Annotated in this window: 52 protein-coding genes and 2 pseudogenes (1 of these 54 running past the window's edge); 28 read left to right on the top strand and 26 right to left on the bottom strand. The window is 58.7% G+C overall.

Translation table 11 applies throughout. The features are described from left to right. The 20 genes from BSF79_RS17370 to BSF79_RS17275 all read right to left on the bottom strand — a co-directional run. Positions 1–19: the 5' end (the start) of a GAP1-N1 domain-containing protein gene (locus tag BSF79_RS17370; protein WP_139246484.1), read on the bottom strand. Its footprint begins 1,943 nt before the window's first position; 19 of the gene's 1,962 nt are visible here — the first part of the coding sequence; it begins with the start codon at positions 17–19; the stop codon falls past the left edge of the window. Then, positions 9–881, bottom strand: a complete 873-nt coding sequence (locus BSF79_RS17365) for a TRAFAC clade GTPase domain-containing protein (protein WP_090271100.1) — start codon at positions 879–881, stop codon at positions 9–11. The genes BSF79_RS17370 and BSF79_RS17365 overlap by 11 nt, the downstream gene beginning before the upstream one ends. Then, a complete protein-coding gene (locus tag BSF79_RS19590) occupies positions 878–1,921 on the bottom strand; it encodes a TRAFAC clade GTPase domain-containing protein (protein WP_139246483.1) in 1,044 nt (347 codons plus the stop codon). Before BSF79_RS19590 ends, BSF79_RS17365 begins: the two co-directional genes overlap by 4 nt. Before the next feature lie 17 nt (positions 1,922–1,938). Continuing rightward, positions 1,939–3,024 (bottom strand): GTPase-associated system all-helical protein GASH, encoded by a 1,086-nt coding sequence (locus BSF79_RS17355; RefSeq protein ID WP_139246482.1) that lies wholly within the window; start codon positions 3,022–3,024, stop codon positions 1,939–1,941. 8 nt (positions 3,025–3,032) lie between these two features. After that, complete coding sequence (locus BSF79_RS17350) at positions 3,033–4,331, bottom strand: metallophosphoesterase (protein ID WP_090271097.1); 1,299 nt, start codon at positions 4,329–4,331, stop codon at positions 3,033–3,035. 216 nt (positions 4,332–4,547) lie between these two features. Then, positions 4,548–4,766: an integrase core domain-containing protein gene (locus BSF79_RS17345; RefSeq protein ID WP_090271096.1), complete on the bottom strand. Its 219-nt coding sequence runs from the start codon at positions 4,764–4,766 to the stop codon at positions 4,548–4,550. Positions 4,767–4,805: 39 nt separating this feature from the next. After that, complete coding sequence (gene virB11, locus BSF79_RS17340; protein ID WP_090271095.1) at positions 4,806–5,783, bottom strand: P-type DNA transfer ATPase VirB11; 978 nt, start codon at positions 5,781–5,783, stop codon at positions 4,806–4,808. Beyond that, positions 5,783–7,207: a TraB/TrbI/VirB10 family type IV secretion system protein gene (locus BSF79_RS17335; RefSeq protein WP_090271094.1), complete on the bottom strand. Its 1,425-nt coding sequence runs from the start codon at positions 7,205–7,207 to the stop codon at positions 5,783–5,785. The genes virB11 and BSF79_RS17335 overlap by 1 nt, the downstream gene beginning before the upstream one ends. 2 nt (positions 7,208–7,209) lie before the next feature. Further along, on the bottom strand, positions 7,210–7,944 hold the full coding sequence (locus BSF79_RS17330) for a TrbG/VirB9 family P-type conjugative transfer protein (protein WP_090271093.1): 735 nt from the start codon (positions 7,942–7,944) through the stop codon (positions 7,210–7,212). A gap of 5 nt (positions 7,945–7,949) precedes the next feature. Continuing rightward, entirely contained in the window at positions 7,950–8,630 is a 681-nt protein-coding gene (locus BSF79_RS17325) for a VirB8 family type IV secretion system protein (protein ID WP_090271092.1), read from the bottom strand. Positions 8,631–8,647: 17 nt separating this feature from the next. Then, positions 8,648–9,661 (bottom strand): TrbL/VirB6 family protein, encoded by a 1,014-nt coding sequence (locus tag BSF79_RS17320; protein WP_090271091.1) that lies wholly within the window; start codon positions 9,659–9,661, stop codon positions 8,648–8,650. Next, a complete protein-coding gene (locus BSF79_RS17315) occupies positions 9,662–10,096 on the bottom strand; it encodes a hypothetical protein (RefSeq protein ID WP_245776441.1) in 435 nt (144 codons plus the stop codon). Continuing rightward, a complete protein-coding gene (locus BSF79_RS17310) occupies positions 10,093–10,863 on the bottom strand; it encodes a type IV secretion system protein (RefSeq protein ID WP_090271090.1) in 771 nt (256 codons plus the stop codon). Before BSF79_RS17310 ends, BSF79_RS17315 begins: the two co-directional genes overlap by 4 nt. Next, positions 10,860–11,972, bottom strand: a complete 1,113-nt coding sequence (locus BSF79_RS17305) for a lytic transglycosylase domain-containing protein (protein WP_090271089.1) — start codon at positions 11,970–11,972, stop codon at positions 10,860–10,862. Before BSF79_RS17305 ends, BSF79_RS17310 begins: the two co-directional genes overlap by 4 nt. After that, positions 11,969–12,178, bottom strand: a complete 210-nt coding sequence (locus tag BSF79_RS17300; RefSeq protein WP_090271088.1) for a hypothetical protein — start codon at positions 12,176–12,178, stop codon at positions 11,969–11,971. The genes BSF79_RS17305 and BSF79_RS17300 overlap by 4 nt, the downstream gene beginning before the upstream one ends. Next, on the bottom strand, positions 12,175–14,553 hold the full coding sequence (locus BSF79_RS17295) for a VirB4 family type IV secretion/conjugal transfer ATPase (protein ID WP_090271087.1): 2,379 nt from the start codon (positions 14,551–14,553) through the stop codon (positions 12,175–12,177). The genes BSF79_RS17300 and BSF79_RS17295 overlap by 4 nt, the downstream gene beginning before the upstream one ends. Continuing rightward, entirely contained in the window at positions 14,543–14,821 is a 279-nt protein-coding gene (locus BSF79_RS17290; protein WP_090271086.1) for a VirB3 family type IV secretion system protein, read from the bottom strand. The genes BSF79_RS17295 and BSF79_RS17290 overlap by 11 nt, the downstream gene beginning before the upstream one ends. 131 nt (positions 14,822–14,952) lie before the next feature. Continuing rightward, on the bottom strand, positions 14,953–15,234 hold the full coding sequence (locus BSF79_RS17285) for a TrbC/VirB2 family protein (protein WP_090271085.1): 282 nt from the start codon (positions 15,232–15,234) through the stop codon (positions 14,953–14,955). A gap of 16 nt (positions 15,235–15,250) precedes the next feature. Then, complete coding sequence (locus BSF79_RS17280; RefSeq protein ID WP_090271126.1) at positions 15,251–15,808, bottom strand: lytic transglycosylase domain-containing protein; 558 nt, start codon at positions 15,806–15,808, stop codon at positions 15,251–15,253. A 79-nt stretch (positions 15,809–15,887) separates the two neighbouring features. Further along, positions 15,888–16,202 (bottom strand): hypothetical protein, encoded by a 315-nt coding sequence (locus BSF79_RS17275; RefSeq protein ID WP_090271084.1) that lies wholly within the window; start codon positions 16,200–16,202, stop codon positions 15,888–15,890. A 132-nt stretch (positions 16,203–16,334) separates the two neighbouring features. Between BSF79_RS17275 and BSF79_RS17270 the strand changes: the two genes are divergently transcribed. Next, positions 16,335–16,910, top strand: a complete 576-nt coding sequence (locus tag BSF79_RS17270; RefSeq protein ID WP_090271083.1) for a hypothetical protein — start codon at positions 16,335–16,337, stop codon at positions 16,908–16,910. Here the strand turns inward: BSF79_RS17270 and BSF79_RS17265 are convergent. The 4 genes from BSF79_RS17265 to BSF79_RS17250 all read right to left on the bottom strand — a co-directional run bounded on the left by BSF79_RS17265 (position 16,904) and on the right by BSF79_RS17250 (position 21,576). Next, positions 16,904–17,104 carry a hypothetical protein gene (locus tag BSF79_RS17265; RefSeq protein ID WP_090271082.1) on the bottom strand — a complete coding sequence of 67 codons (201 nt, stop codon included), beginning with the start codon at positions 17,102–17,104 and terminating at the stop codon, positions 16,904–16,906. The genes BSF79_RS17270 and BSF79_RS17265 overlap by 7 nt on opposite strands. A 78-nt stretch (positions 17,105–17,182) precedes the next feature. Then, complete coding sequence (locus tag BSF79_RS17260; protein ID WP_090271081.1) at positions 17,183–17,392, bottom strand: helix-turn-helix transcriptional regulator; 210 nt, start codon at positions 17,390–17,392, stop codon at positions 17,183–17,185. A gap of 355 nt (positions 17,393–17,747) precedes the next feature. After that, entirely contained in the window at positions 17,748–18,929 is a 1,182-nt protein-coding gene (locus tag BSF79_RS17255) for an NAD(P)/FAD-dependent oxidoreductase (protein ID WP_090271080.1), read from the bottom strand. A 31-nt stretch (positions 18,930–18,960) separates the two neighbouring features. Continuing rightward, positions 18,961–21,576, bottom strand: coding sequence for a helix-turn-helix transcriptional regulator (locus BSF79_RS17250; RefSeq protein ID WP_090271079.1), 2,616 nt, complete (start codon positions 21,574–21,576; stop codon positions 18,961–18,963). A gap of 212 nt (positions 21,577–21,788) precedes the next feature. Here BSF79_RS17250 and BSF79_RS17245 point away from each other — a divergent pair, with 212 nt between their 5' ends. From BSF79_RS17245 to BSF79_RS17160, 18 genes and pseudogenes are all read left to right on the top strand, one after another. Continuing rightward, positions 21,789–23,000 (top strand): alkane 1-monooxygenase, encoded by a 1,212-nt coding sequence (locus tag BSF79_RS17245; protein ID WP_090271078.1) that lies wholly within the window; start codon positions 21,789–21,791, stop codon positions 22,998–23,000. 172 nt (positions 23,001–23,172) lie between these two features. Continuing rightward, a complete protein-coding gene (locus tag BSF79_RS20295) occupies positions 23,173–23,655 on the top strand; it encodes a rubredoxin (protein WP_090271077.1) in 483 nt (160 codons plus the stop codon). Between the two features lie 10 nt (positions 23,656–23,665). Further along, entirely contained in the window at positions 23,666–25,111 is a 1,446-nt protein-coding gene (locus BSF79_RS17235; protein ID WP_090271076.1) for an aldehyde dehydrogenase family protein, read from the top strand. Positions 25,112–25,142: 31 nt separating this feature from the next. After that, a complete protein-coding gene (locus BSF79_RS17230; protein ID WP_090271075.1) occupies positions 25,143–26,771 on the top strand; it encodes a GMC family oxidoreductase in 1,629 nt (542 codons plus the stop codon). Between the two features lie 147 nt (positions 26,772–26,918). Beyond that, positions 26,919–28,541 carry a long-chain fatty acid--CoA ligase gene (locus BSF79_RS17225; protein WP_090271074.1) on the top strand — a complete coding sequence of 541 codons (1,623 nt, stop codon included), beginning with the start codon at positions 26,919–26,921 and terminating at the stop codon, positions 28,539–28,541. Between the two features lie 92 nt (positions 28,542–28,633). Then, positions 28,634–29,320 (top strand): OmpW/AlkL family protein, encoded by a 687-nt coding sequence (locus BSF79_RS17220; RefSeq protein ID WP_090271073.1) that lies wholly within the window; start codon positions 28,634–28,636, stop codon positions 29,318–29,320. Between the two features lie 156 nt (positions 29,321–29,476). Further along, a complete protein-coding gene (locus BSF79_RS17215; RefSeq protein WP_090271072.1) occupies positions 29,477–30,652 on the top strand; it encodes an acetyl-CoA C-acyltransferase family protein in 1,176 nt (391 codons plus the stop codon). Between the two features lie 193 nt (positions 30,653–30,845). Then, the gene (locus BSF79_RS17210) at positions 30,846–31,604 is read left to right on the top strand and encodes an electron transfer flavoprotein subunit beta/FixA family protein (protein ID WP_090271125.1); all 759 of its coding nucleotides are present in this window, start codon (positions 30,846–30,848) and stop codon (positions 31,602–31,604) included. Next, complete coding sequence (locus BSF79_RS17205) at positions 31,604–32,530, top strand: electron transfer flavoprotein subunit alpha/FixB family protein (protein ID WP_090271071.1); 927 nt, start codon at positions 31,604–31,606, stop codon at positions 32,528–32,530. Before BSF79_RS17210 ends, BSF79_RS17205 begins: the two co-directional genes overlap by 1 nt. 16 nt (positions 32,531–32,546) lie before the next feature. Beyond that, positions 32,547–34,334, top strand: coding sequence for an acyl-CoA dehydrogenase (locus tag BSF79_RS17200; protein WP_090271070.1), 1,788 nt, complete (start codon positions 32,547–32,549; stop codon positions 34,332–34,334). A gap of 238 nt (positions 34,335–34,572) precedes the next feature. After that, positions 34,573–36,831 (top strand): 3-hydroxyacyl-CoA dehydrogenase/enoyl-CoA hydratase family protein, encoded by a 2,259-nt coding sequence (locus BSF79_RS17195; RefSeq protein WP_090271069.1) that lies wholly within the window; start codon positions 34,573–34,575, stop codon positions 36,829–36,831. 200 nt (positions 36,832–37,031) lie between these two features. Continuing rightward, positions 37,032–37,176, top strand: a pseudogene (locus BSF79_RS19585) (IS5/IS1182 family transposase); the annotation flags it as partial. Between the two features lie 277 nt (positions 37,177–37,453). Next, entirely contained in the window at positions 37,454–39,625 is a 2,172-nt protein-coding gene (locus tag BSF79_RS17185) for a ParB/RepB/Spo0J family partition protein (protein ID WP_090271067.1), read from the top strand. A gap of 126 nt (positions 39,626–39,751) precedes the next feature. Then, on the top strand, positions 39,752–40,132 hold the full coding sequence (locus BSF79_RS17180) for a DUF3768 domain-containing protein (RefSeq protein WP_090271066.1): 381 nt from the start codon (positions 39,752–39,754) through the stop codon (positions 40,130–40,132). A 117-nt stretch (positions 40,133–40,249) separates the two neighbouring features. Then, complete coding sequence (locus BSF79_RS17175) at positions 40,250–40,546, top strand: hypothetical protein (RefSeq protein ID WP_090271065.1); 297 nt, start codon at positions 40,250–40,252, stop codon at positions 40,544–40,546. Positions 40,547–40,620: 74 nt separating this feature from the next. Then, positions 40,621–41,004, top strand: a complete 384-nt coding sequence (locus tag BSF79_RS17170; RefSeq protein ID WP_090271064.1) for a DUF6878 family protein — start codon at positions 40,621–40,623, stop codon at positions 41,002–41,004. Between the two features lies 1 nt (position 41,005). Then, a complete protein-coding gene (locus BSF79_RS17165) occupies positions 41,006–41,482 on the top strand; it encodes a DUF6915 family protein (RefSeq protein WP_090271063.1) in 477 nt (158 codons plus the stop codon). 105 nt (positions 41,483–41,587) lie between these two features. Further along, the gene (locus tag BSF79_RS17160; RefSeq protein ID WP_090271062.1) at positions 41,588–42,217 is read left to right on the top strand and encodes a hypothetical protein; all 630 of its coding nucleotides are present in this window, start codon (positions 41,588–41,590) and stop codon (positions 42,215–42,217) included. Positions 42,218–42,559: 342 nt separating this feature from the next. Here BSF79_RS17160 and BSF79_RS17155 read toward each other — a convergent pair whose 3' ends face one another. After that, positions 42,560–43,423, bottom strand: a complete 864-nt coding sequence (locus BSF79_RS17155; protein WP_090271061.1) for an NAD(P)H-binding protein — start codon at positions 43,421–43,423, stop codon at positions 42,560–42,562. A gap of 122 nt (positions 43,424–43,545) precedes the next feature. Here BSF79_RS17155 and BSF79_RS17150 point away from each other — a divergent pair, with 122 nt between their 5' ends. The 9 genes and pseudogenes from BSF79_RS17150 (at position 43,546) to BSF79_RS17110 (ending at position 56,312) form a co-directional block, all read left to right on the top strand. Continuing rightward, positions 43,546–44,457 carry a LysR family transcriptional regulator gene (locus tag BSF79_RS17150; RefSeq protein ID WP_090271060.1) on the top strand — a complete coding sequence of 304 codons (912 nt, stop codon included), beginning with the start codon at positions 43,546–43,548 and terminating at the stop codon, positions 44,455–44,457. Between the two features lie 160 nt (positions 44,458–44,617). Next, positions 44,618–49,015 carry a strawberry notch-like NTP hydrolase domain-containing protein gene (locus BSF79_RS17145; RefSeq protein WP_090271059.1) on the top strand — a complete coding sequence of 1,466 codons (4,398 nt, stop codon included), beginning with the start codon at positions 44,618–44,620 and terminating at the stop codon, positions 49,013–49,015. Next, a complete protein-coding gene (locus BSF79_RS17140; protein ID WP_090271058.1) occupies positions 49,012–50,058 on the top strand; it encodes a DUF7146 domain-containing protein in 1,047 nt (348 codons plus the stop codon). The genes BSF79_RS17145 and BSF79_RS17140 overlap by 4 nt, the downstream gene beginning before the upstream one ends. A 298-nt stretch (positions 50,059–50,356) precedes the next feature. Beyond that, entirely contained in the window at positions 50,357–51,268 is a 912-nt protein-coding gene (locus BSF79_RS17135) for a DUF2493 domain-containing protein (RefSeq protein ID WP_090271057.1), read from the top strand. A gap of 55 nt (positions 51,269–51,323) precedes the next feature. Further along, positions 51,324–51,573: pseudogene (locus BSF79_RS17130) on the top strand (recombinase family protein); the annotation flags it as partial. A gap of 293 nt (positions 51,574–51,866) precedes the next feature. After that, positions 51,867–53,012, top strand: a complete 1,146-nt coding sequence (gene repA / locus BSF79_RS17125) for a plasmid partitioning protein RepA (protein WP_175545368.1) — start codon at positions 51,867–51,869, stop codon at positions 53,010–53,012. Next, positions 53,002–53,925: a plasmid partitioning protein RepB gene (gene repB, locus BSF79_RS17120; RefSeq protein ID WP_090271056.1), complete on the top strand. Its 924-nt coding sequence runs from the start codon at positions 53,002–53,004 to the stop codon at positions 53,923–53,925. Before repA ends, repB begins: the two co-directional genes overlap by 11 nt. Positions 53,926–54,128: 203 nt before the next feature. Next, a complete protein-coding gene (locus tag BSF79_RS17115) occupies positions 54,129–55,271 on the top strand; it encodes a helix-turn-helix domain-containing protein (protein ID WP_090271055.1) in 1,143 nt (380 codons plus the stop codon). Between the two features lie 225 nt (positions 55,272–55,496). Continuing rightward, positions 55,497–56,312 carry a hypothetical protein gene (locus BSF79_RS17110; protein WP_139246481.1) on the top strand — a complete coding sequence of 272 codons (816 nt, stop codon included), beginning with the start codon at positions 55,497–55,499 and terminating at the stop codon, positions 56,310–56,312. Between the two features lie 152 nt (positions 56,313–56,464). Here BSF79_RS17110 and BSF79_RS17105 read toward each other — a convergent pair whose 3' ends face one another. Continuing rightward, positions 56,465–57,562 (bottom strand): tyrosine-type recombinase/integrase, encoded by a 1,098-nt coding sequence (locus BSF79_RS17105; RefSeq protein ID WP_090271053.1) that lies wholly within the window; start codon positions 57,560–57,562, stop codon positions 56,465–56,467. Between the last annotated feature and the right edge of the window lie 109 nt (positions 57,563–57,671).

Below are 57,671 nucleotides of genomic sequence, written 5' to 3'. Positions count from 1 at the left end.
ATGATGCACTACGCGTCATCGTCGTTCAGCCAAGTCAATGGAAGTGTAATGTCATTCGTAGTTTTTTCATCCCAGCGACACTGCACCCGGTTAGCGGGATCGACAGCGAGGAGCTGATTTCGTGCCGCTCCTTCGAATGACCCTCCTTGCGCAGATATCCCGCAGTGGCGAACATCGTATAATTCTGAATTGGTTTCGAGATATTGCGCCAACATAGGCATCTCACGCGCAAGCCACTCTGACGGTTCAACTTCGTCAGCCGCGACCACGTCCCATGCCGAGATCGCAATAACGAGCCTACGGCGTCCTTTCCGGAGAACCGGTGCCTGTAAGATCTGTAAGATATCAATGATCCGGGTTTGCTCGGGCATTCTGCGCGGATCAAAATCTACAACTCTATCAGATTCGGCAGCCTCGCCTCGTTCGGAGGCTATGTCTTGCTCGGGTTCAGAACCTTCATCTGGGAAGTGGAAGTCAGTCACAAATAGCGCATCGTTCGCGCGATCCGCGTTGACGAAGAACAGAATGCCGTCCGAGTCCTGGAGGATCGACACAAAATCCTCTTCACACTCGCGATCGGCAATAAGTGACAGGAACGTCTCACCTGAGAAATCGGGCAGCCGAAGTACGGACCTGTTGCTGGTCGTTGCATCGCGAACATGCATTTCAACCAGTTCCTCACTTGAGGTGAGCGTTCGCGGAACTTGCTCGCACTTCAACCAGATTCGCTTGATTTCATTTAAGTATCGTACGTCACCGGAAATCTTATCGAGAAGGATCGATGAAGCACTGCCAGCATCTAGGATGTGCCAAAGGGCAGCCAGAAAGGTTGTTTTGCCAGAGTCCGGGTATCCAAGTATAACGTGCTGTTTTTGGCTCATGAGATCTCTCCGAATTCTCGGTTTTCTGCGAGAAGATCGAACCTTGTATTGATTGCTTTGATCGGCGGGACGCGAACTGGGTCCGGCTCCTTCGCGCTGAGCCAAGACTGAAGGAGAACGTCACAACCATGTGCTTGTTCAAACTGGCTTTGCGGATCGCGCGCTGCGATCTCGAAAAGTGTCACAGACGCCAGACGGTTCCCAAAATCCTGAGCAATCCGCTCGACTGTTGCTTGAACTCGCGCGACGGTTTGTTCTACGTTACCTGCTCTTTCGATGTCGTCCCGTTTGGTCAGGATGACTTGGAGGTGCTGTGCTGTCGAAAGCGTACCTGAATCCACCATGGCGCGCACCAACTGGCGGGCAGTATCGAGGACCTCATGCTGTTCTTCCGGTCGTATAAGGCGGGCACCATCAATCAACACTGCGACGGTTCTTGCGAGCCTTATCTCTTGTAGGTCGTACAAATGTGCGGGCGTGTCGAGGCCTTCCCTGTAGCTCTCTCCGGCACGATCGGAAAGAAAGAGGTCGGCTGTCTGTGTCGGCTCATTTGCAGGCGATGTCGCAAGGTGAAAAAACTGAAGACCCTGAGAAAGAGATGTGCGAGGTGTATCTGGGCGATCCATCCCTGAACTTGCTCTCGCGTAGTGACCAACTTCCTCAAACGCTGTCAATGTACCACTACCCGCAAAGACACGGTCAGCAAATGGACCTCGGTGAAATCGAGCATAAATTGAACAGATGAGAGTTGATTTTCCACTGGAGGTGTCACCTACGATCGCAACCATTTGAGCCGGTCGTTTGAGCAAATGCACATTCACGTCTTCTTGCGTGAAAGGTTCTCCCCTCGGCAGACGTACCTTGGCAGACTTAGTCTCCTCTGAAATAGGGGCCTCATCCGTTTCAGTGCTATCGGCCGGACGAGCTTTCACAGCCGGTTTCCCGAAGTTCGGACACGACTTCACCGGGTTATGACCCTGAAGACAGGAGCCATTCTCACCAATTTGGCAGTCAGGATTACTACAAATTTGATCTTCCAAAACGTCCTTCCCCCCGCTCAGCTTGAAAGCGCGTTCAGGAGAAGGAATTCGCGGAAACTCTGATTGGCTAGCTCACTCGGCGAAAAGGCAGCTGTTTCTGACAGGCTTCCGTCATTTCCATACATTTTTTTCCATGCGGTTTGAGAGCCAACTTCGCTTGCCCGGGAAATCGCATTGTTGACGCTGCATAAATCTCGAACATCAGCAATCGTGCTGTTGGGAGTGACGTCCGATAATTCTTCAAGGGTAAACAGTTTGGGGATAGCTTCTATCTTGATTTTCGACGGCTTGTCAGTTCGACCCTCGCGGAGCGCCTTGTTCATGAGAAACGTCCCTGCTCTTGGACCGAGGTGTGTACGAGACAGTTTGGCAAGCTCTGATCCGATTAGAAATGCTGCTCGCCCTGGTTTCATGTCTGCGTATGACTCATCAACAAGGCGGCTCTCGCCACCAACTAACCACCACAACATGTCCGTTTCTTCACGCAGTCTGGCGATCTCTGACTTCATTGGGCTAAGCGCCGTATTCATTTGCTGAGCAAGATGTTTGACCATCTCGTGGCCATCGATATTGAGCTCTTTTAGAACGCGATTGAAGCTGGGAAAGTCATTCTGCGGAACGAGTTCTTCCGCTGAGCCACCTAAGTCTTTGTTCAAGGATTTTGCACGGATCAGTTTGATATCGAGCGAGCTACGGGTTGAAAGTGCCAAGTCGTTCGCCGCAGCCTTAATGATTTCGACAAATTGAGGGTAGACCTCTGCTTTGCGGTGCCCAAAGGCATTTGCGACAAGGAAGACCAGTGCTGTAAACTGATCGTCCTCCTCTCGTATCTGGTGAGCAATAAGGGCCATTGCTAGAATGGCTATTTCATTTTTGTTGGTAACCATCGAAAAGGCTTCATCAGCCTCTGATATCGGATCCGAAAGCCATCCGGTGTCTTTGCGCATTGGCAGGCCAAAATACGCACGCACAGCGTCGATGATCTGCGGCCGCGTTAGATTCGCCGCAATCGTCTTAAATGGTTCGATGCGTAGCGGGATGTTTGCGGCGTCAGGCGAAAGGCCCGCATGTCCGTAGCAATCTGCAAGTTCGAGTTGCTGCATGTCTGCCCTCATTGTTCTTGTTCCGGTAGTTTTGCAGGAGTGGCTGCATCAATTGCGGCCTTGAGTTCATCAAGTAGATCGCGTTCACGAGCCCGGAGCAAGACCCGACGGAAGCGTTCGTGGTCGGGCAGCTTGGTGTCCGCCTCTTCAAAGAGATCGAGGCTGCCCGCAATCTCCAGCTTCTTGCTGAAAGTTAGTTTGAAGTACCGGATGCTGAGTGTTCGTAACGAAGTCATGGAGGCGTCCTCCTCAATCACCGTTCCGTCCGGAACCGGCGAAGCCTCAGCCACGTTATCACTTTTTGATGGCGTTTGGGGAGCGGTCCAAGCCTCCAAGGCAATCGATTGACTGAAATGATCAGCAGCTCCGTCCATTTTAGGGACAAACTGCGTCGGTCGATTTTGCCAGACTCTGATATGAGCTTTTATATCGAGGGTACGTTTGTTGCTTTCAGTATCGACTGATAGCTCCAGAAGATTGTAACCCGGCTCCCAGCCATCCTCTCGCCTATCGGGATGCGCTGCGCTTGCAGCGACTCTAATCCAGTCGCGGCCCAATACTACACGATTGGTATGCTCGTGGCCGAAGATCTGGATTTTTGAAACTACGTTCAAATGGTCTTCAAGTTGTTGGCCATTCGCCAGCCAATTGTACGGGTGGTGGCACATGACCACATGCGTCACCCCATCCTCATGAGTTATTCTTTGCGCGGACGGGTCAACATAAAGCGATCTTTCCTTATCGTTTTGACTTGAGACAAACGCGGAGTTCAGGCCGGTGATGCAAAGGGTCGACCCGTCGTTCAGCTCAAAGCGCCGTTCGACTGTTGTTCTGTCGGGAGGCAGTAGATCGCAAAAATACTGTGTTGCAAAATCATTGTAGTTCTCAATTGACCGATATAACCAATCACGACTGTCTTCATCGTTGAGAAGCTGGGCGAGCTTCCCTGGCAGAAGCTTCGAATCTGCGGTCGCTTTAATGTCATTGTGAATAGCTTGAACTAAGTGTTTTTTGGTTATGGTTTGCTGAACGTCATGGTTGCCTGGAATGACCATTATAGTGCTCGTATCGCACCCAGCCGTCTCGCAGACTTGTTCAAGCCATTTTTGGGCGAAATCGTATTCGTCTGCATCACCTGCATAGGCGATGTCGCCTGATACAAGAACTACGTCTGGTGTCGCACCTATTGTTTCGCATTGTTGGCGAAGATCACGCAGCAGAACGGTGCGTACATGGTGGTCTTGATCCATGGGCGAACCCGCTTCGCCGTTCTTGAAGTGAATATCTGAAAGATGCAGGATCAGCATATCAAGACCGTTGATTGCTGTGTCATGCTAAAGCATCGACGTGAGGCCAACTGTGCAGGAATTGCATCCAACGCTTCGTATGCTATGTTCTGTTCGCGCATTTTTACCGCTAAGCCCCCTAAATTGGTTTGCAGTGTTTCGATTATTTGCCGATCACGCTGGAATACCCTCACCAAGTGGTCCAGTCTGTACAGTAGGCCATGGTAAGTCTTTGGTCTATTGAAACAATGCTATTGGCGTTGGCGGGCAGCAACACAAAGCGCTGTGCGATTCGACCGTATCATAATGGCGACGCCATCGTTCGTTTAAGATTTGAGACTCTCGCGACGTTGTGAAGATCTCGCCGGTGAGCAGTTCGTCCCTGAAGTGGGCGTTGAAACCCTCGCAGCACACTTCCGCTTTCCGCCGACCAAGGTCGTATTCTCGCGGCCCCAACGATTAAGCGGAATCTGCGCATCTTGTAGGAAGTAGATATCAGCCTGGCAAATAGAATTCCGTAATCCCCCGTTTCCCCTCGGCCCGCCCAAGCTGCACGATCACATCGATCGACTTCCGGATGTACTCGTGCACCTCGGCGAAAGTCAGCGGTGTCCCGGCCTGCAGCACCATGATCGCCAACCGGTCGATGGCGAGTTCGGCGGTCTCGGCATGGATCGTCGAGACCGACCCGCCGTGGCCGGTGTTGATCGCTTCGAGATAGGTCAGGGCTTCGGCACCGCGCAGCTCGCCGACGATGATCCGGTCGGGGCGCATGCGAAGGGAGGCCTGCAAGAGGGCGTTGGCGCTGCGTTGCGACCCGGCGCTGCGGTCGGCCAGGAGGGCAACGGTGTTCGGCTGTCCTGGGAACAGCTCGAAGGCGTCTTCGATAGTGATGAGCCGCTCGTGCTCGCTCACATGGGTCAGGAGGTGACGGGCGAAGGTGGTCTTGCCGGTCGAGGTGCCGCCGCTGATCAGGACGTTGAGCCGGGCCTCGATCAAGGTCTGTAGCGCGGCCTCAAGGTTTTCTTCGGCGAGGGAGGCAATGTTTTTCATCTTCTCGGCGCGGAGGGTATCGAGAGAGACGGCCTTGCCGAAGAGATAGGTCGGGGCATAGTCCCGGACGCTGCCCGAGGCGAAGAGGCGGATCGTGATGGAGGCCCCGCGATCGATGGCGGGCGGTACGGCGACCTGGACCCGGAGAGGGCGGCCTGCATATTCCACCTTGCCGGAGACGAGGGGGTTCTTTTCAGAGACGCGGGCCTTGGCATCGCCGACGATGGTCTGGGCCATGTTGTGGGCTGTGGTCCGGTCCACGGTCTGGCCTTCGTGGCGCATGGTGGCGTCGCCCGCGACCTCGAGCCAGACCTTGCCGTCCGGGTTGATCGCGATCTCGACCACGTCGTCACGCCTTAGAAGGTCGCGGAACGGGTCGAGATAGCGCTCGAGGTATGAGGCTGGTGACGCCTGCTCCATCAGTAAATCACCACATCCCGATCCACGAGCACGGTGACCGAGGCGCCCTGATCGACATAGATCGTGGGTGTGATCGAGACCTGATCGGCGATGACGGACCCGACCGCGTCCTGCAGATCGCTGCCGACATCGCCCAAGACGATGCTGGTGGTTTCATTGCTGGCACTCTCCGCCGCCACGGCGGGTGCCGCCCCGATCACGGAAATCAACGCCGCCCCACCGAAGCGCTCGGCGAACTTGGTGTCAACAGGACCGGTCAGGCCCGAGCGGCCGAGTTGGTCTCCGCCCACGGCGGCGATTTCCATCGAGGTGCCGTCCGGTGTCAGCACGCGGGTCCAGAGGATAAGGATGCGCTTCTGGTGCATCTCGATCCCGGAGCGGTATTGGCCAAAAAGGCGGGAGCCCCGGGGGATCAGGATCCGGTCCCCGGAAAACGCCGGGACCGGTTCGGAGACGACCGCGACGACGGAGCCCGGCAGATCGCTGTTGATGGCGGTCTGGAGCGCGGCCTGGATGACGGACCCTTGGGTCAGGGTGCGCTCGGGATGGGTGAGGCGGGCGGCCTCCTGCACCTCGAGCGGTCGCGCACTCTGCAGGAACTGCTCATTGCCCGAGAGGGCTGGCCCGCCAGTGCCAGCGGCAGCAGGATCGGCCACCGCCGCGCCACTTTGGCCACCCCGCGGACCGTCGGCATAGACCACGGCGGGGGATTTGATTTGCGCGGTCAGAAGCTCCTCGGCGACCCGTTCAGCCTCGCGCTGACGCTGTTCCTCTTCCTGTCGGCGGCGTTCTTCGAGAAGACGCCGATCCGCAATCAGCCCTTCGCGGTCGAGCTCGGCCTCGAGCCCCTCACGCTGCGCCCGTTCGGCATCGAGCATGGCCTGCAGGCCTTCGATGCGGGTCTCGGTCTGGCGCTGCAGGTTGGCCAGCTCGACTTCCTTGGCGGCGAGAGTCGCTTCAAGCGCCGCCTTCTGTTCGTCGAAGGCTTCACGCAGGTCGGCAACAGCGGACTGGATCTCCGAGTCGCGCGCGGCCTGGCTGGCGGCCAGCGCCTCGCGGAGCTTGGCGATCTCGGCCAATACCTCGGCACTTGGTTCCGGGGCTGGGACGGCGGGCACATCGAGCGCTTCCTCGACGGCGATCAGTGCGTCATTGACCCGTTGCTCGGTCTCGTCGGGTGGAAACTCCAGCCGCCCGCCGGTGCCGGGGCGGCGGTCCTGGAAGGTCTCGACATCGGAGGTCTCAAGCGCGCTGTCGCCCTCCTGCAACCCGGTGGCCAAGAAATACGCCACCCCAGCCCCGCCAAAGGCGAGGGCTGCGGCGAGCGCAGCAACCCCGAGACTGTTGCCCCGGCGTTTGGATTTACCGCGTTGGCTGAATTGATCGAGGCGGTTCTGAAGGTCGGGAGGGGTTTGATCGGCCATGGTCAGTTGCTCACATAGATCGCGCTTTCGTCGCGCCAGGCGCAGATCGCCTCATCGCCGATGCGCAGCGTCCAGTAGGTGTTCACCCCAAGCACCCGGACGGTGTTGCCTGCCTGCGTCCAGTTGACCGTGCGCTCGCGGCCCTGGTCATCGGCCTTGAAGAGGGCGGGCTGACGGGCGTTTTCCGGGAAGACGAAGTACGTGTAGCGCCCGTCGTCGTAGATATGGCTGGGGCGGAAATCCCCCTCGCCCGAGACGCGGTAGTTATAGTTGCGCGGTGCCTCGAAGCCTTTGGGCTGGGTAGCACCCGCCGCGCGGCGTTCCTCATCGGGGTAGCGGAAGCGGATTTCGAAGAACATGCCGGTCCGGTTCGGGATCGAACCTTCGCGCAAATGGAAGGAATAGGTGCGGCGGTTGGTGATCACCGTCATGTTGGTCGAGGCATTGGCCACATGCGGCTTGATGGTCAGCACGTTGCCGAGCTCCGGGATCGGGTCGACCTGGAAGCTTTCGGTGTCGCCGACGATCACCGCCTCGAAGCGTTCCCCCGCCCCGAAATGGATCGTCGTCGAATGTCTGAGATCGGTTTCGATCCGGTAGACCTGGTTTTCGTTATAGACGGCGGTGCGGATGCGGATGTCGAGCGGGCCGCCTTGCGGCGTGGCCTCGGCGAGGGCTGCAACAGGAAGAGCAAGCGCTAGGAGAAACGTGGTGAGGAGCGCGGGCAGGGATTTCATCTTGGTCAGTTCTCCAGGGTCTCGGCGTCGACGCGGTAGGAGGTCACCACGAAGCCCAAGGGGTTGGCCCAGACGTCCTGAAGGCGCTGGCGGGTTTCGGGTTGGAAGTCGTAGCCGACGGTTGCGACGTAAGACCGGGTGACGGTGCGGGTGTCGCGGGGACGGCGCAGCGTGCGGGTGAAGCGGACCTGGGCCACGCCGCGCTCGATCTGGTTCACCGATTTGATCACGACTTCGATCTTGGCGTCGCGGCCATAGACGGTGATCGGGTAGTCCTCGTTGGTGGAGGACCAGAGATCGCGCAGCGTGCGCGCGGCATCGCCGCCCGAACGATCGAGCACCGAGTTGATGCGTTGCTCGCCATCGGTCAGGTCATAGGTCTCGCGGTCATCCACATAGGCTACGAGATTGGCCTGGATGATGGCGTCGCTTTCCGAGAGCGTCAGTGCCTGAACTGCGGCGACCCGATCCATCTCGCCGGTTTCCTTATCGACCACGACCACGAAGGTCTCGGTCGATTTGAGGGGAAAGAGGCTCGCACCCGCGACCATGCCGGCCACGCCGACCAGCACGCCTGCCGCCGCGACGAACCAGGCGAAGCGCTCACGCCGCCTTGGCCCGTAGATGAAATCCGCTTCGAAAGCGTCGCGGTCAGGCGCGGGAGAACTGGTCACAAGATTCTTCAAATCAGTCGTCTTTCACATCAGGGTTTGCGGAAGGCCTTGGCGGCGGAGAGAAGCGCGCCAGGGCTTTGCCGGATCATCTCGCCGGTTTTCACCACGCCTGCGTTGGCCATCTGGTTCAGCTCGTGGGGGGATTTGCCGGTGGCGAGGCGCGCGGTCGCGCCGGTGCCGTACTCCCGCGTGTTCACGAAGCCCTGACGTGCAAGGCCCGTGAGGCCCACGGCGTTGGAGGCAATGCCCACGACGCCGGTGAGGTTGGAGGCGATGTAGGGCACCGAGGCCATGATCCCGGCGCTCAGGATCAGGATCACGAGAAAGGGCAGGATGAGGCTTACGGTCTCCACATCGTTTGGCGCGGCGGAGGCGTCCCCGATGGCCTCGGCGATGGCAACAATGATGCCTGCGGCGCCGGCCGCGGCGACCGGCATGAGTGCGTAGCCGATGGTGGCGCGGGTCCAGGCCTCGAAGAGCGATTGGGTGGGTTTGAAGAGCGAGGTCACGATCATGAAGGGGGCGATCACGATCATCAGCGCGAAGACGATGCGGGCGAAGGCGATGATCCCGGCGGTGACGGCGGCGAAAGCGGCGGAAAGGACGAAGAAGATCGCACCCAGGACCGCGCCGAAGACCCAGCCCGCGCGGTCGCCGATCGTATCGCCATAGGCGGTGATGCGGGCGACCATGTTGTCGAGGCTCGCGTAAACCCCGACCTCATCGCCAGAGCCGGTAAGCGCCAGGATCGAGGCGCCGATGGAGTCGGGGACGTCCGTGACCACGCCATAGATGACGCTGAAATTGTCCCAGCTCTGCGCGAAGATCCCCACCAGAGCGATCTTCATCCCGAAGGCAAAGCCGGTGCCAAAGGGCAGAGGGCGCAGCTGCATCACCGCGTTGATCCCGAGGAGCGCGACAAGGAGCGTTGCACCCGCCGAGATGACATTGCCCACGGAGGCCGCCGACGAAACAAAACCGTCCTGCGCCACGGTGTTCACCGCCGCATCGACCTGGCTCAGGATGTCGCGAATAACGCCCATCTATTCTGCACAGACCTCCGCGACTTGTGCCTCGATCGCATCGGCTTTTGCGTGGAGCTCCAGCACATTGAACGGCAGGCGCGGATTGTCTGAAGTCTGGAACCGGGGCAGGGCGGTGAGCGCCTGATCCCAGGTGAACTGGTCTAGCAGGCAGGTGCAGCTCTCCGAGGCGAGCGCCTCTTCGGCGATCAGGATGCGCAGGATCGCGCGGTAGCCGTTGCGGAGATAGGCGGTCTCGGCCAGGTCTGCGGGCGGTTTCGGGACCCGGCATTCATCGGCCCCGTCCCGCGCGATGGCCATCGAGCTGAAGGGCCGATCCTGACCTGATGCCGCGTCGGGCAAGACAAGGAGGCCGAGCGGCAGTGCAAGCGAAAGGCTCAGAAGTCCGGCTTCCATCAGGGTGAAGCGGCTCGGGGTGAGCTTGGGCCTCCTCATGGATCCACCGCCATCGAGCGGAACTTGCGCTCATCCGCGAGGGTCGCGGCATCGACAACGCCGAGCTGGCCGGCGCTGACGCCTTGCGCCGCTTCCAGCCGCCAGATCTGGGTCAGGATGATGCCAAGCTCGGCGGTGACGCGGGTGTTGAGATCGACGGCGGCCTTCAGCCCGTCCTGTTCGTCGATTTTGCCAACCATCACTTCCAAGCGCTCGAGACTTAGGCCCGCCTCTTCATGGCTTTCCTGCGCGGCGACCGACAGCATGGCGCTGGCCCCGGCCGAGGTGGCAATGCGGTTGTCGGCAGGCTGGTCAGAGCCCGAGAGCGTGCTCAGGCGTTCCGAGGTGAAACCGCTGCCCGAAAGCACCCGCTCGACCGAGGCCGACAGTTCCGCGCCGGGATTGAAGCCGCTCAGGAAATCGCCGCTCGCGAGCGACTGCGCGGTATTGAGCGGGGCCACCAGCTTCCCCCGCAGCGCGCGGAATTCTTCGACCGTGGCGAAGAGTTCACCCAGCCCGCTGCCTTCGATCAGCGAGGTCAGTTGCGCCTCAAGGTTGGTGAGCTGCGACAGTTGAGTTTCCAGTTCCAGCCGCATCGTGGCGAGCTGCTGCATCTGGACATTCAGATCCTCGGCCATGTGTTCGAGCTGGGCGACGAGTTGGCCAAGCTGTGAGCCATCGAAGGTCGGCACGCCCTGAGCCGTGGCGGGGCCGGAGACCCCGAGCGTGGTGACCGCGGCTACGGTCAGCAGAAAAAATCGTCTCATTCGGGAACTCCCATCTGCATGAAGTCGCGCTCGGCCAGCCGGTCGGCGACGAGGTGTTGGGCATAGGCCGCCTCGCGCTGCTGGTTCGCCGCCATCAGCCGGACGCGGAGGTTGAGAATGCGGCCGATCTCGGCCTTGGCGTAGGTGTTGAGTTCCCAGGCCGCCTTGGCATTGGGTTGCGCGTCGATCTGCAGGATGATCGCGCGCAGGCGGTTGATCACCTGTTCGGTGGTCGCCGAACTGTCGGCGGCGTAATAGACGCCCGCCTCGGAGATGCTGGCATATTCGGCGAGGGCAAAGTCCGAGGGCGAGAGCGTGCCGAGCGCGTCGGCCCCGCCTACGACGGCGAGATATTCATTGTAAAACTTGGAGATGTTGCGCACATAGCCTTGGGTCTCGGCAAAGGGCGGCACGCCGCCGTATTCGATCACGCGTCCCGGCCCCGCGTTATAGGCCGCGAGCGCATGGGGGATGTTGCCGAAACGGTTGAGTTGTGTGGTGATGTAGCGCGCCCCGCCGCGCAGGTTATCTTCCACGTTATAGCGGTCGACGCCGAGATCGGAGGCGGTGCCAGGCATGAGCTGGGTCAAGCCATAGGCCCCGACCGGACTAACGGCTGCGACATTGAAGCGGCTCTCTTGCTTGAGCAGGGCCTGGAAGAGGCACCGCCACTGGGTGGCGGAGAGACCGGCGCGGACCACACCGGGGGCACCTGCGAATTCGCCCGCGACCTCGACGATCATCATCTCGACCGTCTCCCGGCCCTCGCCGAAGAGGCGGTTGTTCATCGGGTTCGGATCGGTATTGGGATAGACCGCCGCCACCCCGAAATCCGCATTGCCCTCGAGCGCGCGAATATCGAAGCCTGGGCCGGTGATCGCGGCGGTCATCTCCTCGAGAACGCGCAGCTGGTCGGCCTGCACGTCCGCCAGCGTAGACTCCGTCCGATCCTTGTCCTGTTGGACGCCCAGATCCTCGGCGAGCGCCGTCACCCGTGCGATGGCGCGACCGATCGCGGAATTATCCTGTGTCGGCACGCCCTGGGCGAGCGCGGGCAGGGCGCTGAGGCCGAGGCAGAGCCCGGCGGATATGATCGCGGCGCGGCTCATTCCGGACGGGGCAGGAGTTCGAATGTGCAGTCGGGTTTTGCCGTGTCCTGAACCGGAGCGCCCATGGTAGAGACCGAAAACGCGGACCGCGTCACCTGCGGCGCGCCGTTGCGTCCGAAACAGGGCGAGGTCTGTTCGGTGTAGGTTTCGCACGCGCTCAGCAAGCCTGCGGTGGCGCAAAGTGCGAGGAGGGGTTTAGAACTCATATCACATGTCTCCAGAAATCGGGATTGGCGCGCCAATCGGCGGGCACGCGGGCCTCGCCGGTGGCACCACCGCCAAGGATGGGAAGCGACTCGCCGAGCGCGGAGAGATCGGCATCGACGAAGACGCTGTCACCCGCCGAGCGGACAAGCGCGATGCGCTGGCCGATGGTGGGCTGCACGAGGAGTGCGGCCTCCTTGGCGTTCACGCGCAGGAAGTCGTAATCCGAGATGGTGGCACGGTCGTTCGGGAAGAGGATCTGGGTCGGGACGGTCTCGACGATGGTCTTGCCGACGCGGCTATCCCGCAGCTGGCTCGGATATTGCGTCATCATGATCACGACGCAGTTCATCTTCCGAAGCGTCACCAGCCAGTTTTCAAGCCGCGCCCCGAAATACGGATCGTCGAGGAGCTTCCAGGCTTCGTCGAGCACGATGATGGTGGGGCGGCGGTCCTCGACCACGCGTTCGATCTGGCGGAAGATGTAGGAGAGCACAGCCATGCGCTCAGTGGTCATGTCGAGGATCTCGGTCATGTCGAAACCTATGATGTCACCCGCTAGCTTGAGGCCCGCCCCGCGCTCGGGTTCGTCGAAGACCCAACCGTAGCGCCCGCCTGGCGCCCATTCGGCAACGCGGGACTGCAGCTCGCCGTCGTCATCTAGCGACTGGAACAGCGTCTCGAAACTGGCGAAGCGCTGCAGCGCCGCACCCGCATCGGCGTTCTGGCCGACCGCGCTTTGGATGTGGCGGGATTGCTCGCCCGTCAGTGTGCCACTCCGCGTGAGAAGCGTCGCAAGCCAGTCCGAGAGCCATGCGCGGCCACGTTCATCGATTTCGGTATCGAGAGGGTTCAAGCCCGTGGGCACGCCTGCCCGGATTTCATTGTAGCGGCCACCAAGCGCACGGACAGCCATTTCGAGGCCGCGATCCTTATCGAAGAAGAAAAGCCGTGCGCCGACCCGCTGCGCCTGCGCCGCGAGAAAGGCGGTGGTCAGTGTCTTGCCGGTGCCGGTGCGTCCCAACACGAGCGTATGGCCGACCGTGGGTTCCTTGCCCGGGTTGCCTGCCTCGTGGAAATTGAAGCGATAGCCCGAGGTGCCGACCGTCGGCAGCACGGAGATGGTTTGGCCCCAGGGGGATTGGTCAGGACCACGCCCCTCGACGCTGCCATGCAGGGCCGCGAAGTCGGCGAAGTTGATCGAGGAGATCGGCGTCTTGCGGGCGCGGTAGCCGAAGTTGCCGGGCGACTGTGCGAAATACGTGGCTTTCAGCGCCATGTTCTCGCGCACGATCACCGACATGATCTCCTGGCCCACCCGCTTGATCTGGGCTGCGGCGCGTTCGAGCGTGTCGCGGTCGGGCGCATAGACTGCGATGGAGAGGTGATGGTCGCCAAAGGCGATGCGGCCCGCTTCCTGGTCGTCGGCGGCTTGGCCCAGTTGTTCCCGCAAGGAAACGGCGGCATCGTCGGAGGCATGCATCTGGCGGATGATCCGTTGGATGCGTTCGGCCATGATGTTGTTCGGGATCGGGCTGAAGGAGTTGGTCAGCACGATGTCGAGCGGCAGGTCGAGCGCGTCGAGGAGCGTGACATCCGTGAGGGCCGGATAGGTCTTCATCGAGAAGAGCGCGCCGTATTTGACCTGACCGGTCACGGCGTCGGTCAGGGTGACGACGTCGCCCTCAAAGGTCGCGCGGCAGTTGCTCAGGGTGTGCGAGAGGGGCAGGGCGCTTTGCCCGAAGGCAATCGGGGAGAAGCTGCCCGCGTTCAGCGTATTGAGATAGCCCAGCCATTCACCGCCCGACTTCGTGAGCCGCACAGGGTTGGCGGAAGCGAGCGCCACCTCGAAGAAGCCCGTGACCTCGTTCAGCTCCTGCAGGCGCGTCGCGCGATCCTTGACCCAGGCCTTGCGGGCCAGCGCGCGCAGGAGCGGAATACGGGCCGAGATATCAGGCCGCCGGATCACGCTAAGATAGAGCTGGCGCTTGGCCGGGCGCAGGTCTTTGACATGGGCTTGCCAACGGGCGTCGATCGCGGCGGCGAAGCTGTCACCCTCGATGGGGCGCATCCCGAGATCCTGGGGTACGGAGATGCGGTGGATGTAGAAGCCGAAGGCATTGCCGGTCTGGGCGACGATGGCCGCGACCGCGCGTTTGAGCGCATCGAGCCGGGCGTCCTCACTGGTCATCGGATTGAGCCCGTCGAGGCGCAGGGTCGCCATGAGGTCCCCCTCGCGCAGCACCATCACATCGTCACCGGCGAAGGCGAAGTACGGCAGGTGCTCCGCGAGATAGCTTTCGCGCGCGAAGTCACCGCCGCCTGCTTGACGCAGGGCGGGCCCAACAGTGGAAAGCGTGCCTGCATCAAGCGCCAAAGCTGTCGCCTCCGTGCAGCTTTCGGTTCTTCGTCGGGCGGACTGAGCCGTAGGAAACGCGCAGTACCTCGAAGAAATGCGGCTCCCGGTCAGCGACGAACCAGAGGATCGGATAGGCGACCAGACCGATCAGGAAGAAGACCATCGACTTCGTCCAGATGAACGGCAGAACGACCCCGCTTGCCAGCACCACGAGGTATCCGACGGGGAGACCCAGATACTTGGGCGGACGGGCGAGACCCAGAAAGAGGGGGGATTGTTGGGCCATTAGGTGCCTGTTTTGCTTAGTTCAAAAGGAGTGTCTGGAACCCGAACCGAGGCAGCGTTTGCGCAGCACAACGCGTTCGGACCCACCGAAGGATGCCTTCTTGCGAAACACGCACAGTGCTTTCCAGCTCATCACGAGAACCCATCCACAATCGTGCCAGCCGAGAAGATCAGCACGATCCCGATGATGACCGAAGCAAACCAGCCCCAGTTGAGCCGTCCCATCATGCACATGAAACCGGTGCCGATGACCGCGAGCGTGGCGACCGCGATCCCGATGGGGCCGGTCAGCGCGGCCTCGACGGTCTCCAGCATGGTCTGGATGGGTGACAAGTCTTGGGCGAGGGTGGGCGTTGCGAAAGCCGCCAAGGTTGTGGCGACAGGCAAGAGGCGGCCGAGGCGATGTCTGAGCATGCGAAGTTCCCTTGTTTTACTGAAGGTCGATGAGGACGGGCGCGCGAGTAGGCACCCGGTCCGCGACGCGGGTGTCCGGGGTGGCAACGGGCGCACCTGAAAGCCGGGACCGGATCCGATGTATGCGGGCGATGTAGTCGCGCGTCTCGGTGAAGGGCGGGATGTCGGAATACTCGACCACGCGGTGCGGGCCGGCATTGTAGGACGCGAGCGCGAGGTCGATGTCCTTGAAGGTCGCCAGCTGCGCGAGCAGATAGCGCGCCGCGCCGTCGAGGTTCTGGGCGGGGTTCCGAGGGTCGACACCGAGGGCGCGGGCCGTGCCGGGCATCAGCTGTCCCAAGCCATAGGCGCCTTTGGGGCTGACGGCGGTTGGGTTGTAGCTACTTTCGGCCTCGACGAGGGCGCGGAATAGGACCTGCCAGTCGTCTGCGCCCAGACCAACCTGGCGCAGAGCGCGATTGCCCTCATGTTGGACAGCCGTAGCTTGGATTAAAGAGAGGATGTTGTCGCGATCGGAAGGCGGCGTGGCACCCAGAGACGCCAGAACCACCTCGACATCAGCACTTTCATCCAACACCGCCCAGGCAGGTCTCTCGCCGTGGAAGGTCCAGCCAGAGGTCCGGGCCGTCCCGTCGCGGCCGAAGGCGATGACGTCAGCCGCGCTCCTCGAGGGAGATGCTGTAGTCAGGGCCAAAGCGCAGATCGCGCCCGTCACCGAACTCAAAGTGATGTTTGAAGAGCCCTGGCCATATGTTGAAATACCGCGGCTCGGGCCCGTGCGGGGTGATCCGGGTCGAGACCAGAATGGCTTCCGGCTCGCCCTTGCGCAGGTAGATGCACTGGTAGCGCGGCTTGCCATCGTCCGTGAACCCCACGAGTTCATACCGGCAGCGGAACGCGATGCCCTTTTCGGACAAGTCTTTGACACCATCGATGGTGATCAGGATCTGGTTGCGCGCTATCGGCATGTTCGGACTCTCCCCATGAGAGCCCTTCTACTGGATGACAGTAAGGCCATAAAGTCATATGGAGTCAATACGACATATTGCAGATAAATACAAATTGCACGATAGTTGCCGCAACTTTTGCGGGAGAGTGGCATGAGACGACGGGTGATGGCAGCAGCAATAGGGGTGATGGCAGCGCTCGGAGCGCCGGAGAAGGCGCGGGCCTATGACATCGACTGCGCCATCATGCTGTGCATGGCGGGTGGGTTCCCCCCGAGCGCGGTCTGCGCCCGCGCCTATCGCACGATGATTCGTCGGATCACGCCCTGGCCGAGCCTGCCGCCCTTCGGAGTCTGCACCTTTGCCCATGTGCCGGTCGAACTGGGCGGCCCCGGTGGGGAAGGTGAGCTCGACACCAGTCTCCCTGAATACGAATGGCTGAACCGGACCCATGTGATCTGGTTCACCGGGCAATCGTATGAGACGCGCGACGACGGTCGGAAGTGGAGATGGTCCATCAAGTCATGCGACCGCGAGAACCGGATCTGCCGATACATTCAACGAGTCAGCGGCGCGGACAGGCCTTGGTCGGAAACATTCATTTCTGAGGGTGGGCAGGTGGTGAAGTTTCCGTCACGCGGTCGTGGTGAGTTCTACACCCGAGGCATCTTGGTCGAATACGGGGACTATGAGGGCAACATGGGCCACTCAGAGTGGTTCTCCTACTGATCTTCGTTATCGGGCATCTTGAGTGAAACTGCGCGCACAATGGCAAGATTGACGTCGTAGGTTTCGGGATCAACAAGCTGGCGCCTGCTTACTGATCCATCGTTCCACCGGTAGTCAGTAAACACATGGATTTCCTGTGTTCCTTCGATGATAAACCCTTCCTGAAAGGGCCAGCCTGTCTTTCTTTTCGCCATGTACCCACGCCACTCGTACTGTTCTTGCCGTTACTTCTTTCGTGATGAGGGGTGCCGATCAAACCCGCAGGAAACGGACTAGCGTCTTGCAAAAAGCTCTTCGGGGTCGACGTTGAGCGCCCGGGCGATGCGTTCGAGGAGGTCGAGGGAGGCCGCAAATTTGGCGTTTTCGACCTTGCCCATATGGCCGCGGCTCACGTCGGCCCGGTGAGCAAGCTCCTCCTGGCTGAGGCCGCGGGCGCGTCTCAAGTCTTGGATGTTCAGTGCTACACGGTCCCGCAAGTTCATGCCGCTGAGACGGGCATGATGAGTGAAATATCGCCACGCGATATATGTTACATTCGAAAGTGTGGAGGATCTTACTAATACAGAGGCGAGGTCGCCAAGTCGATATGTCTACCCAATGGCAGGGCACTTGATAAACCGTTTCGCGGGCATTCTATCCATCAGTCGTTTTCAAAAGGGCGGAACCGGAATTGCCGGTGCCGCCAGTTGGTCGTCCACAGAGAGATGATAGAGGACGAATTCTACAAGAAGTTTTATGTGAGGCCATGCTGTTTCTTGTCATTGTGTTTTGCTTTGAAACGGCAGATCTCCGGTTGCATCCCTATGGAAGTCTCACAGTTCCAACTGTGGTGTATCCTTACTGAGCATCTGTCGAAACTATGGGAGAAATCGCTTTCATCAGGGCACCCTGACGATTGGGAAGGTTCACGATCTCAGCGGCAACAAGGCGGTCGCCGCTTTTCAGATGCACCTCCAAAGATGGTGGATGCTGTGATGCATCACTTTGCACCAGATCGTAACCGACCGCTATTCCAACGGCCTGAACCTTCATATCTTTGAGATCGGACCAAAATCGTGGCGGCACAGGGGCTGGGCGTTCCTTGTTACAAATGGCTGCTGCCGCAATCTGAGCCTGCGTGGTTGCATTGTGAACGGTTTCTATACGCAGTTTTCCAGGCGCAAATTTGTTGTCACCGCGGGCGCAATCGCCGATTGCAAATATTTTAGGGTCGGATGTCCGCATATCCTGATCGACGCAGATACCATTGTCACATTCCAAGCCTGCGGCTTCGGCAAGCTCCACATTGGGTGTGGCGCCGATGCCCGCCAACACAAGATCGGCCTTTACCTCGGCCCCATCGCCAAGATTGACCGAGGAAACGCGGTGATTAGCGGCGCCAAACCCTTCAATTTTTTTATTGAACAGGAATTGGACACCAGTATCCGTTAACTTCTGAGTGACGAAATTGGTTGTTGCAGGGGAAGCAACGCGGGCCATGGCGCGTGCGGCAGCCTCTATAACCGTGACGGTCTTTCCTAGATCGACTGCGGCAGAGGCCACCTCGAGTCCAATGACACCGGCACCAATGATCACAACATCGCGACAGTCGGGTCCGGTCAGGGCCTGGCGAAGTCCTGCTGAATCGCCAAGATCTCTCAGATAGTGAATCCCTTTCAGATCCACCCCCTGCAAATCAAGACGGCGAGGCGACGCCCCTGTTGCAAGAATCAAGGTATCGAATTTCGTCGTCTTCCCATCTGAGAAGCGAATTCTCTGCTCATTCCTGTCAATGCTGACGACTTTTCGCGCACGCATCAGCTCGATGCGATTGTCTTCGAAAAAGGAAAGTGGGCGTATCGGAGTCGGGTGCGGCCTGTCCGGCCCGAGCAGCCAGGTCTTGGATAGAGGCGGACGCTGATAGGGGAGCGCCACCTCCTCACCAATAAGCATTATCGCGCCTTCGTATCCATTTTTTCGCAAGGTTGCGGCAGCATTTGTGCCAGCTACTCCGTTGCCGATGATGACAGTTGTGTCCATGTTTTCGTTCCTCCCTGGGTATGTCGAACGTTTAGATAAGGCCAAGCGATCGTGCGATCAGTACCGCTTCGGTACGGTTGCCGGCTTTGAGGCCTCGCATTATTTTCTTGAAGTGCCACTTCACGGTGTCTTCCGTGACATGCAGGCGCGCTGCAATTTCCTTGTTGCTCAACCCAAGCGCCGCATGTTGCAAGACCCTGACTTGTTTTTGGCTGATCAGGGCTGATCTATCCACAATTCGGCGTTGATCGCCCCGCCCCTTGTTCGCCGGTTCTGCAATCACGGGAATTTCGGTTGCCGTTTGATCCAGGAGCGCTCTCGACTCTGGGCAAATGACCCGCAGAAAGTGGCACCTGTTCACCAAAGATCTGAAGCTGCCCAGTTGTTGCGCTTTGTGATTGGCTTCGGCGATTCGTTTCAGCGCCTGCTTTTCCTCACCCATCAGGTAGAGTGTGGCCGCAAGCGTATATTGTGCTCGAATTTCTCCACGTTGGTCCCTTACGGCGGTGAAATCTGAAAGAGCTTTGCGAGCCTGTCTTTCCGCCAGACCCAGTTTGCCGTCATGCAAAAATCTTGAGGCTTGCAGCAACGCGCTTTCCGCCTGGATGGCACGGTTCTGGTTTGGCAGAAAAAGCAAGTCTTCGTCCGATGGGAGAGGCTCGGCCGCGAGAGGGGTTCTCGTTCGGGTTCCCATGGTAAAGACTTCGGTGCCCAACCGAACCAGCATGTCCAACCGTTTCAGACCGCGCTCTTTCGCCAGCAGGCGGCAACGTTCAAGTAACAAAAAGGCCTGCGATGTGTCGCCCTGACGGATATAGATTTCGGCCGCGCTTCGAACGGTATTCCAAACGACATCCGTCACTCCAAATTTGAGTGCAAAATTCAGAGCCTCCTGCACGGTGCTTTCGTCGGGCGTAATCGACCCGTCTTCTGCCTGAATCTGAAGCTCCATGGTCGCGATCATGCCCTTGACAAAGGGCGTTCGCTCATAGGCAACGTTTTCATTTTCCTGTGCACGCCGAATTTCGCTGCGCGCGCCATAGATGTCGCCATTGAGCAGCCTAGCCAGAACGCCGGCGGTAGCAAGCCAGCCAAACGCATAGCGGTGACGGACTGCGCCGCTCACGACCGTGGCAGAGGCAATTTGATCTGAAAGGACAGCAAACTGCCTGTCGGAGGCGGCAATGAACGCTCTGCAAGTCTGCGCGGCGGCCCGCCCGACCGGGTTGGCTAATCCATACGTATCAATCCAGGTCGCGCAACTCGCGTCGCTTTTCTTCAACTCATCGTGTGTGGCAAGACCAATGGCTCGGACCAGTTCAGCCCATCCATTTGGGTCTTCCTGGCCCGTGGAGGCGGAACCTCGGAAGGTATTCAACTTCTCCAGAATATCCTGTGCTTCACTTGCACGTTGACTGAAGAAAAGCACCCAAGCATACCCGATGGCCAAGGATGGCATCTGAAACAATTTGGCCCGTGGAATCCCGGTGAACCAGATAGTCAAGGCTTCGATCTCTCCCTGCCTCAACGCAAGGTCCAACAGAGCTTGGTCAGAAAGCCGTTGGGCCCAGTTGTGATCTTGGGCCCGCAGAGCAACATCAACGACCAAGCGATGCTCTTTCCTTCGCCAATGCCAGAATGCGATACGTTTCAGAAAATACGATCGGCGTGACCCGTTTTCCTCGATGAAACGATTGCGCAGATACGCTCGAAGCGTGGGATTAATTTCAAAGCAGTTTGGCCTGTCAATGCTGGCCGTCAAGAGACTGTTAAGAGACGCGAGTTCAGCCAGTTTACTACCCGAATCGTGAGTCTTAAACACATAGTCGCAGGCTTCGGACGTGATTTCCTCCAGCCAGCTGGCGTTGATCAGGCAATCCCGGAGCGGCTGAGATACCTGTGCCAGAACGTCGTTTTCAAAATAGGCCTGAATTTCTGGTAGGTGAACGATAGCCTCGCCAGACGTATTCGATTTTCCGGCCAGCGCGCAAAGAAGTGGCCAACCGCCTGCCATGTTGAATATCTTCTTTGCTCGGCCGGTTTCCACCGGAAGAACCGACCGTGTCTCGTCGAGAGTGAAGCTCAATTCTCTTGGGCCGATTGTCACCACATCCGAAAGAACCGACAGGGTGACCATCGTACCTGGCAGGCGCTCGCTCACCGCCAATCGAACGGTTTCTGGCGTTTCCAGTGTGATCGTTTTCAGAAACCTCTGGATTGTGGCGGAGTCGGTGACACCATCAAGACAGATTGTGACACGCTTTTCGCGACCTATAAGAAGGCGCAGAGCGGCGATCTTGAGGCTGCGCCTAGACTGCATGCCGGAAAATTCCTGCGGCGCTAGCACCGCGACAATCGCGTTCGCGACTAACTCAGCCTCACAGACGCCCTCTTGCCAGAACGACGACAGGTCCAGATAGACACAGTCCTCCTCTCGGTCGATCGCTGCCTGGGCGCACAAGGCGATCTGCACGGACTTGCCGAAGCCACGGGGTGCCTTGAAAAGGAGGCACTTCGCGCCGGAGTGCCCCACAAAATCGAGCCGGTCACGTCTTAGAGAGCCCTGAACCAATTTTTTTCGTCGGGCATTCATCCGGTTCACGAAATCGGTAAGGTCGTCAGGGGTTGCGCTGGAGGTCGTGATCATCCCTCCCTCCCCGAAGTGATGTATCGTTGGCGAACTGACAATGTACCTTTAGCACACAGAACTCAAAACTACACGAACGTGTAGTTGTTCGGTGATGCGGTTGGATCGATCAATACTCCCCAGTGCCGAGCGGCAGGAAGAAGCAATGCGTAACGCATTGACTCCTGACCGCCGCCAGGCGTGACAATGGCATTCAAGGGAGGAATGGACTGATGAAGGATCTGAATGAAGCGGACACGGCTGAGGCCGGAACCGTTGAAACATATGTTGACAAGAAAAGATATTTTTGGATCTTGTCCGTATTCTGGCCGGCAACGCCGCTGATCGGACTTTATCTGGTATTGGAAACAGGCTGGAGCATCTGGTACGGAACTGTCCTAGTTCTGTGGTATATTGCGGTGCCGTTGCTGGACGCGATGTTCGGCGAGGATTTTTCGAATCCCCCCGAATCGGCCGTGCCTGATCTTGAAAAAGACCGCTACTATCGTGTGCTCACTTATCTGACCGTGCCCATGCATTACGCGGCTTTGGTCGGGTCCTGCTGGTGGGTCGCGACCCAGTCGATCAATGCGTTTGAGTTCATCGCGCTTGCTCTGTCGCTGGGTATTGTCAACGGATTAGCACTGAACACCGGGCATGAATTGGGGCACAAAAAGGAGACCTTTGACCGTTGGATGGCCAAGCTGGTGCTGGCAGTCGTAGGCTATGGCCACTTCTTCATCGAGCATAACAAAGGGCACCACCGCGACGTGGCGACCCCGAACGATCCGGCAACATCGCGAATGGGTGAGAATATCTATTCCTTCGCAACCCGTGAAATCCCCGGTGCTTTCAAACGTGCTTGGGAACTCGAAGAGGTGCGCCTTAAGAGAAGTGGTAAAAGCGTCTGGAGTCTGGACAACGAGATCCTTCAGCCGATGATCATTACGGTCGTTCTTTACGCCGGGCTGCTGGCGTTCTTCGGGCCCATCATGCTTGTGTTCCTGCCCATTCAGATGGCGTACGGATGGTGGCAGCTCACTTCGGCCAACTACATCGAACACTATGGCCTGCTGCGCGAAAAACTGCCCAATGGAAAGTACGAGCATCAAAAACCGCACCATTCGTGGAACTCGAACCATATAATGTCCAACCTGATCCTGTTCCACCTGCAGCGGCACTCGGACCACCACGCGCACCCCACGCGGTCCTATCAATCACTGCGCGACTTCAAGGATCTGCCGGCACTGCCCTCGGGCTATCCCGGAATGTTTTTCGCGGCGATGATTCCGTCGTGGTACCGTTCGATCTTGGATCATCGTGTCCTGGACTGGGCCAAAGGTGATTTGAACAAAATTCAGATCGAACCCGGCATGCGTGAATACTATGAGCGCAAATACGGATCGGTCGCACCTGCGCAACCTGCCGCTATGCCCGCCGAATAAAGTTCAGGCATACCGCGTTAGACACTGGAGTTGGCTCGGGTTGGGCCAGCCCCGACCTGCCAAATAACACCTTGCTCTCATCCGAAGGCAGGGCCGCAGGAAGAACCTACAGAAAATGGGAACGACGCACATGCTCGCCTGTCAGCACGCGTGTGTAAGGGAGGAATGAACAATGGCGACATATCAATGCCCGGATTGCGGATACACCTATGACGAAATCCAGGGTCACCAGCACGAAGGTTTCCCGCCAGGAACACCTTGGTCACAAGTGCCCGACGACTTTTCTTGCCCGGATTGCGCCGTACGCGACAAGCAAGACTTTGTCCTAGTCGGCGGTGCCCCGTCCGGCGAGACTGCGACCGCTCAGGTCATTGAACCCGCACCCGCGCCGATCCCGGAACCCGCACCCGTGGCTGCGGCACCTTGCGCCCCTGCCGCGCCGCAGTCGCCCCAATCTGCTCCGGCGACCCCTGCTGCCGGAACGGCCTACCGGAAATGGCTTTGCATCACATGCGGTCATATCTACGACGAAGCCCTTGGCGACGAACATGAAGGTTTCCCGCCCGGAACGCTGTTTAGTCAGATCCCCGATGATTGGTGCTGCCCTGACTGTGGCGCCACGAAAGAGGATTATGTCCTCTACGAAGAAAAATAGGAGAGCGACCATGAATCAGGCTGCATCATTTCCTGCCAACACAACCAACGCGGATGCCATCCGGTCCGCATTTGACACCCAGGTGCGGGCCCAACTTGCCCGGCGGGCCGGTTTTGACCGGAAGGCGCGCATTGCACAGCTGGATCGCCTGGCAGATGCCGTCAAGCGGAACGAGGACAAAATCATCGCGGCTTGCGCCGCTGATTTTCGAAAGCCCGCTGAAGAAGTAAAATTGACGGAGATCTTTCCTGTACTTCAGGAAATTCGACACACCAAGCACCATCTGAAGTCGTGGATGCGCGGCAAGCGGGCGCGCGCGACTTTGGGAGTACTTGGCACCAAGGCACGAGTTCGCCCCGAGGCCAAGGGCGTTTGCTTGATCATCGCGCCATGGAACTATCCGGTAAACCTCGCGCTTGGGCCGTTGGTCTCTGCAATCGCTGCGGGCAACAGTGCCATTATCAAGCCGTCCGAGATGACGCCGAATGCGTCCCAGGTCGTTATCGACATCGTGGAAGAGGCCTTTACACCGGATCTGGTCAAGGTCATCGAAGGCGGCGCCGCAGTTTCACAGGAACTTCTTTCGCTACCTTTCGACCATATTTTTTTCACGGGCAGCCCGGCAATCGGGAAGGTCGTCATGGAGGCCGCCGCGAAAAACCTGACATCGGTCACTCTGGAACTTGGCGGCAAATCGCCGACCATTGTTGGCCCGAATGCCAATATCAAGAAGGCCGCACGCAACATCGTCTGGGGCAAGTTCTCAAACAACGGGCAGACCTGTATCGCACCGGATCACGTGTATGTGCACCGCGATGTGTCGTCCGCGTTCAAGACCGCGATCCAAGCCGAGATTGGAAGGGTCTATGGAAAGACGCCCGAGGCACAAAAAGCAACGCCCGACTATTGCCGGATTGTGAATGAACGGCACTTTGACCGGGTTCGCAACCTGATTGAAGATGCCCGCGCCAAAGGTGCAAGTATCCTTCAGGGGGGGCAGACCGATGCAAGCCAGAATTTCGTTGCCCCGACGCTAATATCCGAAGTTTCGGATGATATGGGAATCACACAAGAAGAGCTGTTCGGACCAATCTTGCCGATCATTGAATATGTCGATCTGGACAAAGTCATTGACAAGATCAACGCAAATCCCAAGCCGCTTGCCCTTTATATCTTCGACAAAAGCAAGAGTTTCGTCAATCAAATCATCTCGCGCACCTCTTCGGGCGCGGTGGGCGTGAATCTCACAGTGGTGCATTTCCTGCATCCGAACTTGCCGTTTGGCGGCGTCAACAACTCCGGCATCGGGGCGGCTCATGGTGAATACGGTTTCAAGGCCTTTTCCCATGAAAAAGCCGTGCTGGAGGAAAAGCACTCCATTACGCACATGCTTTTCCCGCCTTACACGGGTTTTGTACGCCGCCTAATCAATATCGTGGTTCGAGTGCTCGGCTAAAAGCCGCTCCGAACCAATAGGGAGAGAAGAAATGTACGACTATATCATCGTTGGTGCCGGATCCGCCGGTTGCGTTTTGGCCAACCGGCTGTCGGCAGACCCGGCAAAACGCGTCGCGCTTATCGAAGCAGGCCCAAAGGATAAGAACCCCCTGATACACATGCCACTGGGGATCGCCTTGTTGGCCAACAGCAAAAAGCTGAACTGGGCATTTGACACCGAACCGCAAGAGCACCTGAATGGCCGTAAGCTATTCTGGCCCCGCGGCAAGACGCTGGGCGGTTCGTCGTCGATCAACGCCATGATCTATATTCGCGGGAACAAGGCCGACTACAACTACTGGGCGTCAGAGGCGGGGACGGAGGTCTGGGGCTGGGACCGCATGACAGACCTGTTCAAGCGGATCGAAGACAACCATCGGTTCGGTGCCACCGACACCCACGGCAAGGGCGGCGAGCTTTCCGTTAGCGAGCTAAAAACCGTGAACCCCCTAAGCCGCGATTTCGTGCAGGCCGGACGCGAACTGCAGATTCCCCATAATGGCGACTTTAACAGCGGCGACCAAGAGGGGTTGGGCATGTACCAGGTCACGCAAAAGGACGGGCGGCGCTGGAGCGCGGCGCAAGCCTTTCTGCGTGGGGCTGAAGCCCGGTCCAACCTTGAAATATTAACCGACGCCCGCGTGACCCGGGTCGTTATGGAGGACAAGACAGCAACCGGTGTTACCTTGCGGGAAGGCGGCGAATATCGCCAACTGCGCCTCAATGCTGGCGGCGAGGTGATCCTGTCCGGCGGGGCCGTAAATTCACCGCAGCTTCTGCTTCTGTCCGGTATCGGGGATGCCCGGGAAATCAAACGGCATGGCCTTGCGGTCGTTCACGATCTTCCCGAGGTCGGCAAGAACATGGCCGACCACCTTGATGTGACGATCATGCATGCCGCAAGTTCACGGCGCCCGATCGGTGTCGCTCTCAGCTTTTTGCCACGTGGCATTGGCGGATTGTTTTCCTACATCTTCAGGCGCAAGGGGTTTATGACGTCGAATGTGGCGGAAAGCGGCGGGTTCATTAAGTCGTCGCCTGATCGCGACAGGCCGAACGTGCAGTTTCACTTCCTCCCTACCTACCTGAAGGATCATGGCCGCAAGATCGCACTTGGCTATGGCTACACCCTTCACATTTGCGATCTGTTGCCCAAAAGCCGGGGCTATATCGGTCTCAAAAGCCCGGATCCAATGGACGACCCCCTAATTCAACCGAATTATCTGAGCGATCCGGAAGATCTGAAAACGATGGTTGACGCGTTCAAGGCGGCGCGCAGGATACTCGACGCTCCGGCGATGTCCGCGCACAGCAAATACGAAGTTCACCCCGGAAAGTCCGTACAGACCGACGATGAAATCGCGGCATTCATCAGGGAAGGCGCAGAGACGATTTATCACCCGGTCGGTACATGCCGGATGGGGGAGGACAAAGATTCGGTTGTCGATCCCGAACTTAAAGTTCGCGGCGTGACGGGGTTGCGGGTGGTGGATGCGTCCATCATGCCAAGCCTTGTCGCCGGAAATACCAACGCCCCCACCATGGCCATTGCCGAGAACGCGGCTGAGATCATTCTGGGGCAGGTGCGCGTTCTTGATCGGAGTCGGTCCGTTGCCTAAGAACAATGAAAAGCAAGTAAAAACAGACACATGTAACGGATGCGATGGAGTTTGTTGCAAGAAGCTGCAAGCCGCAACCAGCAGCTTTCAGGCTTTCCAGAACGATCAGAGCACAGCCAAAAATCTAAAATCCAATGAGGAAGCCAAATGCACGGACAAATGATGGCGATGCCACTGACAATCCACTCTCTTATTGATCACGGTGCTCGCTACCATGGAGACACAGAGATTGTGTCGGTGGAGACGGACGGCTCAAAGGCAAAGACGACATGGAAAGGTATTTCTGATCGGGCGCGGCAACTCGGCTCAGCGCTGACAAAACTGGGACTCTTCAAAGGGGATCGCGTGGCGACGATTGCCTGGAATAATGCGAGGCATTTGGAGTGCTACTTTGGTATTTCCTGCGGCGGGATGGTGTGCCACACGATCAATCCGCGTCTATTTCCCGAGCAGCTTGTCTATATCATCAACCACGCGGAAGACCGGGTCATCTTTTTCGATAAGACGTTCCTGCCGATAATCGAAGGGATCAGAGAGAAGCTGACGACTGTCGACACGTTCGTCCTTATGTCGGAGCGTGACGAACAGGCAGCAAGTAAAATCCCCGGACTTGTGTTTTACGAGGATTTCCTGGCCGCGGGGGATGAAAATGCCGATTGGATGGATGTTGACGAAACTGACGCGTCCAGTCTTTGTTATACCTCCGGCACCACAGGAAACCCCAAAGGTGTGCTCTATTCTCATCGCTCCACTGTCCTGCATTCGCTGGGCGCCGCGTTGCCTGACACGCTGAACTTTTCAGCGCGCGAAGTGATGATGCCGGTTGTTCCGATGTTCCACGTCAATGCCTGGGGTGTTCCTTATGCCGCCGCGATGGTCGGTGCCAAGCTGGTCTTGCCGGGGCCGGGTCTTGATGGTGACAGCCTCGCACGGCTCATCGACGACGAACGCGTGACGGTCGCGCTTGGTGTTCCGACAATCTGGCAAGGGCTGCTTGCATCGCTCGACAAGCTTGGTTCCAAAGCCGAGTCGCTTACAAGAACAGTGGTCGGTGGGTCGGCTTGCCCGCCTTCGATGATCGCCGAGTTCCGCGAAAAATATGGCACAGAAGTCGTCCACGCTTGGGGTATGACCGAAACCTCGCCTCTCGGGACTGCAAACGCCTTGCTTGAGCGCCATGCAGGCATGACCGAAGAAGAACAGGCGAAAGTTCGTGAGAGCCAGGGCCGCCCGCCCTATGGTGTGGAACTCAAGATCGTGGACGATGAAGGCAACACACTTCCCGAGGATGGGGCCGCGCAAGGCAATCTTCGCATTCGTGGCCATTGGGTCGTGGACAGCTACTTCGGTGCGAAAGCCGACACGACTTTGGAATCCGATGGGTGGTTCGAAACCGGCGATGTGGCCTCGATTGATGCCGATGGGTTCATGACCATTCGTGATCGTTCCAAGGATATCATCAAATCGGGTGGCGAATGGATTTCCACCGTCGAACTTGAGAGCATTGCGGTCGGTCATCCAGATATTGCTGATGCCGCCGCCATCGCAGCGAAGCATGAGAAGTGGGACGAACGCCCGGTTCTCATTGCGGTGCGGGCGCAAGGAACAAACCTGACGGAGAAGGAATTGATTGCCTTCTTCTCTGACAAAGTAGCCAAGTGGCAAATCCCCGATGCCGTCGTTTTCGTGGAGGAATTGCCGAGAAACGCAACTGGCAAGGTGCTTAAGAACAAGTTGCGGGGGGCCTACGGGGACGTGCTTCTGGCGTAACCTGAAAACATGCAGGCGAAATTGCAGATCGCATTTTCCGCCTGCATGTTGCTGCGCGTCAAGCGCAGTAAACCAACCAAAGGGAGGAAGAAATGAAATACATTGGTTTGATGTCGAAAGTGCCATATGCCGCGAAAATCATCGCTATCATGATGATCGGCTGCTTTGTATCGCTCCACGCCGCAAATGCGGAATCGCTTTACGCTAAAGGAGATTGGCTTGTCGGCGTGAACGCAGCAAAGGTGTTTACTGGGGAGTCTCTGGACTCAATTAGTGCGGGTGGAGCTCCGATACCGGGAGCAGATATTGAAATCACAAATGACACGACACTGAGTTTCGATGTCTCCTATTTCTTGAACTCATCTGTAGCGATAAACTTCTTTGGCGGTTTGCCAGCAAGTGCCAAACTAACAGGGGCAGGTAGCCTGGCAGGATTGCCCGTTGGGGAGACAAAATATGGCCCTGCTGTCTTATCGCTTCAGTATCACTTTGCGACCAGATCATCTTTTAGCCCGTATGTTGGTGCCGGCATAGCTCGAATTTTGTTTCTGGAAGAACAAGGGGGGGCATTGGGGAATTTTGACCTGAAAGACGCTTGGGCGCCCGCTCTACAAGTTGGAATGCGCTACCAAGTGAGCGAGAATTGGTTTGCTAATGCTGATATACGTTACACGCCATTCGAAACAGATCTCTCTGGGACACTCGGTGGGGCACCGGTCAGAGGCAAGGTATCGGTGGATCCAACAATCCTGAATATTGGTTTTGCTTACCGCTTCTAGGGCTTTGTCCATGGTAGAACTGCCGCGAAACGCGACTGGCGGAACCTCGAAAAGTAAACTCCTGGAAGTGTGTAGAAACGGCTTCGACCTGAGTAAGAGGCCGACACTGGATAGTACACGGCCTGCTTGACGAAAAAATGAAGAAACGGAGTAGATATGAAAGATATCGTAGTATTGGATGGTGCGCGAACAGCCATCGGAACCTTTGGCGGCTCTCTTGCGGGCACGTCTCCGATCGAACTGGGTAGCATCGTGGCGAAAGAGGCGCTTGCGCGTTCAGGCGTCGAAGGCAAGCAGATTGGAAACGTTGTTTTTGGCCATGTTATCAATACAGAACCGCGCGACATGTATCTTAGCCGCGCGGCCTCTATCGCTGCTGGCGTGCCAGAAAAAGCGCCGGCAATGAACGTCAACCGGCTCTGCGGCTCTGGGCTACAAGCTATTGTGTCAGCGGCGCAGTCGTTGATGCTGGGTGATGCTACCTTTGCTCTTGCCGGTGGCAGCGAAAACATGAGCCGTTCGCCCTATATCGTGCCGGCCGTCCGTTGGGGGCAGAAAATGGGTGACACGAGTGCGATCGACATGATGCTTGGGGCGCTGAATTGTCCGTTTGGCACCGGGCATATGGGGGTAACGGCGGAAAACGTCGCCGCCGAATATGACATTTCGCGCGAGGCTCAGGACACATTTGCCCTACAGAGCCAAGAGCGTGCCCTGAACGCGATCAATAAAGGATTTTTCAAATCCCAGATTGTGCCCGTGGAGGTCAAAGTCAAACGCAACATGGTGGCGTTTGAGACCGATGAACATCCCAAGGCCAGTACGCTTGAGACGCTCGAAAAACTGCGTCCGGCATTCCAAAAGGATGGCACCGTGACAGCGGGAAATGCTTCGGGCCTCAATGACGGGGCAGCGGCGATTGTCCTGGCCACGGCAGATGCTGCATCTAATGCGGGGTTGAAACCGCGCGCGCGCCTAGTCGGCTATCACGTCGCGGGGGTACGCCCGGACATAATGGGGATCGGGCCAATTCCGGCAGTAGAGGGGCTTTTGAAACGTACAGGGATGACCATTTCAGATTTCGACGTAATCGAGTCCAACGAAGCCTTTGCGGCACAAGCTTTGGCCGTGAGTAAGACACTTGGTCTGGACAACGACAAGGTGAACCCCAACGGTGGTGCGATTGCCTTTGGTCATCCGATCGGGGCGTCGGGCGCGATTATTTTTGTTAAAGCGCTCTACGAGATGGAGCGCACCGGCGCCAAACGCGCTCTGGTCACCATGTGTATCGGTGGCGGGCAGGGCATCGCGGTTGCTATCGAAGCTGTATGATCTTGGAGTTGTGAAGCCAATCTGCGCGATGACCGTAGATAGATCATAATGCAGCAGAAACCAACTGACCTTTGGCCCTTTTCTGCAGTGTGGTCGGCGATCTGCGTGAGATAATTCGCAGTTTCTTCTGACAATCGGCAGGCCTCCGCGGGGGCCGCCCTTCCCTCTGAATACGCAGCGTAGGAGTATCATGATGAAGATTATAGTCCCGATCAAACGGGTGATCGACTACAACGTGAAGGCCAAGGTGAAAACCGATGGCTCTGGCGTCGATCTCGCGAATGTAAAGATGTCGATGAACCCGTTCGACGAGATTGCGGTAGAAGAGGCGATCCGTCTTAAAGAGGCAGGTGTTGCGACCGAAGTTGTCGCGGTGTCGATTGGCGTGAAACAGGCGCAGGAAACGCTGCGCACGGCGCTGGCCATGGGCGCGGATCGCGCGATCCTGGTTGTGGCGGCCGATGACGTGCACACCGATATCGAGCCGCTGGCGGTTGCCAAGATCCTGAAAGCAATCTGCGACGAGGAACAGCCACAGATCGTCATGGCGGGCAAGCAGGCAATCGACAACGACATGAACGCGACCGGTCAGATGCTGGCCGCGCTCCTGGGCTGGAGCCAGGCGACCTTCGCATCGGAAGTTAAGGTCGAGGGCGACAATGCCATCGTCACCCGCGAGGTCGACGGCGGGTTGCAGACCATTTCGGTCAAGCTGCCCTCGATCATCACCGCCGACCTGCGCCTGAACGAGCCGCGCTATGCCTCGCTGCCGAACATCATGAAAGCCAAGAAAAAGACGCTGGATGAAAAGACCGCCGCTGATCTGGGTGTCGATGTCACCCCGCGCCTGAGCGTGGTCAGCACTGCGGAACCGGCAGCGCGGGAAGCGGGCGAAATCGTTGGCTCGGTCGACGAGCTGGTTGCGAAACTCAAACAAGCGGGGGCCGTGTAATGTCTGTACTTCTTCTGGCCGAAGTCACCAACGGCGAGCTGGCGCTGGACGCCACCGCCAAAGCGGTCACCGCTGCCAAGGCCCTGGGCGATGTCACTGTTCTGTGCGCGGGCGCCTCTGCCGCTGCGGCGGGTGAGTCCGCTGCCAAGATCGACGGCGTGGCCAAGGTTCTGGTCGCCGAGGATGTGGGGCTTAGCCACCGTCTTGCCGAACCTGCGGCCGAGTTGATCGTGTCGCTGGCAGGGGGGTACAGCCACATCGTTGCGCCGGCTACCACCGACGCCAAGAACATCATGCCGCGCGTGGCCGCGCTGTTGGACGTGATGGTGATCTCGGACGTCACCGGCGTTGTCGATGTGGATACGTATCAACGCCCCGTCTATGCGGGAAACGCGATCCAGACCGTGAAATCGGGCGACGCGACCAAGGTCATCACCTTTCGCACCTCGACCTTCGACAAGGCGGGCGACGGCGGGTCGGCGGCTGTGGAAAACGTGGCCGTTCCGGCGACCGAGGGCCTGTCGTCCTGGGTCGAAGACAAGGTGGCCAAAAGCGACCGCCCGGAACTCACTTCGGCTGGCGTTGTCGTCTCGGGTGGCCGGGGCGTGGGTTCGGAAGAGGACTTCAAGATCATCAAAGCCTTGGCCGACAAGCTGGGCGCCGCTGTTGGCGCCTCCCGCGCGGCGGTCGATAGTGGTTTTGCCCCCAACGACTGGCAGGTCGGCCAGACCGGCAAGGTCGTGGCCCCGGATCTTTACATCGCCGTCGGTATCTCTGGCGCGATCCAGCACCTTGCGGGGATGAAGGACAGCAAGATCATCGTCGCCATCAACAAAGACGAAGAGGCCCCCATCTTCCAAGTCGCAGACTTCGGCCTAGTCGCAGACCTTTTCGACGCCGTTCCAGACCTGACAGAGAAATTGTAATCCCGGAGCCTGACAAATGACTTATACTGCCCCTATCGACGACATGATGTTCGTCATTGAAGACCTTTGTGGTCTGAATAGCGTATCCAAATTGCGAGGCCTTGAGGACGCTACGCCCGATTTGGTATCCGCAGTCCTGGAAGAATCCGGTAAGTTCGCGGGACAAGTCTTGGCTCCGCTGAACGTGGTCGGTGACCGAGTTGGTCTCACTTTCGAGGATGGCAAGGTTCACACTCCGGATGGTTGGGCAGCGGCCTACCACCAACTGGTCGAAATGGGCTGGAACAGCCCCACCAGTGATCCTGAACGCGGCGGAATGGGTCTGCCTACCGTCGTCAATGCCTGCATTCAGGAAATGTTTAACGGCGCCAATACTGCGTTCCAACTATGTTCGGTGCTGACACAGGGCGCGATTGAGGCGATTGAAGGTTATGCCGATGAAGCCCTCAAGACAGTCTACCTTCCCAAGCTGGTGACGGGCGAATGGACAGGAACGATGAATCTGACTGAGCCGCAGGCCGGTTCCGACCTCGCCGCGATCCGGTCAAAGGCAGAACCGACTGGCGATCACTACCTTGTTTCAGGCCAGAAGATCTTCATCACCTACGGTGAACACGAAATGGCCGAGAACATTATTCACCTGGTTCTGGCACGGCTTCCCGATGCACCTGCTGGGGTCAAAGGAATTTCGCTCTTTGTTGTGCCGAAATACTTGGTGAATGCGGACGGTTCTCTGGGGCAGCGTAATGACGTCCGCTGCATTTCTATCGAGCACAAGCTAGGCATTCATGCTAGTCCGACCTGTGCTCTGGCCTTCGGCGATAACGGTGGCGCTACCGGGTATTTGGTGGGCGAACCAAACAAAGGCCTGCAGTACATGTTCGCTATGATGAACAATGCTCGCCTAGGCGTAGGGCTGCAGGCAGTCGGCATTTCAGAACTCGCTACTCAGCATGCGATCAAATATGCGATGGAGCGCACACAGGGGCGCACCACTGCGGGTTCCGAGGAAACAATTATAGGTCACCCGGATATCCGCCGTATGTTGGGTCTGATGAAAGCACGAACTGAAGCCGCTAGGGTAATCGCATATCGTGCTGCGACGTCTCTTGACTTTGCACAGCGATCATCAAACTCGGAGGAACGGGCACGTCACCAACGCCGAGTGGATCTGCTTATTCCCATCACCAAGGGGTGGTCGACAGAGCTTGGTATTGAGAATGCATCACTTGGGGTGCAGATACATGGCGGCATGGGCTACATTGAGGAAACCGGCGCAGCGCAACATTTGCGCGACGTGCGTATTACTACAATTTACGAAGGAACAACGGGCATCCAAGCCATTGATTTGGTTGGAAGAAAAATCCAGCGCGATGGCGGAGTAGCGGCCATGGAACTTGTCGCAGATATGCGCACGACCGCGAGAGCTTTGAGCGAATTGTCGACAAACTATGCAGATTGGGTGGCGATTTGCGGTGCCGTCATGGATGCTGCCGATAAGGTCGAAGAACTGACAAATTGGATTTTGGCCCAACGTGGATCCGAGCCGCTAGCGGCTGCCGTGACTGTTCTAGAGTGTTTTGGAATTTGTCTGGGTGCATGGGTAATGGGAGACGCAGCAATAAGTGCCTCAGAGCGGATAGAAAGAGGCCGCTGCCCGATGCATGCAAAAACCAAGTTAAAAACTGTGCAATTCTATATGAACAATGTTTTTCCCAAAGCAGAAGCGCTTTCCTCAACGGTCAAGAAGGGAGCTAAGTCCATACTTGATTTGTCTGCAGCCGATTTCTGCGTGGATGCATGAGACTTAAATTTCAGGAAGGTCAAAGCAGCCGTTCGAAGGGGCGAAAATGATTGCCGTAATCAAGCGCAATGGCGGAGATACTGTCATGTCAAAGGGCTTTTAACTTAGCGTCCAAATTGGGTGATGCGGGTGGCCTATTTTACAGAAGTGCCTCTGGGAAAATCGCCCAATAGTTGACCGCAATGAGTAATTGAAGATCAGCTGAACTATGCCGATCGAATCTGAAGGGTAAGCGAAAATGAACAAACTCGCATGGGGCCTTGAGCGAGCCAAGTGCTCAAGGGCCGCGGTTATCGGTGCCGGAAATATGGGGGGCGGTATTGCTGCGCAATTCGCGAATGCTGGCGTACACGTTGAACTATTGGATGTGCCAGGAACTGGTCTTGCACGAAACGAACCGGCTCAACTCGGTTTGGAAAAACAACAGGCGTCACGGGCGTTCATGGGAGCTACGTCGGTAGGTCTCGTGCGCGTCGGCAACACGGAGGATCATCTGGATCGCATCTCTGAAGCTGACTGGATCGTAGAAGCGGTCATTGAAGACCTTACGGCCAAGCGAGCACTTTATAAGCGCATCGAGCCTCTATTGAAGCCAGGGGCAATCATATCTTCGAATACCTCCACAATACTGCGGTCGAAATTGATTGAGGGGCGCAGCAAAACTTTCAAGGATAGCTTTGTCATTAGCCATTTCTTCAACCCTCCGCGTAGAATGGAGTTGCTAGAGCTTGTCGGTTCCGAAAACGGAGCGACTTTTTCCCATGCTGCGGACATAGCGCGTTTCGCATTAGGAAAAACCATTGTGGAATGCCGAGATACACCCGGCTTTATTGCAAATCGCATTGGATGTGCCTGGATATCAGTTGCAGTTGTTGATGCTATTCGGCTGGGTCTTGGGGTAGAACAAGCGGACGCCGTACACGCCGGACTTGGAACACCAAAAACTGGTGTTTTTGGTTTGCTCGACCTGATCGGCATTGATGTGATCCCATATATATGGGGATCTTTAATGACGTCATTGCCCGACGACGATCTAATCAACATGTACGATCTTCCGGCTCTCGAGATCATTTCTAAGCTCATCGAAACAAGCAGATTCGGGCGAAAGACGAAGGCGGGCTTCTACCGATTTACGAATGACAACAATCGCGAAGTGGTTGATTTGAGAACTGGAAAATATAGGTCACATAACGGGTTTAGCGCGAGCGACCTGCCTGGACAAGGTAAGGATCTGAATGCTCTGCTATCGGACGAGACCTATCTTGGAGCTTATGCCCGGTCAATACTAGCGAATGTGGCTGTTTATGCGACCAGCAACGCGGACGCAATTGCACCAAGCCTTGCTGAAATAGACACAGCTATGCAACTCGGGTATGCTTGGCGACAGGGCCCGATCGAAATATTGGGCGGATTGACCGCCAAAACACAAGCAGTTCTCTCGGAAAGTTGCGATGTCCCTGTAGTTCATTTCGCAGTCCCTCAGTTGAAGAAAAGCCGCGATGCCGACCGGATAAATCTCGCCCAGCTGCAAAACTCGCCACTGGCATCGAACGCCGCCGCTTCTCTTTGGGATATAGGAGATGGCCTGGTGTGCTTAGAGTTCAGGTCCAAAATGAACGCCATTGATGGCGATGTATTGAATATTCTTAGCGAAGGGTTGAACGCGCTAGAAGGCTCAGCGCGCGGCATGCTCGTTGGCAACCCCAATGCTAGCCTATATTCAGCGGGGGCCAATCTGAGCGCGATCGCGGCGCTAATCGAAAAAAACGACTGGAAAGCTCTCGAAGACTTCGTGCGTCGTGGTCAGGATCTTTTCGTAGCGCTCTCACTTGCACCAAAACCCAGCGTGGCCGCCATTCCAGGGCTTGCATTGGGGGGTGGCTGTGAGCTTGCAATGTTTTGTACTGAAACTGTTGCGCATGCGGAGGCGCGGCTGGGATTGCCGGAGCACTTGGTTGGTTTGATTCCTGCATGGGGAGGGGGACGGCGGTTGCTGTCACGGCTCAACCGGACAGGTAACCACGCGCTTAGCGATTTGACCCCGCGAACGATCTTTCAGGCAATGACGGCGAACGGTCCGACCGGTTCCGCGCGGGAGGCTAGCGAACGGGGGCTTCTTGATTGCGAACAGGAATTTATCATGCACCGTAATGATCTTTTAGAGGCCGCGCTCCAGAAACTAGAATTTCTCACCAGTGGTTTTTCTCCGAACAAACCAACCACCTATCTACCACTTGAAATGGGTTTAGTGGCCGATCTAGTCGCCCCTTTTCGAGAACAGCATTACGTAGGAGAGTTGTCTGAAGATGATTTGAGAGTAATTGGCAGCGTCGCAGAATTGTTAACGGGCGGATGTCAAGAGCAGAAAGTCCGCACAATAGGCGAAGTTGAGTATTCAGCGTTCGAGCGAGAAATCTTCATGAAAATGGCTAGGCACCCGCTCACGCTCCGACGTATCCAATATATGTTGAAAACGGGTAAGGCATTGCGTACATGATCCTTCCATTTGGAGTGCGAAGTGGTTCTCTATTGTAGCGACCAAAACATTCGATCGCCTTCAAGGCTGAGCATAGGCCTTTGGCGATGGCCGAACGTCGGGATCGCATATACGGTCTTAAAAGGCTGCTGAAAAACAGGTGTTTCGACGCCTGTCGCGGAACATGATTCACCGACGCCACTGTGGTGATGATGGTGCTGATACGCGGCTCGGATAAGGTGACGGGATCGTTGTTCTGCTACGCCAACATGGAGGAACGCATCCCTGCGTGGCATCCGCTGCGCAGGATCCAGACGGTCGTCAACGATGCACTACGTTCCCTGGATGCTGAGTTCAACCGTCGGCGACATGGCCCAGACCGTTTATCGCGGCCTCGAACGGGTGCCGTCAAGGCCCAAGAAGCGAAAAACAATTAACCAGGCCTGTTCCGAAGGGAAGTCGTTATGACTCAGTGACTATTGCAGCGACCTGTTAGATTTCCGGCAAATCGAGGGCTGGATCACCCGCCTTAAGTTCGTCTGTCGATGCATTTTCTAAAAGCCAGAGAAAGGGAAGCCCGGGTGCCGGGCTTGAAAGGATAGAGAGAGCCTCATCCGGGTCCGGCGTGACAAGGATCCTAACCATGGCAAAGACCGCGACCCGACCGAAACCCGCCACCTCGAAGAAAACCGAAGCCGCCGGATTGGCAACGCCCGCCAGCGCTTCCGATATCCGCCTGATCCCGCTCGACCAGTTGGAACCCAGCCCGTTCAATGTCCGCAAAGTCGCCACAAGTGCGAACGATGACGCGGAACTCCTCGCAAGTATTCGCGAGACTGGCATCAAGCAAAATCTGGTAGTCCATGCGTTGTCTGGCGCACGTTTTGCCGTCGTTGCTGGTGCCCGTCGCCTGAAAGCGTTGAAGCAGCTTGCGCAAGACGGCGTCATTCCCTCTGACCACCCCATCCCTTGTCTCGTAGAAGACGAGTGCAATGCCATCGTTACCTCCGCCACAGAAAACCTTCAGCGCGCGGCGATGCACCCGGCGGACCAGTTCGAAGCTTTCAATAAAATGATCGCCGAGGGGCGCAGTGAAGATGAAATCGCGCTGAAGTTCGGCGTCTCCGTCGACCTGGTCCGCCGCCGTCTCAAACTCGCCCGTGTCGCGCCCGAACTCATCGAGCAGTTTCGCGCGGGCGATCTGACCCTCGAATGCGTGATGGCCTTCACGCTGACCGACGACCACGATCGCCAACTGGCGGTGTGGAACGCGGTGAAGGGCGGCTATCACATCCACCCGCAAAGTATCAAACGCCAGCTGACCGAGACCGCACATTCGGCGAACTCTGCGCTCGGGCGTTTTGTCGGCATCGAGGCCTATGAGGCGGCCGGTGGCGTCCTGCTGCGCGACCTGTTCGATGATCGTGCCAGCGCCCATATGGAAAACCCCGACCTCCTGGAACGCCTCGCCATCGAAAAGCTGCAGGCTGCGGCCAAACCGCTCAAAGCGGAGTGGAAATGGGTCGAGGTGCATCTCTCGGTGGACTATGGCGCGTTTCGCAGTTTCGGGCGGGTCTATCCGCGGGACATCGAACCCGATCCGGACCTGCTTGCCGAAGAAGAGCGTCTCGTCGCACGCGAAGAAGAACTGGCGGCGCAGAATGACGGTGAGGATTGGACGGACGCCGAGACCGACGAATACTATGCCATCGAGCCGCGTTTGCGTGAGATTGAAGCCCTTCAGCGCGAACGGCAGCCCTATGCCGACGAGGATCGCGCCATCGCCGGCGTGGTTCTGACCATCGGCCATGACGGGGCGTTGCGCGTCGAGAAGGGCCTCGTGCGGCCCGAGGATATTCCCGCCGCGCCCGAACCTGACGAGACCACCGCAGATGCGGATGGCGCCCCCTCCCCTGCCCACCCACACGTGACGCCGCCGACCTCCTCCACGCCGGTGCCGAGCTCCGACCCGGCCGCGACGTTGCGCAAGGCGGACGGGATTTCAGCGAGCCTCGCCGACGATCTGCGTGCGACGCGCCAGCACATCCTGCGGGCGCATCTGGCGGCGGATTTCGAGGTGGCGTTCGACGCGATGCTCTATGCGCTCTGCGAGCAGGCTCTGGGGCGGTCCTACAACAACGAGGCGCTCGACATCTCGATCCGGCCTTTCCAGGCGCAAAACCGCGAGGTGCTGCATGGGGATACTGTCGCCCAGAAGATGCTCGAGGCACTGGAACAGGACCTCGCCACCGACTGGATGAAGCTGGAGAAGCCCGAGGACTTCCGCGCGATGTCGGCGCTGCCTGTCGCAGACAAGCAGGCGCTCTTCGCCTGGGCATCAGGTCTGGCGCTCAAACCGCAGCTTTCCTCCGACAATCGCCCCTCCCCGATCATCGAGGAGATTGGCGCGCGTCTTGACGTCGATGTGGCGGCCTGCTGGCGCCCGACCGCGCAAAACTACTGGGGTCGGGTCAACAAGGGACATACGGTGGCCACGGCGCGCAAGTTGATTGGCGACGACTACGCCGAGGATCGCAATCGCGAGCGTAAGGGCGATCTCGCCGCGGCCATGGAGCGGGCTTTCGCCGAAACGGCCGGCGAGACGGAAGGTTTTGACGCCGCCACGGTCGCCATAACGACTCGTTGGCTGCCCGACGGGATGCTGTTTGCCGGTGCGACCGAGGCTGCTGCCGACATGGGCAACGACGCGCCCGAGGCCGAGGCAGGCGACGTGCCCGCCGCAGACGCTCTGGCCGAGGCGGAAAGCGATGAACCGTCGTCCTTGCCCGCCTTCCTCAGTGGGGACGCGGCCTGACGAAGCAAACACCGATCTGATTGCCACATGAGCTTTGGGCCGCCCTCACATCGAGGGCGGCCCTTTCCGGCTGGCGGGTTGCCTACAGCCGATATCAGATCGGCTGGCCCGTCCCGGAGACATCCCATGACCACAACACTAGACCTTGACCCCGTGCGGGAAGCCGCGCTGATCGCCGCGCAGAACGATACATTTCGACGTTCCATCCTTGGCAATACCCCGGTCGCCGATGCCCCGCAGGGCCAGTTCGTGATGACACGCGGCGTCGCGGCGCTTGGGCCTGACGCCCAACTGGAACTTATCCGCCGTGTTGCCGCCTTTGACGGGTTCAATGCCGATAGCGACCCGCAGGGCTGGCACGAGATGGGGGTCATCGACTTTCAGGGCACGACGGTCTGGTTCAAGATCGACTTGTATGACGTCGACTATCAATATGGCTCGCCCGAGCCCTCCGACCCCGAACAGACGCGCCGGATTCTGACCCTGCTTCTGCCGTCGGAATACTGACGCCTCCAATCCCAACTCACCGCCCCGGACCGTCCTTGCACAAAGGGCGGTCCTTTCGCGCTGGCGGGTTTCCAAGGGGTGCGATGGTTGCGTCCCGCCCGCCGCAGGAGACCAGACATGCCCAAGACACTCGACTACCAGATCACCCTCTACCCCGCACATCGCGATGGCGTCTTTGTCGTTACACAGTTCCAGATGCTGGGGAGCTACCCCGAGAAGCGTGTCCAGGCTGCGGGCATGGATGATCTGATGGACAAGGTGACGCAGTTCGCGATGGAGCACGGTGAGAGCTGCAGCGCCTCGGTGCGTTGCCTCGCCCCGCGCAAACCGCCTGGGTTCAAACGCGCGACCGAGGATCTCTATTTCAACCTCGTTGACCGGACGGCTGAGAAACGCGGCGACGCTGCAGCCTGAAGCCCCCCAAAGGAAACCTCGGGGGCGGCCTCGTGCAACGGTCGCCCTCCCCTCAATTCCAAAGGACCAAAAACATGACACAAGCGACTGATTTCTACGCTCAGATGCTCGAATCCCAGAGACATGCTGCCGAACAGCGGGTGCAGACCCGCGCGGCGCTCCTTACCGAGCTGCGCGCCCTCGGTGTGAGGAGCATCGAGGTGCAATACGAAGGCTACGGCGATTCCGGCAATGTCGAGGATGTCGTGGTGACACCTGACACGATTGCCCTGACAGAAGACCTGCGGCGCAGGGTCGAAGACTTCGGCTGGGACTTCGCCTATGCGCTGAGTCCCGGCTTCGAGAACAACGAAGGCGGCTATGGCGAACTGACCTGGGCGCTCGAGGCGGACAAGATCGATGTCAGCCACTCGAACCGCTATATCGAGACCAACACCACCGAACACGAGGGGCTCTGACATGGCACATCCCCTCCACCACGCCGAAAGCTCTGCCCGAAAGTTCGGCGGTGTGCCTGATGACTATCAGTTCGTGCATGACTGGTTTGACTCATCCAAAGAGCACCTCGCGATCTTTACGCATCGTGCACACCGGCACCACGCGCTCGGGATCTTCGAGGCCGAACGACTGTTTGGGCGCAGCCTGACCAACAGCGCGGGCCGGGTCGTCCCGATCCGCTGGATTGGTGAGCAGCATGTGCGCGAAGACTGCCAGGGGCGCATCCCGTCGCTGGCGGACTGGCTCGGACGCATCCAACCGGAGCCGTGGATGGCCAATGGCCGGATCGATAATGATCTGACGCAGATTTGCAGCGATCCGCGCGCGGTCTGGATCGAGGCGGTCTCCAATCACCAGACCATTCTCGGTTTCGAGGATTGGCTCCTGAAAGTCTCCGTCGAGCACGTCCAACACCGCCAGAACCGCGCCGCCGCCTAATCCGCCGGACGGTAAACTTACCAACCACCTGACCACGTCCAGATCGACCCGCATACGCCTTAACCGGCCTGGCGGGTCGATTGCGTTTCAAGAAAGGAAATCGACATGCATGACCCCGTTTACGAGGAGGCCTACCAGGGCCACACCATCAAGATCTACCACGACCCGGATGCTGAGAGCCCACGGGAGTGGTCCAACCTCGGAACGCTGATCTGTTGGCATCGGAGATACCGGCTGGGCGACAGCCACCAGTTCGACAGCCCTGAGGCATTCTTGCGTGACCTCGCAGACGTTTTGGATCAGCGTGATTTCTCTATGGAACAGTTGCGCGACCGCGCCGAGCGCAGGGCAATCATTCTGCCCGTGTTTCTCTACGATCATTCCGGACTCGCGATGAACACCATCGGGTTTCCCTGTCCGTGGGATTCGGGCCAGGTCGGTTTTGTCTATTTGACGCTCGAGGCGGTCCGGAAAGAGTTCGGCGTGAAACGCGTCACCAAGGCGCTGCGTGAAAAGGCCGAAGACATCCTGCGCGGTGAAATCGTCAGCTACGACGCCTATCTCGACGGGCGGGTCTATGGCTATGTGATTGAGCAGGACGGCGAAGAGGTCGATGCCTGCTGGGGGTTCGTCGGCGATTATGTGACCGACTGTTTGCCGGAGGCACGGCGTGCGGTGCCTGATCATGAGCCGAAACAGTCAACAAATTCCGATATGGCTCAGGCCCACCCATAGGCAAATCGGTCTACTACGGCGGGCAGGATTTACAGCGCGGCCTTAGCAAGCTTGATGTTCCGTCAATGCTGCAATGCAGAAATAACATAGGGCAGCTATTGTGCAGGCGCAGCATGGCCCCTATCTTAAGTCATGTGATCAGTTCCTCCTCCTCCCTGAGCTGATCCAGAATAATCGGCGGCATCCACCTCCTCCCGGATGCCGCCTTTTTATTTTGTGGCGATTTCACAATCGGCGGATTCGGGCCCCTAAACGCTCAACACTCTGAGGTATCAACAGGTTTTAGAACTCGGTTGTGTTCGATGTCTGGCTGCAGGTCTCTCGAACAGCAACAGAGGATCCCTACCTGAGACTGGCTTGTAATACGGCGCTCATCGTCTGCGGAGCCCGCCCGAGGATACGTGACAGCGTGGGATCGACGGTTGAGAATTCACCCGCCCGCGCCGCGCGGTAGTAGCCCAACATAACGGCGATTGAGCCTTCCGGGACACCGGAGGCCCGCGCATTTGCTTGCAGGACATCTTCGCTGATCAAAACGCGTTCGACAGGCCTGCCCCTTATCTGACCCGCGCGCTCCGCCAGCTCGGCAAGGTCGAACGCTTCCGCCCCGGTCAACGGTGGCGTCGGGCCGTCAATCACCTCCTGCCCCACCAGCAGCGCCGCATCCAGCGCAGCGAGATCGTCATGGGTCGTCCAGGCGACTTTCCCATCTTGCGGGGCAGCCAATCGCCCGGCTTTCAAGCCCCTGGCATTCATCATCACGGCACTCGCCGCGTAAAAACCGTGGCGCAAGGCCGTCCATGCCAGCCCCGATGTCGCGAGCATCGCTTCCGTTGCCGCATGATCGCGACCCGGAGGGAAATGCGAGTCCGGCGAACTGGACACCTGACTGGTGTAAAATATGCGCTCCACCCCAATGTCGCGGGCCACGTCGATGGCCGTCGCGTGTTGCGCCAGAGGATTACCGTCAGTCGCCGCAGCGTTCGAAGACACGAGAAGCAAACGTTCGGCCCCGTCCCAAGCCTGGCGCAAACTCTCTGGATCGTTATAGTCGCCTTGGCGTACGCGCACACCAAGCGCCGCGAATGCCTCAGCTTTTGCGGTGTCGCGGACACTGACCCCGATGCGCTCAGCGGCGACGTGATGCAGCAGATTTTCAACAATTTTGCGGCCAAGCTGGCCCGTTGCCCCGGTCACGATCAACATGGCTTTGTCCTTTCTATTTCTGTCCGCCGGACCCAAATGTTGGTCGGCGCTGGTTACACCAAGAGTATCCACTGTTCTTTATATCTTTGATAATCTGCCAAATATCGAATAGCCTGTTCTCCATGAAGAACAATATATCCCAAGACGATCTGATCGTGTTTCTGACGGTCCTTGACGAGGGGGGCTTTCGAGCGGCTGCGCGGCGTCTCGGGGTTGCGCCGTCAAACGTCAGCACGACCCTGTCCCGCATCGAGACACAGCTCGGTGTCCCGCTCCTGTTGCGTACGACGCGCAGCATGCGGGCGACGGACCAAGGGCGAACGCTGGCCGCACGGATCGCGCCCCTGATGGCCGAGGTGCGCGCGGCTTGTGCCGAAACTGCGGATTCGACGGGTCGTGTGAGCGGCCGGTTGAAGATCAATGTGCCGGGCGCGGTCATGCCCGATATCCTGCCGCCTATTCTGGCCACGTTTCAGCATCAACACCCGGCTGTGGAGGTCGAGCTTGTTGTCGACAACGGCTTGGTCGATATTATTGAGTCTGATTGCGATGCGGGAATTCGCTACGGCGCATCGCTTGAAAAGGACATGATCTCCATCCCCATTGGACCGCGCCGCCAGCAGATCGCGCTTGCCGCCTCGCCCGCCTATTTGGAGGCACATGGTTGCCCAGAGACTCCTGCACAACTGACCACCCATGATGCGATCCGATATCGCCTGCCGGGTGGGCCTCTGCTCCCGTGGACATTGCAAGCCGGAGGTAAGGCCATCACGGTCGAGCCTGTCACACGCTTGGTCCTCAGCGTGAATGCCCTGAACTCTGGGTTGAGTTATGCGCGGGCGGGAATGGGGATCATCGCCATGTTCCGCAATTGGCTCGAGGGCGATTTTCGCGCACAGACGCTTGTGCCGATCCTGAAAGAGCACTGGCATCCTTTGGATGGGCCAAGGCTCTACTACCCCAACCGGTTTACATCCAACGCGTTACGGGCATTCATTGAGACCTGCCAGAGTAAGGTCTCTGGGGATGAATAAGGTTGCAAATTACCAGTGAAAGTTCGGTTGCAATCACATTCTCTGTGAGCGCTGTTAGGACCTGCCCAAAAGAGCGAGAGACAGGGCGGGAGGGGTGACCCCTCCCGGGTGAGAGAGTGCGCGTGGGCTGGGGATCCACCCTCAACCCCGGAGATTGCCGATGAATACTCACCCCCATTCCGTCCAACTTGCAAGCGAGCCGAAAGCCCCTGCCCTGCCAGAGGCCCTTGGCTTCGCCCAACGCCTGTTGCTGGCTGCGAGAACCCTTGTGCCGCAGTTCGAAGCGGGTAACCCCATCGACGCCTCTACGCTTCGCGCCGCAATGGAGGAGGCATTCGGCGCCAGCGACACCAGGGGTGCCTGGGTCTGGAAAGACGCCTATGAGGCCGCCGAGATCGCCCAGATCCTGATGCTGTCGCGCTATGGAACCCTGATGCAGCGGCAGGCACCCTCGCCGCAGGCCTTCCTCACTATGGTCGAACGTCTCGCCAGTCTGGCTCCGTCCCACACGCGGCGCTCCGAAGACAGCGTGCGCTTGCAACAATTCTCCACGCCGCTGCCTCTTGCGGCCGTCGTTGCGCAGGCTGCGGGTTTCCGTGCCGATGACCTCGTGCTCGAGCCCTCGGCCGGCACCGGCATGCTGGCGATCTTCGCCCGGGTCGCCGGCACCCGCCTAGCGTTGAATGAACTCGCTGAAACCCGCCGCGCCCTGCTGGGACACCTGTTCCCCGATGCCGTCGTATCAGACCACGATGCCGCGTCGATCGACGATCGGCTGAATCGGTCGGTCTTGCCCTCGGTCATCGTGATGAACCCACCATTCTCCGTGGCCAATCATGTCGAGGGTCGGTTTCGGCAGGCCACCAGTCAGCATGTCCTGTCTGCACTGGCGCGCCTAATGCCAGGTGGACGTCTTGTCGTCATCACTGGCGAGAGCTTCCGCCCCTCCACCAAATCCTTCCAGTCGACCTTTCAGCGGATCGCTTCAAGCGCCGATGTGGTGTTTTCCGCCGCGATTGAGGGCAAGGTCTTCGCGCGACATGGCACCACGGTCGACACGCGGCTCACCGTGATCGACAAGTGGACTGTCGGCGCGGAAGAGACCGCTCTGGGCGATATCGAGGCCGCCTATCATCCGATCTGCGCGACCACGGCCGAACTTCTCTCCGCAGTGCTCACCCATTGCCCCGAGCGCCGCAACCCTCCGCCCTGCCCCACCACATCGGCCCTGTCGGTTCCGAACCACTCGAGCCGCTCCAACCTGCACGCCCTGCGCAACGCCGCCCGTCACGAAACCCGCGCCCTCGCCGAGGAACGCGCGAAGCACCCTTTCGATGACATCGACACGGCCCCGCTCGACTACTTGCCAAAAGCCTGGAGCGAACCAGAGGGTACGCTACAGGACACGGTCTACGAGGCCTATGACCTTCAAGGGATCCGGATCGACGGCGCGGCGGAACATCCGACCGCGCTGGTGCAATCCGCCGCCATGGCCTCGGTCCCGCCGCCCGTGCCGACCTACCGCCCGGTTCTGCCGAAGACCCTCGTCGAGGATGGCCTCCTCTCTGCTCCACAGCTCGAAAGCGTCATCTATGCTGGCAATGCCCATGAGACGCACCTGAAGGGCTGGTTCAAGCGCGGCGAGATCGAAGGCCATCTGATGGCAGCGGCCGAGGGTGACGAGGGCGCCTTCCGCCTGCGCAAGGGCTGGTTCTTGGGCGATGGCACCGGCTGCGGCAAGGGCCGGCAAGTTGCGGGCATCATCCTCGACAATTGGCTACAAGGCCGCCGCAGGGCGGTCTGGGTCTCAAAAAGCGACAAGCTCATCGAAGATGCGCGGCGCGACTGGATGGCGCTCGGGGGGCGCGAGGGCGATATCGTGCCGCTCTCGAAGTTCCGCCAGGGCAGCGATATCCGCCTGCCCGAGGGTATCCTCTTCGTCACCTATGCCACGCTGCGTTCGGCCGAACGCGAGGGCAAAGCCTCCCGCCTCGACCAGGTGACGTCTTGGCTCGGCGACGGGTTCGACGGGGTCATTGCTTTCGATGAGAGCCACGCCATGGCGAATGCCGCCGGCGAAAAGTCCGACCGCGGCGACAAGAAGGCCTCCCAGCAGGGTCTCGCTGGTCTCGCATTGCAAAATGCCGTGCCTGATGCTCGCGTGCTCTACGTCTCGGCCACCGGTGCCACGGTCGTCGGCAATCTCGCTTATGCTTCGCGCCTCGGTCTCTGGGGCACTGGGGATTTCCCTTTCGTGACGCGGGCCGAGTTTGTCGCCGCGATGGAAGCCGGGGGCATCGCTGCCATGGAGATGATCTCGCGCGACCTGAAGGCGCTTGGGCTCTATCTCGCGCGGTCCCTCTCTTACGCCGGGGTCGAATACGAAATGCTGGTGCATGAACTCTCACCCGCACAGATCGCGATCTATGACAGCTATGCCGATGCGTATCAGATCATCCACACCAACCTCGAGGCAGCCCTTCAAGCGTCTGGCATTTCCTCCGAGACCGGCACGCTCAACCCCCAGGCGAAATCCGCCGCGCGCTCCGCCTTCGAGAGCAACAAGCAGCGCTTCTTCAACCATCTCATCACCGCCATGAAATGCCCCTCGCTGATCCGCGCGATCGACGCCGACCTGGCGGCGGGTCATTCGGCGGTGATTCAGGTGGTCTCGACCAGCGAGGCGGTGATGGAACGGCGCCTCGAAGACATCCCGCCCTCCGAGTGGGACGATCTGCAGGTCGATTTTACACCGCGTGAGAACATCATGGACTACCTGATGCACAGCTTCCCGACTCAGCTTTTTGAGCCTTACACAGACGAAAACGGCGATCTGCGGTCTCGCCCCGCCCTCAATGGCGACGGCAATCCGATCATCTGCCGCGAGGCGGAGCAGCGGCGGGATGATCTTGTCGAGCATCTTGGGGCCCTCGCCCCGGTGCAAGGCGCGCTCGACCAGATCCTGTGGCATTTCGGCGGGGACGCTGTAGCTGAGGTCACGGGTCGCAAGCGGCGCATAGTGAAAACGCGTGAAGGGCGGCTCAAGGTCGAGAACCGCCCCGGCTCCTCGAACCTTGGTGAAACCCAAGCCTTCATGGACGATGCCAAGCGCATCCTGATCTTTTCGGATGCTGGGGGCACGGGACGCAGCTACCACGCCGATCTTGGGGCCAAGAACCAGCGCCTGCGGGTGCATTACCTGCTGGAGCCCGGCTGGAAGGCCGACAATGCGATCCAGGGGCTTGGACGCACCAACCGCACAAACCAGGCGCAGCCGCCACTCTTCCGCCCCGTCGCGACCAATGTGAAAGGCGAGAAGCGGTTTCTCTCCACGATCGCGCGTCGCCTCGACACGCTTGGCGCGATCACCAAGGGGCAGCGCGAGACCGGCGGTCAGAACATGTTCCGCGCCGAGGACAATCTGGAAAGCCCCTATGCGCGGGCGGCGCTGCGCCAGTTTTTCTACAAGCTGCGCGCGGGCAAGATCGAGGCCTGCTCCTATGCAAAGTTCCAGGAGATGACCGGGCTGACGCTCGATGAGGCGGATGGCACCATGAAAGAGACCCTGCCGCCGATTCAGCAGTTCCTGAACCGCTGCCTCGCGCTCCGGATCGACATGCAGGACGCGATCTTCGAGGCCTTCGGCGGGTTCCTTTCGGCCATCATCGAAGATGCGCGTCAGGCAGGCACGCTCGATGCGGGTCTTGAGACGCTCAAGGCCGAGAAATTCGTGATCACCGACCGCAAGGTGATCTTCGAGCATGAGGCGACGGGGGCCATAGCCACCGCGCTCACCGTCGATTGCACCGATCGCAACGATCCGCTGACCCTGTCCCGGGTCAGACAGATCTGCGCGGACACGAAGGGCGCGACGCTGTGCTGGAACACCTCCTCCAAACGCGCGGCCCTGATGGTGAAGGCGCCGGCCTTCATGGATGAGGACGGTGTGCCGATCCTGCGGGTGAAACTGCTGCGGCCCATGGCCACCGAGATCCTCGCCCTTTCCGAGTTCTCGAAATCGCATTGGGAAGAGATCGATGATGGGATGTTCGAACAGCTCTGGCAGGCCGAGGTCGAGGCGGTGCCGGAGTTCACCACCTCGAGGGTCACGCTGATCTGCGGGTTGCTCTTGCCGATCTGGGACCGGCTGCCCGCCGACAACATGCGCATCTATCGCCTGCAGACTGAGGATGGGGAACGCGCCATCGGCCGTCTGGTCAGCCAGGAGCAGCTTCTCAATGTCTACGCGCGCCTTGGGCTCGACTGCCAGATCGAGATGTCGCCGCAAGAGGTGTTCGGCGCGGTCATGGATGCAAGGACATCCCTGAACCTTCTTGGTGGCTACCAACTGCGCCGCTCGCTGGTCATGGGACAGCCGCGGCTCGAATTGATCGGTGCGTTGGGCGCGGCCCTGCCAGGGCTGAAGGCGATGGGCTGTTTCACCGAGGTGATTCAGTGGAAGACGCGGGTGTTCATCCCGGTGGACGGCATTGACGTGCTGGCGCGGGTCCTTGACGAACATCCCGTTGGCACCAGCGCCGCGGATGCCGCCGCATGAGCGCGCGGCGCAGTATCGCAGACCTCTCGGCCGATCTTGCAGACCGTGCCGAGAGTTTCTGCCGCCAGTATTTCCCCGAAGGACGCAAACAGGGCAACTATTGGCAGGTCGGGGATACCTCGGGCGCAAAGGGTCAGAGCCTTGCCATCCGGCTGCAAGCTCAGGGTGGGCGCAAGGCCGGGTCCTGGACCGACTATGCGACGGGGCAATATGGCGACCTGATTGACCTGCTGCAGGAACGGCTTGGGTCTGCCACGCTCAAGGAGACGCTGAGGGAAGCCCAGTCCTTCCTCGGCGAAGTCCCCTGCCCTGCCTTACCTGGTGGAACCCAAAGGGCTGAGCGCTCGGATGCAGCCTCCAGCAAACGCATTGCGCGGGCGCGCAAACTCTTTGCCGCTGGCAAGCCGGTCCTCGGCACATTGGCTTCCACCTATTTGCAAGGGCGCGGGATCACACGATTTGGTCCGGCGCTGCGCTATCACCCGAGGGTCTTTCTGCGGCAGGGCGAGGACGATCCCAATCTGCCGCAAAGGGCCCCTGCCCTGCTCGCGAAGATCACCGACAATCGGGGCCAGATCACCGGATGCGCAAGGGTTTTTCTCGACCCGTCCACCGGCGGTCTGGCCGAGATCGAGAGTCCCAAACGGATCCTCGGGCAGCTCTATGGCCATGCCATCCGTTTCTGGTCCGGGACCTCTGGCTCCGATCTCATCGTCGGCGAAGGGCTCGAGAATACCCTCTCGATCGGCACGGCTCTCCCCGAGTTCGATCTCGCCTCCTGTCTCACCGCCACCCATCTCGGCCTCTTCATCCCGCCGCCGGGGATCAAGCGGATCTGGATCGCGCGGGACAATGACGAAGCTGGACGCAAAGCATCAATGAGATTGCTTAACAAACTGGAACCGCTTGGAATTTCCTGTGGTGATCTCTTGCCAAACATGGGCGATTTCAACGACGATCTGCGGGCTCTTGGCAGAGATACGCTGCGCCGGTCCTTGTTCGGGGCCATGAGAGCACAAGGTCTGGAGATCGAGGACGGGTGACCACCAACCTCCCCGGGGATGTCCGACAGGGCAAAGGTTCCGCGGGTTCGATCTGATCCCATTTGGAAAAGGGGAGCGATGGACCGGCGGGTCGGAGCAGAGTGCTCCTCGCCCGGGCAGCAATGCGCCCCGCACCAGAAAATTCCCCTGTCCCTTCAGGCCATTCCTCGCGGGAACAATTTTCCGGCCCGCGGCGCATTCTCCGCTGCGCTCCGATCCTGACGGATGCGGCCCGGTCGCCGCCGGTCCTGGTATCGCCCCATCCAAATCGGGTCAGATCAAACAGAGGAACCAGAAAATGCCCCATCAGACAGACATACAAGAGGAAACCGGCGTGACCTCCGCCATTCTCGACCACCTCGCACTTCACGGCGCAACACCGGGGCCCGGCGAGACCGATCATCGCCCCCTGCCCCAGCCAGATGAGGTCGAGCTTGCCATGGCGACGCTTTTCGACACCACCACCGGTCTCCTCATCGGCAGCCAGTTGGAAGACAATCTCGAAGAGATGCTCTGGTCCCTGACCTTGATCTTCCATCGCCGGCTCACCCATATCCAGAAGCTTCTCGACGACAACGAATACGAGGTCCGGGAAAGTTTGGGCGTACAGGATGGCTCAGAAGTCGCCTCGGTCGAACTCGAGCGCCTCCAGATGATCGGGCTTAAGCTCTGGGACCATCGCGACGCTTTCGAGCAGATGCGCGATCTGGCCGTGGACCACTTCTCGGCCGCCACTGGCTCGCCGTGGCTGCCCCGCACCGGATCCAAAGTCTCACATCGCGGCCTGACCTCTGCCGTGGTGGATAGCCGGGCCTATCTCTCGGCCAAGCGCCGCAAGGAGACCGAGGTGCACTGCCCCGAAGGCACGCGGATCGCCTTCTCGGGCGGGGACTATCACGCCTATGATCTGATCTGGTCCGTCCTCGACGCCACGCACGCCAAATACCCCGACATGGTGCTCTTGCACGGCGGCACACCCAAGGGTGCCGAGATGATCGCGGCCCGCTGGGCAGATACTCGTGGCGTCACCCAGGTGGTCTTCAAACCCGACTGGAAGAGCCACGGCAAGGCTGCCCCCTTCAAGCGCAATGACAAGATGCTTGAGACCATGCCGCAGGGCCTGATCGCCACGCCGGGTTCGGGCATCACCGAGAACATCGTCGACAAGGCCCGCAAGCTCGGGATCCGCATCAAGAGGATCGGGGCTTAGGCCCCGGTTCGTTCAAACCGTGAAATGGACTACACCCGTCGGAAGATAAGCGCCCTTGTTGCGCACCGTAAACGTCTATGTCCGCGACGGCTTCTTGGCAGAGACCGTTCTTGAACGTACCGGACGGCCGACTGCCAGCCATTGTCGCAGGCATCAAGGGCTCAGATCCCGACATCACGCTTCGGGCTATCTGTGATCGGCTGGAGGTGATGCGCGAACGCACGCCCCGTGGACGCACAAGCTGGCAGCCGTCATCGGTCAAGATGCTGTTGGAGCGGGCCGAGAAGCTGGGGTTGCTCGACTAAGCTCCCCGAGAATCGCCCATCCGATTCTGTCGGCTGATTTCTGTACGCACTCACAATACATCTTGTGGTCATTTCATAGCGGACAACGAACTGTTGAAGTAGAGTGAGAGCACGGTCGCCCAAGACGCTGATTTTTAACAGTTTACCGTCGCCAGAAATAGGTGCCTTCAACACCACTGGACCGCTCAACGGTTTGGTCTGGATTTATCCACCATATCTGTTAAGCTCTGCAAAACAATAAAGACTTGAGGGCAGTAATGAACGGGATACGGGCCTCCCAGAGATTTGAAGTCATGTCCAAGCGGCTTGGTAGTCGGTTGCGTGAACATGCGCAGGAAACCTTCCCACCGGACGCTCAGAAAGGGCTTCGCCGCTTCGCCATGCGGGAAGCGGCTGAACTGCTTCGCATCAATCAGAATACCTTTCGCCATCATGTGTCAAACCTCGAAGGCTTTCCCGAAGGTGTCCTGGAGGGCGGCAACCGCCGTAGCTTTTCTGCAGAGGAGATGGTCGAGGCACAACGCGTACTTCTGGAGACCGGAAGGATCAAGCCAGAAGAACACCCGCACAGAAGACCTGGAGAGGCTTGTCAGATCTTGACGATCTTCAACCTGAAGGGTGGCTCCGCCAAGACGTCATCTGTTGCCCATGTAGGTCAACTACTGGGTCTGCGCGGCTACCGGGTCTTGCTGATCGACCTCGACAGCCAGGCAAGTCTGACAAACCTGTTCGGGGTTACTCCCGAGCTCGATCCGGATATGCCGACTTCATACGATCTTATCCGATCCGACGATCCATTGCCCGCAGCAGAGATCATTCGCAAAACGAACTTCCCGACCGTGGATCTGATCCCGGCATCTATGGACATCATGGAGTACGAGTTCGAGGTCGCCTTGAGCTTCAGACACGGCGCCACCACGTTCCATAGCCGCATCCGGGAAGCGCTTGAGCCCGTCCTCAATCGATATGATGTGGTGATATTTGACACCCCACCGCAGCTGAACTTCTCGGTGATCTCTGCCCTCTTTGCATCGACCGGGGTCCTGATCCCGCTCAACGCGTCGATGCTCGATGTCATGTCGCTGTCGAGTTTTCTGGGCATGGCGAGCAACCTAATGGGCGTCGTCGAGGCACACGCCCCAGAACATGGACTGAACTTCGTGCGCGTTCTGATCACCCGCTACGAGAATACGGATGGTCCGCAGGTGCAGATTTCGTCTCTGCTTCGGACAGTCCTCGGGGATGCCGTGCTATCTGCCGAGTTCCTGAAATCAACAGCCGTAGGTGACGCTGCGAACACCCAGCAGAGCATCTTCGAGGTCGAACCTCGCGACGTGAACCGCAGAACTTACGAGCGCGCGATCGAGTCTGTTTCGCGCGTGACCGACGAAGTCGAACGCGAAATCCTGAAGGCATGGGGGCGTAGCCATGGCGCGTAAGGTCTTCGGGGACTCACTCAAGAACGCGATGGGCAAAACTCCGCTTTCGGACGAGGATCTGGATGTGAAGCGCACGAGCCCGACTGTAGCTCGCGCTCAAGCATCCGTGCTAGAAGAGGATAAACACGCCACGCGGCTGATCGACCCGACCACCATACGCATGTCCGCGGTCATGGACCGCATCGATCCAAGCGATGGTCTGGATGAACTTGTCTCGTCGATCCGCGAGCACGGTCAAAAGGTTCCAGTGCTAGTTCGCCGAACCCAGGACGGTGCGCTTGAGATCGTCTATGGACGCCGTCGGCTTCTCGCTTGTCGCCAACTTGGTCAGAAGGTCCGCGCCACGGTCATGGAGATGACCGACGAGGAAGCTCTCATTGCCCAAGGCGTGGAGAATAATGCGCGCCAAGACCCATCGTTCATCGAAAGGGCCCTGTTTGTCGCCGGGATCATTCGAGAACTTGGGAAAACCGACGAGACGCGCAAGAACGCTCAAACAATCGCTTACCGGGCACTTCAGATCGATGAATCGCTCGTCTCGCGGATGAACCGTATCGCGACGGGTATCCCGATAGAACTGATCCAGGCTATCGGACCTGCACACGGCGTTGGTCGGCGGGTCTGGGAGAAGCTCTTCAGGCTGTGCGAGAAAGACGTCGCGAGAGCCCGAGAAGTTGCCAGCGAAATTCCTCGCAACTTATCAGGCCCCGACCGTCTCGAAGCCGCGGTTACCTTGCTGACAGCCACCAAGCCGTCGACGCAGAAGACACATCCCAGTGAGCGGGTGAAGATCGGCCGAAAGGGCAACCGCATCACCATCGACGTAGACGCTGATCTTGCCCCGCGAGTTGAGGAGGCAGTCCGGAAGTTGGTCACCGAGCTTCTTGACCGCGATCAAGATGGGCCAGAGTGACGACCCCGTGTCTTGACCGCGGTCAAGACATCAACAGCAACGAGCAGAAAACGAAAGGAGGACCGGCTAGAAAAGGAAAGACCCCCCGAAAGCGATGCTTCCGAAGGGCCTCAATCAGTCTCGACACCTGATTGATACCCCCAAAACGAATCGATTTCAACACCGCTCGCGGTGAACGGGGAAGCTTTTTCTTCCGAAACACCATGAGACATGCAACTAAGGCAACAACCGCCCTGGCGGAACGGACATCTTTACCCTGCCCTAACCCCTATGAGCTTCTGGGCCCGGTTCGCGTAATGAGGAAGGAGCTCGGCCTAACAACCAATGACCTCGCCGTTCTGACCGCGCTCATTAGCTTCCTACCCCGCAAAGAACGTGAGATTCAGGACAGCCAGCGACTTGCACTCACTGTCGTGTTCCCATCGAACGCTTCTCTGTCAGAGCGCGCAAATGGACTCGATGAGAGAACACTTCGACGCAGCCTGGGACGTCTCTCAGCTGCTGAACTGATCGAACGCAAGAACTCAGCAAATGGCAAACGCTTCCCGCTACGGTATGGAGGCGTCATCAGAGATGCCTTCGGTATCGATCTGAAGCCCTTGATCCAGAGGTACGGCTCGCTCACGACGCAAGCCTTGCAGCTCACCGAAGAACGCGAGCGCTTGCGCTCACTGAAGGCTGAGGCGTTGGCCCTACGTGCATCGCTAGTCCAACAGACACGATTCGATGAAGCAAAGGTCTCTACCCTCAACATGATCAGAAATGTCCTGCGTCGAGCGACATTAACCATGGATGCAGTCCTGAGCGTTATCTCTGAACTTAGAGCCCTCGGAGCCGATACAGACGCATGCTACGGTGAACTCCATACCGCAGCGAGAGATGAAACCGAAGATAATTTACAAGCTTTCGAACACCAGCATCATGGACCACATTCCATCGATCTGCCCGCCACAAACGGACAAAATGTCCGGCACATAGAGTCTATAAAAAAAGATATTAATAAGATTGCTGTCACAACAGTCCGATACCCTGAACAAACTACGCGAGCCAAACCCACGATGAACCGAGACCCAGCACAAATGGCATGGGAAGACTTCACCCATGTTACGGGATTTTTCCCAGATCCGCCTCGCTCAGGAGAAGCTCTTACCCGCATCCTATATGACCTCGCTCGATTGCTTAGAATAAGCCAGGATGAACTGAAGCGTGGAATCCAAAAAGCTGGCGCAGGAAAACTGCTTCTCGTTTTCGACTATCTGATTGCACGAGCAGACACGATCAAACACCCTGATGCCTATTTTGAAAGGATCCTACGCACACAACTTGCTCCCACACGTGCTTCTTGACCGCGGTCAAGAAGCACCATGAGATCGAAAGAGTGACTTCCGGCGGTCGTCTTGGAGTAAAGCTGATGATGAAAACAGTCCGGAAAATCACTCGATCCCCGTCCCGGGATATCCCCTTCGACAAGCTGATACTGAACCACTCCAACGTCAGTCGCAGTAGGACAGGCCTATCCGTCGAGAACCTGGCCGAAGACATCGCGCTAGTCCCTCTTGCAGAGTTTAAGCGTGCGGGATACGGAGTCCGCGATTCTCGCCGAGCATGGTTCTCTTGCGGAAAAAATGCACCGCGTCACCCCTGCCCTGCTCGCGGTCTATGCCGAGGACGGCGTGATGCTGGAGCAGCCTATGGCTTTCACTGTAAACTCGGGTCACGCGCGTCAGGTTCAGGTCTGGGATGTAATCAATTCATCCTGGAACAAGGAGCCGTTCCAGCTCTGGCACATGCTGACTGACCTCTTTCAGGGCGATGACGGCGGTTGGATCGAAGACACTGCGCTGCTCGATCGCCTGATGACGCGAAAACTCCAGGCCGAGACTCAGACCAGTGCGGTTGAGAGTTGGAAGTGGATCATGGTAGCACTTGACCTGCCCTACAGCTACAGTCACGACCTAAGGTCCCTGCCCGGCGAGCCGGAGCCGATGACGGATAACGAAGGTGCCACTCATGCCATGCTGGGCGTCGATTATCGGGCGCTGGAAGAAGAAAATGCGGGTCAGGGTGAATTGCCGGACGAGATCGACACTCCGGGAGCCATGGTGAAAAAGTTCGAGACCCGGTCATTGACCTTTGATCAGTCGGAAGTCGGTCGGGCAGGGGTGTTCGACACATTTGACCGTTACGGCGCACTCGCTGTCTATCGCCGCTATTTGCGCCCAGAGAATGAGCTCCGCGAAGAGACCGCGGTCCAGAACGGTGCTACCATGTTGGAACTATCATCATGTAGGGTGGTCACGCCAATCGGAGCTGACCTGCCGAAGGATCAAGATGACGGAGCGGCCGGTCATGAAGTTGACGGCTCCCTGGACGCTGGGGTTGCATAAAGCTATGAGACGTTCTCCGGATGACGCACTCTGGGATTACGTAACTCTCTTCGGCGAGAGCAGCCATCTGGCCCTGCTGGCGCATTGCCTTAGCTTTGGCGCCAACGCGCTTCTTGGAAAGGTGAACCCTAGCGGGCAGGCATCTTGGGAGCTTATAACCCGGCGGCCTTGGTCAGGTTCACCCGGAACCGATCACGGCGGCGTTGGTAACGGCGGGTCATCTCGGCGGAAGCATGGCCGAGCTGCTTCTGAACATAGCGCTCATCCACCTCAGCCGAGGACGCGAGACCGGCGCGCAAACTGTGGCCAGAGAACAGCGCTAGGCGCTCTTTCTCGGGCAGCTCTGATCGGATGCCCGCGTCCAGGACCGTACGCTTGATCAGGCGGGCTACATGCTTGTCGTTGAGCCGCGTTTCGGAGGCCCGTTTGCCATCGCGCGAGGTGCCGACGAAGACCGGACCGAAGTCGATCTTCGCAAAGTGCAGCCATTGTTCCAACGCGTGCACGGGGCAGGTCTGCTCCTTGGAGCCGCGGCCTATCTCCACCTCGCGCCAGCCCGTCTTGGCATTGAGGGTGAGCAGGGCACCCTTGTCGAAGATCTCGATCCAACCGCCAGAGTCCGGCGTGTCGTCCTTGTGGACGTCAAGGCTGACGCTCTCCGAGCGGCGGAGGCCCCCGGCGTAGCCCAGCAGGAGGATGGCGCGATCCCGTAACCCGCGCAGATCGAAGGGCAGGGTGGCCACCATCGCGAGAATATCTTCGGCTAAGATCGCTTCCTTCTGTACCGGCGGGCGCGCGTGCTTGCGCTTGATCCCGGCCAGCACCGTGGCGATGTGCCGGTTCTTGCGATCGAGGGCAAAGCCGCGCTGCGCATAGTTCCAGGCGAGACCCGAAAGGCGGCGGTCGATTGTCGAGACCGATAGGGCAGGCGAGGGGCCCGTCCCGGAGGCCATGTCCGCGAGATAGAGCCCGATCATCTCTGCTGACGGTGGCAGCGGCTCGACGCCCTTCATTCGGCACCAGCGCGTGAAATGCGTCCAGTCCTTCGCATAAGCTTTCAGCGTGTTGTCGGAGGCTGCGGCGCGCGCGTAGTCGCGGGCGGTGTCGACCAGGCGATCGAGGCCGCCTGAGCCCGCGACGTGGGCGGGTAGGGAGATATCATCGCTTTTTTCTTGATCTCTCTCGTCGTCCTGGGCGATACTAAATGCACCAGAGTTTGATGATGTCGACTTCTCGTCCTCTGAGGCCATTTTCCAGTGAATCCTGTCGGTCTGCCGGAGTTTTTGAGACTGCGATCCATTTGTTTTCAATGACTTACCTGTGTCGCATTTCTGAGACTGATTCAGGGTATGTGATACT

Origin of the sequence: Thalassovita taeanensis, assembly GCF_900110775.1 — a bacterium.
Classification (GTDB): Bacteria; Pseudomonadota; Alphaproteobacteria; order Rhodobacterales; family Rhodobacteraceae; genus Litorimicrobium; species Litorimicrobium taeanense.
This window is presented reverse-complemented; position numbering and strand designations above follow the sequence as displayed.

Coding starts and splice junctions, on each gene's coding strand:
- BSF79_RS17220 (WP_090271073.1), top strand. CDS start 28,634: ATGAAATACATTGGTTTGATGTCGAAAGTGCCATATGCCGCGAAAATC.
- BSF79_RS17135 (WP_090271057.1), top strand. CDS start 50,357: ATGCCCCATCAGACAGACATACAAGAGGAAACCGGCGTGACCTCCGCC.
- BSF79_RS17355 (WP_139246482.1), bottom strand. CDS start 3,024: ATGCAGCAACTCGAACTTGCAGATTGCTACGGACATGCGGGCCTTTCG.
- repB (WP_090271056.1), top strand. CDS start 53,002: ATGGCGCGTAAGGTCTTCGGGGACTCACTCAAGAACGCGATGGGCAAA.
- BSF79_RS17205 (WP_090271071.1), top strand. CDS start 31,604: ATGTCTGTACTTCTTCTGGCCGAAGTCACCAACGGCGAGCTGGCGCTG.
- BSF79_RS17225 (WP_090271074.1), top strand. CDS start 26,919: ATGCACGGACAAATGATGGCGATGCCACTGACAATCCACTCTCTTATT.
- BSF79_RS17300 (WP_090271088.1), bottom strand. CDS start 12,178: ATGAGTTCTAAACCCCTCCTCGCACTTTGCGCCACCGCAGGCTTGCTG.
- BSF79_RS17215 (WP_090271072.1), top strand. CDS start 29,477: ATGAAAGATATCGTAGTATTGGATGGTGCGCGAACAGCCATCGGAACC.
- BSF79_RS17235 (WP_090271076.1), top strand. CDS start 23,666: ATGAATCAGGCTGCATCATTTCCTGCCAACACAACCAACGCGGATGCC.
- BSF79_RS17285 (WP_090271085.1), bottom strand. CDS start 15,234: ATGCTCAGACATCGCCTCGGCCGCCTCTTGCCTGTCGCCACAACCTTG.
- BSF79_RS17275 (WP_090271084.1), bottom strand. CDS start 16,202: ATGCCGATAGCGCGCAACCAGATCCTGATCACCATCGATGGTGTCAAA.
- repA (WP_175545368.1), top strand. CDS start 51,867: ATGTCCAAGCGGCTTGGTAGTCGGTTGCGTGAACATGCGCAGGAAACC.
- BSF79_RS17335 (WP_090271094.1), bottom strand. CDS start 7,207: ATGGCCGATCAAACCCCTCCCGACCTTCAGAACCGCCTCGATCAATTC.
- BSF79_RS20295 (WP_090271077.1), top strand. CDS start 23,173: ATGGCGACATATCAATGCCCGGATTGCGGATACACCTATGACGAAATC.
- BSF79_RS17320 (WP_090271091.1), bottom strand. CDS start 9,661: ATGGGCGTTATTCGCGACATCCTGAGCCAGGTCGATGCGGCGGTGAAC.
- BSF79_RS17250 (WP_090271079.1), bottom strand. CDS start 21,576: ATGATCACGACCTCCAGCGCAACCCCTGACGACCTTACCGATTTCGTG.
- BSF79_RS17330 (WP_090271093.1), bottom strand. CDS start 7,944: ATGAAATCCCTGCCCGCGCTCCTCACCACGTTTCTCCTAGCGCTTGCT.
- BSF79_RS17200 (WP_090271070.1), top strand. CDS start 32,547: ATGACTTATACTGCCCCTATCGACGACATGATGTTCGTCATTGAAGAC.
- BSF79_RS17185 (WP_090271067.1), top strand. CDS start 37,454: ATGGCAAAGACCGCGACCCGACCGAAACCCGCCACCTCGAAGAAAACC.
- BSF79_RS17270 (WP_090271083.1), top strand. CDS start 16,335: ATGAGACGACGGGTGATGGCAGCAGCAATAGGGGTGATGGCAGCGCTC.
- BSF79_RS17105 (WP_090271053.1), bottom strand. CDS start 57,562: ATGGCCTCAGAGGACGAGAAGTCGACATCATCAAACTCTGGTGCATTT.
- BSF79_RS17140 (WP_090271058.1), top strand. CDS start 49,012: ATGAGCGCGCGGCGCAGTATCGCAGACCTCTCGGCCGATCTTGCAGAC.
- BSF79_RS17305 (WP_090271089.1), bottom strand. CDS start 11,972: ATGAGCCGCGCCGCGATCATATCCGCCGGGCTCTGCCTCGGCCTCAGC.
- BSF79_RS17245 (WP_090271078.1), top strand. CDS start 21,789: ATGAAGGATCTGAATGAAGCGGACACGGCTGAGGCCGGAACCGTTGAA.
- BSF79_RS17230 (WP_090271075.1), top strand. CDS start 25,143: ATGTACGACTATATCATCGTTGGTGCCGGATCCGCCGGTTGCGTTTTG.
- BSF79_RS17145 (WP_090271059.1), top strand. CDS start 44,618: ATGAATACTCACCCCCATTCCGTCCAACTTGCAAGCGAGCCGAAAGCC.
- BSF79_RS17195 (WP_090271069.1), top strand. CDS start 34,573: ATGAACAAACTCGCATGGGGCCTTGAGCGAGCCAAGTGCTCAAGGGCC.
- BSF79_RS17115 (WP_090271055.1), top strand. CDS start 54,129: ATGAGACATGCAACTAAGGCAACAACCGCCCTGGCGGAACGGACATCT.
- BSF79_RS17365 (WP_090271100.1), bottom strand. CDS start 881: ATGAGCCAAAAACAGCACGTTATACTTGGATACCCGGACTCTGGCAAA.
- BSF79_RS17180 (WP_090271066.1), top strand. CDS start 39,752: ATGACCACAACACTAGACCTTGACCCCGTGCGGGAAGCCGCGCTGATC.
- BSF79_RS17290 (WP_090271086.1), bottom strand. CDS start 14,821: ATGGCCCAACAATCCCCCCTCTTTCTGGGTCTCGCCCGTCCGCCCAAG.
- BSF79_RS17175 (WP_090271065.1), top strand. CDS start 40,250: ATGCCCAAGACACTCGACTACCAGATCACCCTCTACCCCGCACATCGC.
- BSF79_RS17350 (WP_090271097.1), bottom strand. CDS start 4,331: ATGCTGATCCTGCATCTTTCAGATATTCACTTCAAGAACGGCGAAGCG.
- virB11 (WP_090271095.1), bottom strand. CDS start 5,783: ATGGAGCAGGCGTCACCAGCCTCATACCTCGAGCGCTATCTCGACCCG.
- BSF79_RS17255 (WP_090271080.1), bottom strand. CDS start 18,929: ATGGACACAACTGTCATCATCGGCAACGGAGTAGCTGGCACAAATGCT.
- BSF79_RS17150 (WP_090271060.1), top strand. CDS start 43,546: ATGAAGAACAATATATCCCAAGACGATCTGATCGTGTTTCTGACGGTC.
- BSF79_RS17155 (WP_090271061.1), bottom strand. CDS start 43,423: ATGTTGATCGTGACCGGGGCAACGGGCCAGCTTGGCCGCAAAATTGTT.
- BSF79_RS17265 (WP_090271082.1), bottom strand. CDS start 17,104: ATGGCGAAAAGAAAGACAGGCTGGCCCTTTCAGGAAGGGTTTATCATC.
- BSF79_RS17260 (WP_090271081.1), bottom strand. CDS start 17,392: ATGAACTTGCGGGACCGTGTAGCACTGAACATCCAAGACTTGAGACGC.
- BSF79_RS17170 (WP_090271064.1), top strand. CDS start 40,621: ATGACACAAGCGACTGATTTCTACGCTCAGATGCTCGAATCCCAGAGA.
- BSF79_RS17315 (WP_245776441.1), bottom strand. CDS start 10,096: ATGAGGAGGCCCAAGCTCACCCCGAGCCGCTTCACCCTGATGGAAGCC.
- BSF79_RS17210 (WP_090271125.1), top strand. CDS start 30,846: ATGAAGATTATAGTCCCGATCAAACGGGTGATCGACTACAACGTGAAG.
- BSF79_RS17310 (WP_090271090.1), bottom strand. CDS start 10,863: ATGAGACGATTTTTTCTGCTGACCGTAGCCGCGGTCACCACGCTCGGG.
- BSF79_RS17160 (WP_090271062.1), top strand. CDS start 41,588: ATGCATGACCCCGTTTACGAGGAGGCCTACCAGGGCCACACCATCAAG.
- BSF79_RS17165 (WP_090271063.1), top strand. CDS start 41,006: ATGGCACATCCCCTCCACCACGCCGAAAGCTCTGCCCGAAAGTTCGGC.